A 55,913-nucleotide genomic window follows, 5' to 3' on the forward strand; every position below is an offset into this window, starting at 1 on the left:
CCGGTAAATCGCGATGAAGCAGCCCAGTTCACGCCCTCGCCGCCCATCTGGATCAGCGAGGAGGTCTCGCGGTCCATCCAGCTCGCCATGAAGTGACAGCCGATGCCGGCGAGCGCCTTCGATCCTTCCGGCACTTTGGTCGAGGTGTTGTGCGGACATCCCGAGCAGAAATAGGGCGTGCGCGTCGCGCCGCTGACATTGATCGTTCGCGCGGCTTCCGGCATCAAGGCGGCCGCGCGCGCGGCGAGATTGAGACCCGGAAACATCGGATCGAGCCGGCGCGCGAGCACGTTCGCGAGCGCGCGAGGCGACAATTCGCCGATCCAGGAGATCAGCCGTACGCCGGTTTCGTCGTGCTTGCCGACCATGCGCTCGGGCTTGCTGCCGGGATAGTCGTAAAAATACTCCTTGAACTGGCTCTCGATGATGCCGCGCTTCTCCTCGACCACCAGGATCTCGCGCTTGCCTCTCACGAACTCCATCGCGTCGTGCAGCGCCAGCGGCCAGACCATGCCGACCTTGTAGACGTCGATGCCGATGCGGCGACAGGCCGCTTCATCGAGGCCCATCAGCCGCAGCGCTTCCATCAGGTCGAGATGCGCCTTGCCGGTGGTGACGATGCCGTAGGTGGCGCTGGGGATATCGTAGATGTGCCGGTCGATCGGGTTGGCCTTGGCAAAGGCGTAGACCGCGTGCTTCTTCGCTTCCAGCCGTTCCTCGATCTGCGGGCCCGGCAAATCGGGCCAGCGATAGTGCAGGCCGCCCGGCGGCGGCGTGAAGTCTGGCGTGCGGAAGAGGCGCGGCGGGCGGAGCGCGACGGAGGCGCCCGATTCCACGATCTCGGAGATCGCCTTGAAGCCGACCCACATGCCGGAGAAGCGGCTCAGCGCGTAGCCATATTCGCCGAACGCCAGATATTCGCCGACGTCCGAGGGGTGCAACGTCGGCATGAACCAGCTCATGAAGGCGACGTCGGACTGGTGCGGCATCGAGGAGGAGACGCAGCCATGGTCGTCGCCGGCGACCACCAGCACGCCGCCATGCGGCGAGGAGCCATAAGCGTTGCCGTGCTTGAGCGCATCGCCGGACCGATCGACGCCCGGGCCCTTGCCGTACCAGAGCCCGAACACGCCATCGACCTCGCGGTCGCCTTGCGTCTCGACCTGTTGCGATCCCAGCACCGCGGTAGCCGCGAGGTCCTCGTTCACGGCGGGGAGGAATTCGATGCGGTCCCGCTTGAGCCGCTGCTGGATGCGCCAGAGCTCGAGATCGATGCCACCGAGCGGCGAGCCGCGATAGCCGGAGATGAAGCCGGCGGTGTTGAGCCCGGCCGCACGGTCTCGTCGCGCCTGGTCGAGCGCGATGCGGACGATGGCCTGCGTGCCCGTGAGGAAGACGCGGCCCTCCTCGCGTTCATAGCGATCGGAGAGCTCGTACGTGTCGAGTGACGGAGTGGCGTCCATGGCGGACCTCGCGCGGCATCCTGCCCAGTGATGGAAGGCTATGCCCGGGCCGCTGGTAGGTCTTACCTATTTATCCCTTCTGCTATGGAAATTCGGTACAATTTTGCATGCAGGCGTCCAATCTGGTAGATCTGCTCGAACTGGAGCCTCCCATGATCGAAGAGCAGGACACCCGCATTCTCGCCCATCTCCAGCGAGATGGCCGCGCCACCAATCAGCAACTCGCCGACGGGGTCGGCATGTCCACCTCGGCCTGCTGGCGGCGGGTGCGGGCGCTGGAGGAGAGCGGCGTCATCCAGGGCTATGCGGCGCTGGTCGCGCGCGAACGGGCAGGCTTTGCGATGTCCGCCATCCTCCACGTCTCGCTGGAGCGGCACGATGCAAAGTTCGTCGATGAATTCGTGGCGAGGGTCACCAAGCGCCGCGAGGTGCTGGAGTGTTTTGCGACCACCGGGGACGCCGATTATCATTTGCGCGTCGTCGTGCAGGACATGGCGGCCTACAACCGCTTCCTCGACGAGTTCATGTTCCGCATTCCCGGCATCCGCTACGTCCGCAGCAACGTGGTGCTGAAGGAGATCAAGACCAGCGTGGCGCTGCCGTTTTGAAGGAGGTGCTACGGCACAGCGATATCAACCTCCCGTAAACCAACACAGGCTGCAAAGTGGTAACTGAACATGCCATTCGTAGGCGGTTCGGCGTCGCGGCGGTATTCCGGTCAGTTTTGTCGCGCTCGTTCGCAGCTCGTTCACTTTGATCGACGGTTTGCGCCGCGCAATAACGACCACTTAGGCGATCGCCGCGCATAAAGGTCCCGGGAAAAATAGGCAGAAATGCCTGGGAGCTGAGATCGTGCCGACGACACTCGCGCGCACCTTTGCGGCGTTGAGCGCCATCAATGAAGCGATCCTGTACGCGAGATCGCCGGAGGAGCTGTACCAGAAGGTCTGCGACGCCGGGTTTTCGAGCGGGGATTTTCTGGCCGTTGCCGTTTTCCTGGTCGAGCTGGACGGCCGAAGGCTGCGCTACGCGGCCGGTTGTGGCGATGACGTTGCGCGGCTCCGCTCGATCGTGATCACGACGGAAGCCGGGACGCCTGAAGGATCCGGCGTCGGCGGCGAGGCGTTTCGCGATCAGAAGCTGTGCGTCAGCAACGACTATCTGAACGATCCGCGCTCGCTGGCGTGGCGCGAAGGCGCCGCCAAGGCGCATATCGGTGCGGCCGCGGCGCTGCCGCTGCTCTGCAATGGCAAGAGCGTCGGCGTATTGTATGTGACGCGGGGCGAGGCCAACTCGCTGAACGAGCAGATGGTGTCACTGTTCGAGCGCATGTCGGCGAACATTTCCTACGCGCTGGACAATTTCGCCCGTGAGACCGCGCGGCAGACCAGCGAGCGGGCGACGCGGCGGCTCAACCGCATGTTCGGCGCCATCAGCGCCACCAACGAAGCCATCCTGCGCGCCAAGACCGAGCGGGAGCTATACCAGCTCGTGTGCGACGCTTCGGTCCACAGCGGCAAGTCGCTGGCGACCATCGTGCTGCTTCGCGAGCCGGACTCGCACTGGATGAAGCCTGTCGCCGCCACCGGGCAGAACCTCGATCTCGTCACCCAGGCACGTTATTCGGTCGATCCGGACAATCCTTACGGCAAGGGTATCTCGGGCGAGGTGTTCCGGACGCAGAAAGCCATTGTCGAGGACGATCTCGCCAGCCGCACCAGGGGCACGCCGTGGGAGCAGGCCAACGTCAACACCGGCGTCGCCGCCTGCGTGGTCGCGCCGTTGATCAGGCACGGCGAGAGCGTCGGCGTGCTGCTGTTCTTCATCAGCCGGTCCTGGGCCAAAGACGAGGAGATCGTCGCGCTGCTGCTGCGCATGGCCGAGAACGTCTCCTTCGCGATCGAGAATTTCGGCCGCGAGGCCGAGAAAGCCCGGATCTCCGCCGAAGAAGAGTGCCTGGCGCGCATGTATGCAGCGCTCAGCGCCACCAACGAGGCGATCCTGCGGGCACGGTCGCGGGCTGAGCTGTTCGACCTCGTCTGCGAGGCGACCGCAACGGGAGCAAAGTTCACCTCAGCCACCGTCGCGCTGGTCGACGATCGGACCGGGCTGCTGCGCGTCGTCGCCTGCTACGGCCCGAATGCGGATCAGGTTCGCAACTTCACGTTCTCCACCTCCGACCAGGTGCCCGAAGGGCGCGGCTTGACCGGCACCGCGTTTCGCACGCGCCAGCCCGCCGTCAGCAACGACGTGCTCGCCGACGACCGCATTGCGCCCTGGCAGGCCAGCGCCCGCCGCACCGGCATCGCATCCTCCGCGGCCTTGCCGCTGTTCAACGGCGACCGGGTCGAGGGCGTCTTTCTGTTCAACTCCCCGGAGCGCGGCACCTTCACGCCGGAGCTCGTCGAGCTGCTGCGCAAGCTTCAGTCCAACGTCGCCTTCGCGCTCGAAAGCTTCGACCGTGCCGATGAGAAGGCGCGGGCGGACAAGCAGCGCAATCGTCTGAGCGGAATGTTCGAGGCGCTGAGCGCAACCAACGAAGCCATCATGCGCGCCAAGACGCGCGAGGAGTTGTTCGACGCGGCCTGCCAGGCGGCCGTGCTCGGCGACGTGTTCGCCTCGGCGACGATCGGCATCATCGACGAAGCACGCGAACTCGTCCGCGTCGTTGCCGTCAAGGGACGCTTGCAGGAGCGCATGAGCGGGCGTACCTGCATCATTTCCGCCGACCATCCCGAGGGCCAGGGCATCATCGGCACCTCGCTGCGGACGTGCCGGCCCAGTGTGATGAACGATTATCTGAACGAGCCGCGCTCCGCATATTGGCGCGCGCAGGCCATCGAGGATGGAACGCGGGCTGCGGCGAGCTTCCCGCTTCTGAGAGCGGGACGGGAACCGGTCGGCATTCTGCTCTTCCTCGCACCGGAAGAGAATACGTTCACGCCCGATCTGGTCGAGCTGCTCGGGCGGCTCGCGGAGAACGTCTCCTTCGCACTCGACAATTTCGAGCGCGCCGAGGAGAAGGCCCGCACCGAAGCGCAGAAGGAGCGCCTGACGCGCATGTTCGCGGCGCTGAGCGCGACCAACGAGGCGATCATGCGCGCGAAGTCGCGGGCCGAGCTGTTCGACCTCGTCTGCCTTGCGGCGTCGAACGGCGCCAAGTTCACTTCGACCACGATTGCCCTGGCCAGACCCGGCACGGACCAGCTCGAGATCGTCGCCGCCGCAGGTCCCTCCGCCGGCACCACGCGCAATGTCCGTCTTTCCGTCGATCCCGAACGGCCGGAAGGGCGCGGCATGAGCGGCACGGCGTTCCGCACGCGCCAGCCCTGCATCAGCAACGATTATCTCAACGACGACCGCGTCCGTGTCTTCCACCCCATCGTGCGCGCGGACGGCGCGCGGTCGGGCGCCGCGTTTCCGCTCATCGTGCACGACCAGGCGGTCGGCGTCATGATCTACATGTCGACCGAACCGGCGACCTTCACGCCCGAATTCGTCGAGCTGTTGCAGCGCCTCGCCGACAACGTCTCCTTCGCGATGGAGAACTTCGATCGCGCCGATGAGAAGAACAAGGCCGACGAGCGCATCGAATACCTCGCCTCGCACGACAGCCTGACCGATCTGCCGAACCGCGAGACCTTCAACGCCCTGCTGCGCGAGGCGATCGATGCGGCGCAACGCCACGATCACCGCTTTGCGGTGCTGTTCATCGACCTCGACCGCTTCAAGGTCATCAACGATTCGCTGGGTCACGAGGCGGGCGACCTGCTCCTGCTCGAGGTGGCGAACCGTCTGCGCGGCGCCCTGCGGGCGAGCGACGTGGTCGCGCGGCTCGGCGGCGACGAGTTCGTGGTGATCCTCGACCAGTGCGGCGAGATCGAGGACGTCCAGCGCATCGCCACCGGGCTGCTCGCCGCGCTCGCCGAGCCCATGCAGCTGGCCGGCCACGAGTGCCATTCCACCGCCTCGATCGGCATCGCGATGTATCCGGCCAACGGCTCCGACGCGCAGACGCTGACCAAGAACGCCGACATGGCGATGTATCTCGCCAAGGAGGACGGCAAGAACGGCTATCGCTTCTTCTCCAACGAGGTGAAGACGCAGTCGATCGAGCGGCTGTCGCTGGAGAGCGCGCTGCGCCGCGCGCTGGAGCGCGAGCAGTTCTCGCTCAACTACCAGCCCAAGGTGGACATGGCGACGGGTCAGATCACGGGCGTCGAGGCGCTGCTGCGCTGGACGCATCCCGATCTCGGCAACGTCTCGCCCGCACAGTTCATTCCGCTTGCTGAGGAAACCGGGCTGATCGTGCCAATCGGCCGCTGGGTGCTGAAAGAGGCCTGCGCGCAGGCCATGGCCTGGCAGCGCCGCGGCCTGCTGCCGCTGTCGATGGCGGTCAACCTGTCGCCGCGGCAGTTTGCCGACGAGCATCTGTTGCAGGACGTCGACGAGGCGCTGGCGGCCTCCGGCATGTCGCCGGTGCTGCTCCAGCTCGAGGTCACCGAGAGCATGATGATGCGCAATGTCGGCCGCGCGCTCAAGGTGCTCGACTCCATCCAGAGCCGCGGCATCCGTCTCGCCATCGACGATTTCGGCACCGGCTATTCGTCGATGTCGCTGATGAAGCACTTCCCGATCGACACGATCAAGATCGACCGCTCCTTCGTGCGCGACCTGCCGCAGGATTCGGAGGATCAGGCCATCGCGCAGGCGATCATCAGCATGGGCAAGGCCCTCGGCATGACCGTCGTCGCCGAAGGCGTCGAGAACGCCGAGCAGGAGGCCTTCCTGCGCGCCCATGGCTGCGACGAGATGCAGGGCTTCCTGATCTCCAAGCCGCTGCCGGGGCGGCAGATGGGCGAGCTGCTGCGGCCCATGGCGCTGCCCGTCGCGCCGCCGCTCCAGCCGGAAGTGGCCGACGAAGACGCAGGCTCAGGGCTGAAACGCGCTGTCGTCTGACGGCTGCGGGTGCAGCTCGCGCACCTCGTGCTCTTCCCCCTCGGACTTGCTCGGAAAGTCCTGGGGACCGGTCAGTGACGTCTGCTCGGTGAACAGCGCGAGAATGGCGCGCGCGCCCTCGTCGAAGCTCGTCCCTTCGCTCACGTTCAACGCGCAGCAGCTTGTTGCGCTCATCGGCTCCTGGTCGTCGACCACGGCCATCGCGGGCCCCCACCACCAGGCGGGCGCGGGCGAACGCTCGTTCTCCGGCACCACATGCCAGCGGACGAACTCCTCCATCACGCGCTCGAATTCCAGGCGGGCAGCCTGATGCATGTGGTCGATGCTCCCGGAATCGCGTCCGACGACGGGTCGACACGCTGACTAGATCGTCACGTCGCTCGGAAAAATCGGCTCGTGCAAGCGAACCGAACCATGAAAGGCCGACATGGCCGTCGGCAATGCGGATCGCGCGGCTGTCGGCAATGTGCCGACGCAGCCGCGACAAGTCGTTCTAGCCGCTGCAGGGCACGGCAAGCAAGCGATCGGAGCCGCGATTGCCTAACGCGGCCTGAACGGATGCGCCTTCTGATGCCAGGCCCAGGCCGTGCGGACGATCGTCGGTAGGTCGGAGTGACGCGGAACGAAGTTCAGCACCTTTCTTGCAGCAGAGGGATCGGCGACCAGAAAGGTGGGATCGCCGGCGCGGCGCGGCTTGATCGTGTGCGGCACCTCGCGCCCGGTCTCCTGCCTGATGGCGTCGAGGATCTCGCGCACGGAAAAGCCGGAGCCGGTGCCGAGATTGAAGCTGCCGCCGGCATGGCCTTGCTCCAGAAGCCTCAAGGCCGCCACATGCGCCGCCGCAAGGTCCGTGACGTGGATGTAGTCGCGGATCGCGGTGCCGTCGGGCGTGTCGTAATCGTCGCCGAACACCGCGAACTCGACATGGCCCTGAAGCGCCATCATCGCGCGGGGAATGAGGTGGGTTTCGTTGTCGCGCAGCTCGCCGATGCCGCCGGCCGGATCGGCGCCGCTGGCGTTGAAATAGCGCAGGCAGAACGCGCCGAAGCCATAGGCCGTGCGGTAGTCGGCAAGCATGCGCTCGATCATCAATTTCGACGCGCCGTAAGGATTGATCGGCGCGCAAGGAAAGTCTTCCGGCAGCGCCTTGGAATCGGCGTTGCCGTAGACGGCGCCGGTCGAGGAGAACACGATGCGATGACAGCCCGCGTTGCGCATCGCCTGCAGCAGCGACAGCGTGCCCTGAACGTTGTTGATGTAATATTTTTGCGGGTCGGTCATGGATTCCCCGACGAGGCTCGCCGCCGCGAAATGCATCACCGCCGCGATCTTGTGGTCGGCGAAGGCGCGCGCCAGCGCCGCGCCGTCGAGCAGATCGCCCGTCACCAGCGGGCCGGATACGAAGCTGCGATGACCTGTCGAGAGATTGTCATAAACGACGGGCTGATAGCCGGCGGCGGACAATGCACGGCAGGCATGCGAGCCAATATAGCCAGCGCCCCCGGTGACGAGGACGGTCGGTCGGTCGGTCATGTCGTATTCTGCTCTTCTCTTAACGGAGGGGCCGGTTGCGGCTGAAGAGAAGATAGAGCGCGCGGGGGTTGGTGGTCAAATAACGCCAGAGCAGACGGCGCGGCTCGAGCAAGGTGCGCCAGGCCCATTCGAGCCCGATCTTCTGCATCCATTGCGGCGCGCGGGAACGACTGCCTGACAAGAAGTTGAACAATCCGCCGGATGTCTTGATGACGCCAACATTGGTCAGATGCGGCGTGAATTCCTTCACGAATGCCTGTTCGTTGGGCACACCGAGCGCGACCCACAGATAGTCCGGTGCCAGGGCGTTGATCTCCTCGACCTTGGCACGCAGCGCCTCGCCGCGCAGATAGCCGTGGCTGTGCCCGACGATCTTGAGACGTGGATACATTTTCTGGACGTTCGCGACCGCCGCGGCGTTCTCGGCCTCGCTTGCGCCGAACATGTAGAAGGTGCGGCCGGCGGCTTCGGCCTTGCGCGCGACGACGTGGAACAGGTCCGTGGTTGCGACGCGCTCCGGCAGCGGGAACCAGGATTGCAGCTTTGAAGCGGCGACCAGCGGCTGTCCGTCGGCGTTGATCAAATCGGCGGCACGGAACAGCTGCTCGGTCTGCGGCTCGGTCGAGCAGCGCGCCAGCACCTCGCCATTGGCCGAGGTCAGGAACAGCGGACGGCCGATGCGATGGTCGGGATTCGTCGCCTCGATCATGAAATCGGCGGTCTCTTCCAGGTCGATCGCGGCCATGCGAAGTCCGCCGACGGTGATTCTGGGCACCTCGGCAGTTGCTGCCCGTCCGTCGAGGTTGACGCGGCGCTCAAGCATATTGTCTGCCTCGCTGGCGCGTTTGCATTGCAGGGGTGAGCTCGTCGAGCACGACGCCGACGAGCTTGCGCTCGGCCGGGCCGAGCGCGGCCAGGATCTCTTCCAGGCTATCGTTGACGTCGAGGCTGGTCGGCAGCACGGCCACCAGCGAGTCGATGTCCTCGAGCAGCTTGCGGCCGCCGGCCGCGAGCGGAATGGCCGGGCCGTCGAGGATCACGAGATCATAGCCTCCCGCGGAACGGGCCTGCGCAATCGCCTTGTGGATGGCATCGGCGGCCTTGCCGGCGTCGCCTTCCGCGGCCGGCAGCACCGAGATGCCGTTTACCGTCTTGATCTCGCGCGCGTCCTTGCTGCCGATCGAGAGCCAGCCGAGCCTGCTCGGCTCGCTCTTGCCGGGACGGATGACCCTGTTCGAGAGCGAGCGCGCCTGATGGTCGGCATCGATCATCAGCACGCGGGCGCCGTCGCGTGCGGCCGCCAGCGCGAAGTTCAGCGCGGCCACGCTGCGGCCGCTGGTCTTACCGGTGCCGACGAGCGCGACGACCGGCATCGCCTTGCCGCCGGCGCGCCGCGTCAACGCGGCGCGCATGTCGCGCCAGGCGTTGAGCAAGCTCGTCATGGGAAAGCCGGGGCGCAGCGTCGGCCAACCCAGCCGTGTGAGATCGACGCCGCCGCCGGTGGGAAGTATGGCGCCGAGCGTATGGATGACGTCGGCCTCCTGGAAGCGTGCGATCAGCGGCTTCTCGATCATTGGCTGCTCGACCATCGAAGGCTGCAGCGGGGGCGCGGCGAGCTCCGGCATCGACGGCGCAGCTTCAGGAGCGCGCGGGGCCTGGCGCGGCTGAGCAACCTCCGCAGCGCGCGGGAGCTCCGGTGCTCGGGACGCCTGCGGCGCCGACGAGCGCTCACGCCGGGCGGGTGTCGGCGTCGCGGGCGCGGCTGCACCGGCGAAAAGCAAATCTGCAACGACGAACCAGCTCGATGCTGCGATCGCCCCGAAGATGAAGCCGATCATGGCGAACAGGCTCATGGCCGGCGGGAACGAGCGCCGCTGCGGCACAGTCGCCTCGCCGATGACGCGGGCGGCCGAGGTGTTCAGGCTCTCCTGCTCCTCGGTCTCGCGGGAGCGCTTGAGAAAGGACTGATAGACGTCACGGCTTGCGTCGGCCTCGCGCTCGAGCTCGCGCAGGCGCACGGCGGCCTGGCTGAGCTGAACGCTCTGCCGCTTCTGCGCTTCCAGCGCGCGGTTGAGCGAGGCCTCGAAGTCGCGGGCGCGCGTCAGATCGTTCTTGGCGGACTGGGCGAAGCGGTCGATCTCCTCGTTGATGGTGCGCTTGAGGTCCTCGACCTGCTTCTCGGTCTGGCGCAGCGCCGGATGGCGCGGACCGAGCTCACCGGCCTGCTCCGCATATTTCTTCCGGGCGTCGGCATATTGCGCGCGCAAATTCGCAATGGTCGGCGATTGCAGCGCCTCCGGAATCGCGCCGGCATCGGCAGCGGTGCGGCGGCTCGCCTCGATCTGGTCGAGCCGCGCCTGCGCGTCCATCGTCGCCGCGCGGGCCGCGGAAAGCCGCTGGTTGCTGGCGGAGAGCTGCTGATCGCTGATCAGCGCATCCTGGGTGCCGACGAAATTGTTCTGGGCCTTGTAGGTCGCCAGCGCGGTCTCGGCGTTACGCAGCCGGTCGCGCAGCTCCTTCAGACGGCTGGAGAGATCGTTGGTGGCGCGCCGTGCCGCCGAAGCCTGCGACTTGCGGGATTCGGAGAGATAGGCATTGGTCAGCGTGTTGGCGAGCATCGCCGCCTTGGCGGGATCCGTCGACCAGACCTCGATGTCGACGATGAAGCTCTTCTCGGTTTTGCGGATCGCGATGTGCTTGTTCAACGCATCGAGCGCCGCGAGCTCCACTTCCCTCTTCTCCGCAACGGAGGGCGCGCGCGGTTGCAGGCCGATCAGGCCGAGCAGCGACGACATCAGGCTCCCAGCCTCGCCGCCTCCGAATTCCGGATCCTTGTCGAGGCCGGCCTGCTGGATCACCTGGAGCAGCACGCTGTTGGAGGTGATCAGGCGCGCCTGACTCTCCACCACCATGGCCATGCCGGTGACGTCCTGGGCCCGGGGCGTGAGCTCGCGGTCGACGAGCTGAAGCTCGCGCGGGTCGACATAGAGCTGAGCGGTGGCGGTGTAGCGGGGCGTCACGCTCTTGCCGATCGTGACGGCAAGCGCCGCACCGAGCAGGGCGGCCGCGGCGATCGCGACCTTCCGCCGCCAGAGCAGATTGGCGAGCTCCAGCACGTTGAAGCCGGCCTGAGGCTTCCGTTGCGCGGCCTCCGGTCTGGCTCGATCGATCGGCTGGCTATAATCAAGCATGATCCCCAGCTTTCATTCCAAGTGCCGCGGGCTGAGGGGTTACTCTTCGCTTTACGCCACGCACCCGGGATATAGGTGCCCAATCAACGCAACAGGGAAAATTAACCATACTCATTGTGGGACTATTCACCGAAATGGCAAACAAAGCGTTTAAGCGCATGCCATCCCTCGGCGCCTTCCTGTGAACCTCGCGATACCCGCTCCTTAACGGTTCGTTACCGCGCGCAGCATGGCCGCGAGCCGTCGTTCGTCCGTTGATGGGCCGCGCACGTGCCATCGCCGTCAGATCCTCCGAAGGATGACGTGATAGTCGCCGCGGCGGACGTCGGTGCCGCGCGGCAGCACGGCGTTGAGCACCGCGGCGCCGGCGTCGACCAGGGCCGCAAACAGCGGCTTGCGCCGGCGCATCTCGGGATAGCGCGGACTCTCGACCTCACGACGATAGATCATCTCAAGGCCGTTGGCGGCCGCGAATGCTTCCAGCCGCGGCAACGTCACCAAGGGATGGAAGAACGTCGGGAACGGCGGCTCGCCCGGCAGGCCGGCGTCCTTGATGCCGCGGATGTGCCGGTAGAACCAGACGTGAAACCAGTGCGGCGAATATTTGGTGACGAACCCGGAGAGCGAGCGCGGATTCGGTGCGCCGATCAGGATCATCCCGCCGCGCCTCAGCGCATCGCGGAAGTTCAAGAGCGCGGCGTCGACATGGGGCAAGTGCTCGATCACGTTGTAGCAGATCACGAGATCGAAGGTCTCGCGGGCGAAGCTGTAGGTCTGGACGTCGCCGAGGATCGCCTCGTCGGCGTAGGTGTTGTTGCGGACCTGGTCCTCGTCGATGTCGACCACGGTGACCTTGCTGCGGCTCAGCAATTCCGGTGGCAGAACGCTGCACGAGCCGCCGCCCGCCTCATAGATCGCGAGGCGGCCCTGCGGCAGCTCGCGGCACAGCACGTCGTGGACGGCGAGCAGGCTGTCGCGGGCTTCGCCCGGAACGAGATCATGGAGCGCCTCGGCATATGGTGCAGCCGCGGGGAATTGGATCGCCGTGGCTGTCGCGAAATCGATCGGGGCTGGCTTGTTCATGGATTCTGACCGCGCTTGTTCTATTCAAATTTACAGGAAAAAATGCGCCTGCCCGAAGAGCAAATCCGATGCCGCACCGTCTCACCGGTCGCAGTGCTTACGGCCCGGTTAATGCGCATGCGCATTAACTACGGTATTGTTCATGTTGGAGCGTTGTCGGCGCATGGACCGCCAATTGCAACACGACGCGCGGCGAACTTGGTGGCTATGTGCCGCGCGGCAGCCGTTCATTTTGAAACGCATCTGTCCCGCGGCGATGTGCCGTCGTGGGACGCGCGATCGAAGCAGGGATTCTTCAATACATCTCGGACATCTAGATCTCATGACATTGATCCCGACAGACCTGTCTGCGGCCCGGATCGCGGATGCCGTGCGCGATCCCAACCGGGAGATCGTGGCGAGCTCTCGCGTCATCGACCTGTCGGTCGGCATCGTCGTCTGCGTTCCATGCTTCCGTCGTCCGCAACACCTGCGCCTGACGCTGGAGTCGCTCGCGAACCAGCGCACCCCGCGTTCCTTTGCCGTCGTCATGGTCGAGAACGATGCGGTGCGGCGCGAAAGCGCGCCGGTTGCCGCGGAGTTCTTGGCCGATGGGAGGCTTCAGGGCGTCTGCCTGATCGAGAAGCGACAGGGAAATTGCCAGGCGATCAATGCTGCCTTCGAGACGGCGCAGCAGCTGTTTCCCGCCGCCACCCGTTTCCTGATGATCGACGACGACGAGATCGCATCAAGCGACTGGCTCGAACTGATGGTCCGCACCGCGGAGGCGACCGGCGCCGAAGTGGTTGGCGGGCCGGTGCTGCCGGTCTTCGACGACGACAGCAAGCCCTGGCTTTCGCGTCATCCCGCCTTCTGTCCCGCCTACGACTACAGCGGTGCGGTGCCGCTGATCTACGGCTGCGGCAATTGCCTGATCACGCGGGCCGCCTTCGAGCGGTTCGACCGTCCCGCGTTCGACCTGCGCTTCAATTTTCTTGGCGGCGGCGATTGTGATTTCTTCGTGCGGTGCCGTGACGCCGGTATGCTGTTCCACTGGACGGCGGAGGCCGTCATCACCGAGACCGTGCCGCGTAGCCGCACCAGCCTCGGCTGGATCGCAAAGCGCGGCTTGCGCATCGGCGCGATCAATTATCGTGTGCAGTACAAAGCCGCCCCGAGCGCAGCAGCGCGGGCGCGGGTGTTTGCGCAGATGCTGGGCCGCTTGCCGCTGTCGCTGCTTCGCGCCGCCGCCTTGTTGCCGTCGTCGAAAGCCGTCGTCGCGATGCATCCCGTGATGGTTGCGTTTGGCGCCGCCCTGGCGGCCCTCGGCCTCGAGCCGAAGCCTTACGAGGCCTCGAAGATCGCGTCCTGACGCGGCGAGGATTAGATACCGAAACGGGCGAGGGCGACCCGGATTGCCGAGCGTGGCAGCGATTTGAGCGACTGCCGGCCGATCATCGCGAGATAAGCGAACGCCTGGCGATACCTGCCGAAGCGGACCGCTTGCATCGCCGAGTAGGTAACGAGATGAATCTCGGCGGCAAGGCGCAGCCCGGCTGTCATGTGCTCGGGCAATCTCGCCAGGATCAATCCGTCATCGAACACCCGCGCGATGGCCGGGAAGAAGTCCTTCGGCGTCCGGATCGCGGCGTTCATGGTGTTGGTGGTGTGAAGACGATAATCGAGCAACAGCTCTGGCGCGAACGCGAACTCCCCGATCGCAGCGAGGCGGCACCAGCAATGCCAGTCCTCGCAATATTTGAGGGACGTATCGAAGCCGCCGATGGCGCGGAAAGCTTCCGCGCGTGCGAGCGCGATGCCGCCATTGACGATGAAATTGCCGGCGGCGAGCCGCGTCAGCACGTCTCCGGACGGCTTCCGGCGCCCCTTCAAGAGGCCGCGCCGGCCGATCTGGCGGCCTTCGCTGTCGATCGTGTTGTAATCGCCATAGACGAGGACGGCGCGCGGCGCGCCACGCGCAGCAGCGAGCAGCGCCGCCACCGCGCCTGGGCGCAGGCGGTCGTCGGCATCGAGGAAGAGCAACCACTCGCCGCTTGCCTGTCTTGCGCCGAGATTCCGTGCGGCCGATACGCCCGCGGAATCGTTGTGGAACAAGTGCAGCCGCGGGTCACGCATGCCGCGGACGATCGCAACGGTTTCGTCGTCCGAGCCGTCGTCCACGACGATCACCTCGGTCACCTCGCGCTGCGCCAGAGCGCTGGCAAGCGTTTCGCCGACATAGGCCGCAACGTTCTTGGCCGGAATGACGACCGATACCGGTGTGGTCGAGCCGACCTGAAGCGGCAAGCGCGCCGGCGCTGCCGCGCGGGAGGCGGCTGGCAGTTCGAGAACCTCTTCAGCGGTGATCAAGCTACGGCTCGCCTTTAATGATCCGTTAACCAGGACCCCATGTGCCGCGCTGGTAATGCTGGCGATCTGCAAGTCCGGCGTGCGCGCATGATACTCGCATTCCGCTCGAACCGTTGCCGAGAAGGGCCGTGTGCCGCCGGTTTCGTAGAATAACGTTAAGCCGCTGGCATTAAGCCTGTGGCAAATTTGGAAGAGTGCGGCGGACTGCCTCGTGCGAGAATGCGCATCGGACTGCCGCGGATGGAATCCCGTGCCCGCAAACACGTTCGAACACGCCCCCGATACGATGATCCTGAACCTCTTTTACGAGGACAAGGATGACCGCTGGTTTCCGGGCGACAGGCATCTGCGTCGCATCGCCCGCCGGTTGTTGCTCGGCGAGCCGCGCATGAGTGGCCAGCTGCGCGTGTTCCTCAATCTCTGTGCGGGGCTCGACCGGCTCGGCATCCGCTACCGCGTCAACGATTACGGTTACATCGCGGAACATCCCCACGAGCTTGCCTGTATCGTCGGGCGCACGTTCCTGCTCGACAAGTTCCTATGGAAGAACCCGATCCTGCTCGGCGCTGCCGTCCACAATCATCCGCTCGACGACCTTGATCTATTCAAGCGTCTGCCGGTGAAGAAGGTCGTGGTGCCCGGTCCCTGGTACGTCGATATGTACCGGCCATATTGGCCCGAGACCGAGGCCTGGCCTGTCGGCATCGACACGAATCTCTGGGCGCCGTCGGCTCGAGCGCAAAAGACCGTCGATGTCTTGATCTACGACAAGGTCCACTGGGACCGCGAGCGCTACGCGTCGGAGATGATTGAGCCCGTGCGCGCCCGGCTCGTTAAGGAAGGCCGCTCGTTCACGGAGCTGCGCTACGGCAGCTACAAGGAAGCCGATTTTCAGGCGGCGCTCGCGCGTTCGCGCGCGATGATCTTCCTGTGCCAAAGCGAGAGCCAGGGCATCGCCTATCAGCAGGCCTTGTCCTGCGGCGTGCCGGTGTTTGCCTGGGATCCGGGCGGGCCATGGCGCGACCCCGACTATTATCCGCATCGCGTGCAGTTCGCGCCGGTGTCGTCGGTGCCGTACTGGGACGAACGCTGCGGGGTCAAGTTCACCGACATCGCCGGCTTCGAGACGGGCTGGGACAATTTCTGGGCCGGGTGCACCGCGGGCGCGTTCGATCCGCGTGGCTACATCCTGGACAATCTCACGCTGGAGCAACGGGCGCTGCAATATTACGAGATCGCGCGGAGCATCATGCGGCAGCCCGCGATGTCGCAGACCTCCGCAAGACCCGTTGACGAAGCCTCGGAAGGGTTGAGCCGCGACCCCAAGCTTCACTGGCGTTACCGAATGTCTTGAGCCATGGACCGCAGTGCCGCCAACATGACCGACGTCGGGGCCCGATCGTTCGGCCATATCCTGCGTGATCGCCTCGCAGGGCTCGATGCCGTGCAGGTGGCGCGCTGCCTCGTCGCGGTCGGGGCGCTGCTGCTGGTGCTGGTGACACTCGATCCGTTCCCGGACCTGCGCAATCCCGACGTCACCATGATCGTCGGCGGACGAATGGCGCTGACCTATATCGCCTGGGGTCTGCTGGCTGCGGTCGCTATACTGTGTGTCGCTGCCACCGATGCGCTCGCGCTGAAGAGCCTGGTGACGCCGCTGCATCTCTGCCTGCTGGTCTGGCTTGTGATCAACATCGTGTTCTCGGAAAGCCGCGGCGTTTCGATGCAGCGATTCGTGCTCACGGTCAGCGTGACGTCGCTCGCCATCGTGTTGCCGTTGCTGCCGCCGACGCGGCGCACCTTCAACCTTTGCCTGGGCGGCGCCGCGCTCGTGCTGCTCGCTCTGTGCTATCTCGGCGTCTTCCTCGCGCCGCAATATGCGGTCCACACGGCGCTCGACGTCACCGAGCCGCAGCTTGCCGGCGACTGGCGCGGCAGCTTTGGCCACAAGAATATCGCCTCCGCCGTGATGACCATCCTGGTCTATGTCGGCATCTACCTGTCCGCCGTCGGCTCGTTCGTGATGGGGCCTGTGATCGCCGTGCTGGCCGGCACCTTCCTGATCTTCACCGGCGGCAAGACGTCCTCGGTGCTGTGCCTTGCGATCTACGTGTTCGCTTCGCTGGTCTATGTCACGCCAAGCCTGTGGCTGAAGCGGCTCATCTGCTTCGTGCCGCTGATTGCGATGAACCTGTTGACCGTCGGCAGTGTCGTCAGTCCGGTGCTGGCGGCGATGACACGGCTGCTTCCGCTCGATCCCACCTTCACCGGACGCTCCGCGATCTGGGACTTCGCGCTCGCGGCCGTCGCGGAGAAGCCGATCATCGGCCACGGCTATTCTGCGTTCTGGGACGACGTGAGTGCGCGGGCCACCGCGGAAGGAGCCGAATGGGCGACATCGGCGGCGCACAGCCACAATAGCTACCTCGATCTCGCGGTCACGATCGGTCTGCCGGGGCTGCTGCTGGTGATCCTCATCTTCGTGCTCGCCCCGCTCCGCAATTTCCAGACGGCGCAGGCTCACAGCCGCAGTGGCGCACTGGCCAAGCTGTTCCTGACCGTGTGGCTGTTCGGCCTGTACTACGGTGCCACCGAGACCTTCCTGCTCGAACGACAGAATCCGATCTGGTTCATGTTCGCGCTGGCGGCGGCCGGCCTGCACTTCCTGGCGAGGTTCCAATGCATCGAGCAGACCGAGCCCCGCGCATGACCTTCCTCAGCGTTGATCAGCCCGATGATCTTGCGTCCAGCGCGTCGGCCATCGCGGTCGATTTCCTGCGTGACTGGCGGCACGCGGCCTCGCGCCTGAGCGCCGGGCACCGCACCGCCTTCCAGCATGCTAACTGGCTCGGCGCCTGGTACGAGTCGTTTCACGACGTCGCGCCACTGATCGCCGTGATCTCCGATGCTGCCACCGGCAAGGACATCGCAGTCGTGCCGATGATCAGCCATGTCAGGCGCGGCATCCGCATCGTCGAGTTCGCGGACCTCGGCGTCTCCGACAACAACGCACCGATCCTGGCGCTCGATGCCGCGTTGGACGCGGGAACGGCGGACGCGATCAACACAGCGCTGATCGGCGCGTTGCGCGCGCTGCCCGATCGTCTCGATCTGCTCCGCCTGAAGAAGATGCCGGCAGAGGTCGGCGGCAAGCCGAATCCGCTGGTATCGCTCGGCCGGATCGGATCCTCCTCGCTCAACGGCAATCTCGTGTTGATGGGCGACGACTATGGCGGCTATCAGGCCGCGATCAAGCGCCTGCAGATGCCGCGCTGCTGGCGGGTCTTCAGCCGTCTTGCCGGTGCGCGGTTCGAGATCGCCGCCGATGTCGGGCGTGCGCACGAGCTGTTGGACGTGATGGATCTCCAGCAGCAGGCACGCATGCAAAAGCTCGGCTCGCGGTTCGTTCTCAACGACGAGACCCATGCGCGATTCTATCGCGAGGTCGTCCGCCGGGGCCTCGCGGGAGGTCATGCCATGGTCTCGGCACTGGTGTGCGAGGAAGGCATTGTCGCCACCGCGCTCGGCGTCAAGCATGGCGCGACCTATGTCCTGCTGCGCATCAGCCATGGCGGCGATCAATGGTCGAGCTGCTCGCCGGGTCTGCTCGTCACCGAGCGCACCCTGGCGGCGCTGCATGCGCAAGGCCTGCGCCGTTTCGACCTCAGCATCGGCAATCAGGACTACAAGCGGCGCCTCGGCGCCGAGAGGGTGCCGCTGACCGATGTCAGCGTCGCGCTGTCCTGGCGCGGCCGGCCCTTCGCCTGGCGCGATCACGCCGCGCAGGGCCTTCGGCGCTATCCGAAGCTCGCCTCCCTCGCGGCGAGGGCGATGCGCAAGGGAGCGCGCTGACGGGCGCCGTCTGTTTCGCCATCACCTCGGAAGGCCCGCCCGGAAAGCATCCAGCAACGCGCGTCCTTGCGGCCACTCGCCGAGCCCGCTCGCGGCATTGATGTGGCCGAGCGCGCCCGGCACGATCAGGCCGGACTGCCAGTCCTGCGCCCGCCGCCGTGTCACTTCGACGGCTCCATATGGATCATTCGTGCTCGCGATGATCAGCGCGGGAAAGCGCAACGCGCGGCCGGGGACCGGCTTGAACGCTGCGGCCTCCGCGGGAAAATGGCCGCCATCGGGATCGGGCACGGCGACCAGAAAGGCGCCCGCAATCGCGGAAGGGAAGCGCGCGGCCCAGTGCGCCACCAAAAGGCAGGCGAGGCTGTGTGCGACCAGGAGGGGCGGCCTGGCGCAGCGCGCGACCACGTGCTCCAGGGCTTGCTCCCAGTCGTCGAGCTCCGGCTGGTCCCAGCTCGCCGGCTGGAATCGCGTGAAGCGCGCGTCAGCGCGCTCCCATAGCGTCTGCCAGTGGGTATCTCCGGAGCCGCCGAGCCCGGGCAATGTGATGATGTCGTGCATGAACGTCCCGTGATATCTGAGGTGACCGCAGTGTGACCGATCGCGGTCCTGCATCACATGGCAAGTCATCGGCGAAATCGACCATCTGCCGATGATCTCAAGGTGGAACGGAGAATTGAGTTTGGATCGCTTCGGGAGCATCGATGCCAAGGATTTGAAGATCCTCGAGGCGCTGCAGGCCAATGCGCGCGTGCCGTTGTCCGTGCTCGGCCGTTCCGTCGGGCTGTCCCAGCCGGCCGTGTCCGAACGCGTCAAGCGGCTCGAGGAAGCCGGCATCATCGAGGGCTATGGCGCCCGCATCAACCCGCGCGCTCTCGGGCTCGGCCTGATGGCGCTGGTGCGCCTGCGCACCTCGCACGAGCACATCAAGACCTGCCTCAAGCGGTTCAGCGAAATCCCTCACATCATCGAAGTCCATCGCGTCACGGGCGATGACTGTTTCGTGCTCAAGGTGCTCGTTCCGGCGCCGGAGGATCTCGAGACCATCGTGGATCGCATCGCCGGTTTTGGCGCTGTGACGACCTCGCTGGTGCTACGGAGCGAACCCGTGCGGCCGATCGGCAAGGACCTCGTCAGGAAGAAAATGGAACGGAGTTGAGGCGTGGCTACGTCACGGCGCCGTCACAAAAGGCCGCGATTGCGCAAGCCTTCCGATGATCGTCCTCGTTGTGTTATCGTCGCTTCCATTCCGCGGAGGCGACATGGAAGACCGTTCGGCAAAATATCGTGCATTCTATGCGCAGTTGATTTGCGGTGCTGCGAAGGCTGCAGACCCTCGCCTCGAAGAGGCCTTTCGGACCGTCAGGCGCGAGCCGTTCGCCGGGCCCGGGCCGTGGTCGATCTGTCTCGGCGGTCATCCCTATGTGGTCACGCCTGACGATGATCCCGCCTTCCTCTATCAGAACGCGCTGTTGGCGCTGGACCCGGCGCGCAGTCTCAATATCGGAATGCCCGGTGCGCACGCCTACTGGCTCAATGGCTGCGCCGTGAAGGAAGGCGAGACCGTGGTCCAGATCGGCGCCGGCAGCGGCTATTACACAGCGATCCTCGCCCATCTCGTAGGTCCCGGCGGCCGCGTTCAGGCCTATGAGATCGACGAGCGTCTGGCAGGGCTTGCGCGCGACAATCTGAAGGACATCGCCCATGTGGACGTGCGCGGACGCTCGGGCATCGCGGCGGATCTGCCGGCGGCCGACGTGATCTATGTCTGCGCGGGCGCGGCGCAGCCGGCGGCGGAATGGCTCGATGCGCTGCGGCCCGGCGGGCGGCTGGTGTTTCCGCTCGCGCCCGAAGGCATGTACGGCGGCATGTTGATGATCACGCGGCCGGATGACGGTGAAATCTGGCCGGCGAAATTCCTCAGTCGCGCCCAATTCATCGGCTGCGCGGGATTGCAGGATGCCGAGGCCGGCCGGCGATTGGGCGAGGCGTTCACGAAAGGTTGGGAAGGGGTGCAGTCGTTGCGGAGAGAGGGCGTCCCCGACGAGACATGCTGGTTTGCCGGCGAGGGCTGGTGGCTTTCGACGGCGCCCGCACCTCTACCGACGGAGCCGGTTCGGCCTCACGCCGACATCACGCAGATTTAATGGTGACCGTATCCCGATCCCGGATTGGGGCGGCATTCCCGGCTGAGAATGCCGCCCAGGGTCGCATCATCCATGCAGCTTTTTGGCGGTCTCCGCGATCTGGCGGCCCTGATAGCGCGCGCCGGCGAGCTCGTTGGCGCTGGGCTGGCGGCTGCCGTCGCCGCCGGTGATCGTGGTGGCGCCATAGGGCGCACCGCCCGTGACCTCGTCGAGCTTCATCTGGCCGGCAAAGCCGTAGTTCATGCCGACCACGACCATGCCGAAATGCAGCAGGTTGGTGATGATCGAGAACAGCGTGGTCTCCTGGCCGCCGTGCTGGGTCGCGGTGGCCGTGAAGGCACCGCCGACCTTGCCGTGCAGCGCGCCCTTGGCCCAGAGCCCGCCGGCCTGGTCGAGGAAGTTCGCCATCTGCGAGGCCATGCGGCCGAAGCGGGTGCCGGTGCCGACGATGATCGCGTCGTAATTGGCGAGGTCCTCGATCTTGGCGACCGGCGCGGCCTGGTCGAGCTTGTAATAGGAGGCTTTCGCGACCTCGGCCGGCACCAGCTCGGGCACGCGCTTGATGTCAACGGTCGCGCCGGCCTCGCGCGCGCCTTCGGCGACGGCATTGGCCATCGCTTCAATATGGCCATAGGCGGAATAATAGAGGACGAGAACTTTTGTCATGGTGGTCTCCGTTGGGATTGGGTGAGGTGATTGGTTGCTTGTTCGTCACGCCGCGTCGACGAGCACGAGCTCGGAATCTTCGAGCGCCGTGATCTTCAGCTTGGCCTCGTCGCGGATCGCGGCGCCGTCGCGGGCATTGACGCGGACGCCGTTGACCTCGACGGCGCCTGCCGCCGGCACCAGGTAGAGATGCCGCGACGTCTGCGGCTCATACTCCGCGCTCTCGCCCGCCTTCAGCGTGGTGGCGAGCACCCGGGCATCGGCGCGGATCGGCAGTGCGTCCGTGTCGCCCGCAAAGCCGCTCGCGATGGTGACGAGCCTGCCGGAGCGGTCTGCCTTTGGAAACGGCTTCGAGCCCCAGGTCGGCTGTCCGCCGCGCATCGCCGGCTCGATCCAGATCTGGAAGATCCGCGTCCTGGTCGGCTCGAGATTGTACTCGGAGTGGCGGATGCCGCTGCCGGCGCTCATCACCTGCACGTCGCCCGCTTCAGTGCGGCCCTGGTTGCCGAGGCTGTCCTGATGGGTGATCGCGCCTTCGCGCACATAGGTGATGATTTCCATGTTGGCGTGGGGGTGGGCGGGAAAGCCGGTGTTGGGCGCGATCTCGTCGTCATTCCACACGCGCAAGGCGCCGTGGCCCATGTTGTTCGGGTCGTAATGGCCAGCGAACGAGAAATGATGCTTGGCCTTGAGCCAGCCGTGATCGGCGCCGCCGAGCTTCGCGAAAGGTCTGAGTTCGATCATCTGTGCAATTCCTTGATGTCGGATTGACCTGTTGGATAAGCCTTCGCCTGTGGTATAGAAATAGAAACTGTCGAAACGCATTGTTTCCTTAAATGCTCCACCAGGACCGGCTGCCATGGCAAAACTTCCAGATTTCGAAGCGCTCGCGATCTTCGCCAAAGTCGTGGAGCTGCGATCATTTGCGGGGGCCGCGAGCGAGCTTGGGATGTCCAAGGCCACGGTGTCCAAGGCGGTCACGCGATTGGAGGAGCGGCTCGGCGCGCGGCTGTTCAACCGCACCTCGCGCCGGCTCGCGCTGACCGATGCCGGCCACAAGCTGGCCGAACGCGCGACGCGCCTCTTGGCCGACGGCGAGGCCGCTGAGAACGAGGCCTTGGCGCAGTCGGTGGCGCCGCGCGGCCTGGTGCGGCTCGCCGTCCCCATGACGTTCGGCATCAAGGCGGTGGCGCCGCTGCTGCCCGAGTTCTTCCAGGCCTATCCGGAAGTCTCCGTCGATCTGCATTTGAGCGATGCGACCGTCGACCTGATCGGCGAAGGTTTCGACATGGCGGTGCGGATCGCGCGGCTGCCGGACTCTTCGCTGATCGCGCGGCGGCTCTTCACCATGCCGCGGTACACGGTCGCCGCGCCGTCCTATCTCAAGAAACACGGCCGGCCGACGCACCCGATGCATCTCGCCGCGCACAAATGCTTCAGCTACGCCTATCTCTCCACGCCCAATGCCTGGCACTACACCAATTCGGCCGGCGAGCAGGCCAGCGTGCGCCCGGGCGGTCAGCTTCGCGTCAACAACGGCGAAGCCGTGATGCCGGCGTTGATCGCGGGCCTCGGCATCGCCGATCTGCCGGAATTCATCGTCGGCGAGGCGATCTCGTCGGGCGAGGTCGAAGTCATCCTGAAGGACTGGAAGCAGGCCGAAGGCGCCGTGCACCTCGTTACCCCGCCCGGCGGCCCCCGCCCCGCGCGCGTCGAAGCGCTCGCCGATTTCCTCGCAGCCAAGCTGCCGGGCACATGCAAGCGCCGGCCGCGCGGGAAAAGCAAAGCGTCGTAGGAGCGCGCGCGGCTTCAACGCTCTCAGTCATTGCGAGCGCAGCGAAGCAATCCAGCATGTCTCCTCGGAGAGATTCTGGATTGCTTCGTCGCAAGAGCTCCTCGCAATGACGAACTACGACACCTTCACGCCATGGATCGCGACGACGCGCAGGCTTGGCTTCAGCGTCCCCTCCAATTGCGCCTTCAATTCGTGAACGCGTGGGTCGCTCGACCGCGCCGCACACACACCATATTGATGGACGGATCGCGCCAGCGCGCGCCGCGCTTCCGGCGTTCCCGTCAATTCGGGCGTCGAAAGCCGCAACACGATCGCTGCGAGATTCACCAGCATCTCGTCCAGCGCAACGTCGATAGTCGCCAGATTCCGCATCATCCACTCTCCCTGGGAAGGCAACAGCGGGCCCGGACATGCGTTCCTGAAGGAGCCCGATATGGCTAACGCTTCGTAAACGTCTTGTTCTTGCCGCCTGGCGCGTTAGCCTGGCAGCGAAACAAGAAAATCAGGCGAGGGCAAATCATGGATCGACGCGGTCTCTTGCGTGCGGCTGCGGCATTGCCGCTGACGGAGTTTTTGCCCAGGCAGTTTGCCAAGTTGAAGAAACGCTAGGGCCCTCGCGTTGCGGTCATGAACTTTGTTGTCTATACCCGCGCCGCGTTCTGTTTCCTGCTTCCCGTTTCTCAACAACCCGACGACCGCTACATGATGCTTCGTCTTATTTGCCTCTTACTCTTCGCACTGTGCCTGGCCGGCCCCGCGCAGGCGCAAACCAACCAGCCGGCGACGGTTGCCAAGCCGGCAAAGAACGCGCCTCCCAAGCCGGCACCTGCTTCGCAGTCCACGCCGCAAGCTGCAGGACCGTGCGTCGGCGTGATATCGCTGCTGGGCGATCGCTTCATCGTGAAGAAGATCGGCGTGACCGTGTTCGGCAACGAGAACAAGGAGGTTCCGGTCGACGGTTTCGGGCTCGATGACCTCGTTGTCGAACGTGTGAGGGCCGCGGTCGGCTCTGGTTTTGTCGTCCGCAGGATCGCTGCCGATAGATCCGCATTCAGTTCCTACGATCCCGGGCTTGGCATGTTCGTTCGCAGCGACAAGGCCGGCGCCATCGTCCGCCAAGTTGCCGGTCAGGCCGGATGCAAACGCTATGTCGTCGTGATCAAGGGAATACGCCAGGGTGGATTCTTCGGCATCGGTGTCATGAAGGTCAGCCCGCTGTACGACATCGCCGACATCTACGCGGTCATACGGATCTACGTTCATGACGGGCAAAGCTTCGATATTCTGAAGAGCGGCGAAGGCTCGATCAGCGGAAGCAACTTTATGACTGGGCCGCCGACCCTGCGTATCGATTGGGCGCAGTGGCCAGAACCGCCGGAAGCCGCCAACAATCCAGTGATGCGCGCGTCGACGCGGCAACTGCTCGGCAACGTCCTCGACAAGAGCCTGCCCACCCTGTTGCAGTCGCAGTAGTTGGGGAGATGCGGCCAACCGGCCGCCCCCTCCAGGCCCCGCCGGGGAGGGTGCAAGCGCACGGCTATCGCAACACAATCCATTCCGGTTAGGCTGCCTCCCAATCACGAAAACAATCGGGGAGGTACCCACCAATGAACCGCCGCGAACTTCTGAAGGCCGCTGCCGTGCTGTCCCTCGCACAGGCCGCTTGCTCTCGATCAAGCTTTGCCCAAGCTCTTTACCCCTCGCGCAACATCACCATGATCGTTCCGTTCCCGGCCGGCGGACAGGCCGATCTCGCTGCGCGACCGGTCGCGACGGCGTTGGAGCGAATTCTCGGCAAGCCTGTGATCGTCGACAACCGGGCGGGAGGCGGCGGCGGATCGGTCGGCAATGCCGCGGCCGCGCGTGCCGAGCCCGACGGTTACACGCTGCTGATGACGCTGTCCTCGCTCGCGGTGCTCCCTGAGGCCGATCGGCTGTTCGACCGACCCGTCGCCTACGAGGTCTCGCAGTTCATGCCGATCGCGCGCGTGCTCGCCGATCCCACGCTGCTCGCGGTGCCGGCCTCGGCGCCCTGGAGAACCGCGCAGGATTTCGTCGAGGATGCGAAGAAGCGGCCGGGCCAGATCGCCTATGGCTCGTCCGGGCCGTACGGCACGCTGCATGTGGCCATGGAGATGTTCGCGAGCAGCGCCGGCATCAAACTGCTGCACGTGCCGTTCCGCGGTGCAGGTCCTGCGCTGACCGCGATCCTCGGCGGCACCGTGCAGGCGATCACCGCTGCACCCGGCACGCTGAAACCGCAGGTCGACGACGGCAGGCTGCGCGTGCTCGGCAATTGCGGCGCGCAGCGCATCGCAAGCTTCCCTGATGTGCCGACCTTCCAGGAGCTCGGCTACAAGGACGTCGAGTTTTACATCTGGGCCGGGCTGTTCGCGCAGAGCGCTCTTCCTGCGCCGATCGCGATTCGCCTGCGCGAGGCGATGGCACAGGTGATGACGAGTCCTGATGTGCTCAAGGCATTCGAGACCTCGGGCAGCCTCGTCGCCTATCAGGACGCGCCGGCCTTCTCTGAGTTCGTCGCGACCGACAGCAAGCGGCTGATCGCGGCGGTGAAGAAGATTGGCAAGGTGGAGTAGGGCCGCTCAGAATTCGCTGCGGACCAGGCCGCGCAGCGTGTGACGGTCGTATCCCGGCGCGAACGCGCCCTCGTACGAGGCCTTGAACGATGTCGCGGTCGTCAGGTCCCACCGGATTTCGGCGCCGGCAAGCGCCACTGTGCGCGCGCGCTCGACGCCGGTGATCGCGAACGGAATGCCGGGTGCGCCTTCCAGCGCCGCCGTCGTGGTTGCCGCGCTGCCGGTAAACTCATGACGAACGGCAATGGTCGCGCCGAACTGTGCCGCGTGGCCATTCGGCATCATCATGCGGTGACTGCCGCGCAAGCCGACCGTGCCATAGCCGAGGTCGAAGCTGCCGCTTCGCACCAGCTGATTCACCCCCGGCGCACCGGCCTCTGAGAGACTGCCCTGGCGTGTCGCGTACCAGTCAGCCTTGGCAAAGGGCTCGGCGACAAGACCCCATCCTGTCTGGAACGGCCGCGAGATGCCCAGCGAAGCGGCAAAGGTGTTTGCGCGCGAGGCGGCAGTTGCCGTCTCGCCGAGGAACGCGATCGTGCGCGAGGAGTCGAGCGCCGCAAAGGAATAGCTGATCGCCGATGCGAGATTGAAGCCGCCGGCCTCGCTGCGTGCGTAGACGCCCGCATGCCCGGCATTGGCCTCGATTCGCTCGCCGCGGCCGGCCATTCGCAGCTGGCCGGTCGATGCGCCGACCGCGAGGCCAGCCGTAAAGCCCGGCATGTGCCAGAGGTCGGCGCCGAGCGCGGCGCCGGCGATGGTTGAATTGGTTCCGAAGGCAATGTCGCTCGCGGCCACCTTGTCCCAATTGCCATAGCCGCCAAACCAGACGCTCTGCATCGGCGCCGCGCGGCGGCGGTTCAGCGCCTTGCCGATCGGGTCCCTGGGCTCCGGCGCATAGGCGGACGCGGTCATCCGAACGGTCTCGCCGCGCGATTGCGTTCCGGCATTCCACATGAAGCTCTGGAACATGTCGGCTTGATCCGCGACGAAGCGGCGTCCATCGGCGTGGATTTGACCGGCCAGGTCGTCGAGGCCGGCCTTGACGCCTGGCGTATTGAGCGCGGCGAGTGTGTTGATCGCAGTGGCCAGCGGTCCCGATGCGCCGCCGAGCTGTGCCTGGTCGAGTGCGCCGGCCACCGCGGCCTGGTTCGGCGTCAGCCCCGACAACGTTCCGAAGCCGCCGATCTGCTGCAGCAGGAAGTAGACGTTGTTGGCGTCATAGCTGAGCTGCCCTGTGACTAGCGGGCTGCCAGAGCTCGTGAGCGCGGCGAACGTGCCGCTGACGCCGCCCGCCGCCGTGAGGATGGTGTATTGCGTGTTGGCGATAAAGCCTGCGCCAAGCGGCACGATCTGCACCGTGCCGCCGTTGAGCGTGGCGGTCCCGGTCGCTGCGATCCTGTCGGACTGGCCGCCGGGGTTGATCTCGACCTGGAAGGTCGAGCCGGCATTGAAGGCGACGTTGCCGTTGACGTTGAGCGTCCCGATCGAATTGCCGGGCGCGACCATGCCGCCATTGTTGACGACGATTCCGCCGACGGTGCCGGTGCCGCCGAGATAGCCGCCATTGATCGTGACGACCGAGGGCAATGTGCCGTTCACGACCAGGCCGCCCGCGTCCACTGTCGTCGCGCCGTTGAAGGCGGTGGTGCCGGTCAGCGTCCAGACGGAGTTGCCGTTCTTCTTCAGTTGCTCGAACTCGTCATATTGCAGGCCGGGGCCGAGATTGCCGAGGTCGAACATGGCGCTGCCAATGCTGCCGAAGTTCAGCGTATCGGTACCGCTCCCGCCGCGAACATTCCCGGTGATCGTCGCGCCCGGCGCGAGGCCGAGCTGATCATCGCCGCCATTCAGCTCGATCGCTCCGCTGCCGCCGCCCGAGATGGTGCCGGCGTTGAAGATGGTGTCGCTGCCGGAAGAGCCCTGGATGGCGAGGAAGAAGCCGCCGGAGATCGTGCCGCCATTGACGAGCGAATTGCCGCCGGCGATGAATTGCACGCCGGTATGGCCGCCGCCGATCGATCCGCTGTCATAGACGAGGACGACATTGCCGCTCGACGTCCCGCTGATCCGCAGTCCCGTCGTGTTTCCTCCGGTGCCGACGGCCGTCCCGCGAATGTTGAGGAGGTTGTCGTTCGAATTGTCGATGACGATGGCTGCTTCGGCGTTGCCCGTACCCTCCGCGATCGCACCGGCGGCGACCGTCACATTGTTGTGGGTCGATCCGTTGGAGAGCAGAACCGCTCCGCTGGAGGTCGAGACTGTCGCCTGATTGTCGACGGTGACATGCGAGGCGATGGTGCCGTCGAAAACGATCGCAGGTATGCCGGCGCCGGGCAGCAGCGATGTCGTGGTGCCGTCGCCGACATTGACGGTGACGTTGGTGCCGCCGGTGGCGTTGATGTGATCGGTGTTGCCGAGGCCGGTGCAGGTCGCGACATCACTCGAATTGAGCGCGCCGATCGTGCCGGTGCCTGCCACGGTGCAGGCGGCGCGCGCCGGGCTGGACGTCAGGACCGGGAAGGCAAGCACGAGGGGCGCCAGCGCGGTGGTGACCAGTAGCTTGCGGCGAAAGATTGCGGCCGTGGCGACGTTTTGCGCACAGACCGGTCTTGCAGTCGGCATCGACATTCCCCTCATTGCAGCCCATTGCTAGCGGGAGCGCCGTCATGATTCTTGGCGTCAGGCGAAATGCCTTATGGCGAAAGGCGCAAGAGGCCGGTTTGCTTCTGCCCTGTTGCTGGGGCGCCACGGACCAAGGCGTCAGCGGGAGCTGCCATGGTTCCAGTCGCGCTTTTCACATTTTGTTGTTGGTCCAGAACAAGCTCGCGTCTCATTGATTGAAGAGAATTCGAGACACTTGGGAAGGATCTGGACATGCGAACAGAGCGGATCGCGCTAGGTGTGGCGCTTGCGGTCGGCGGCATCATGGCGCACAGCGCTGCATCCGCGCAGGAATACCGCGGCACGATGGAACAGCAGATGGCCTGCACACCTGATGTGTGGCGCCTGTGCAGCGATCAGATTCCCGACGTGAACCGCATCGTGGCCTGCTTGCAGCAGAATACGCCACAGCTCTCGAGCGGCTGCCGTGCGGTGTTCCAGTCCAGCAACCAGATGCCGCCGCAGCAACAGGTTCCGCGCGGCCGGGCCGCACCGCCACCACGCTACATTGCTCCGCCGCCTCCACAGCGGCCTTACGACGAGGACGAATAGCGCCGCTCAGGGCCTGTGCTCGCAGACGTCGACCCATTCAGCCGCGGTCAGCTCGGCCATCCGCTCCGGTGTGATGCGCACCGCGCTATGGGTCGAGCCGGCAGCCGGCACGACGACGTCGAATGCCTTCAGCGAGATGTCGCAATAGATCGGCAGCGGCGACTTCAGGCCGAAAGGGCAGACGCCGCCGACCTCGTGTCCAGTGATGTCGGCGACTTCCTCCAGACCCAGCATCTTCGGCTTGCCGCCGAACTGCGCCTTCACCTTCTTGTTGTCCATGCGCGAGGTGCCGCTCGCGACGATCAGGATCACGCGCTCGCCGATCCGCAAGCTCAGCGTCTTGGCGATCATTCCGGGCTCGACACCATAGGCTTCGGCCGCCAGCGCCACGGTCGCGGAGCTGATCGGGGATTCGATGACGGAAATGTCGGGGGCTTTCTCGGCGAAGAAGGCGCGAACGGATTCCAGGCTCATTTCGGGCAGCTCATTCCAATCTTACAGGCGGGCGACTACCCTAAGCGATTCCCGGCAGCTCGGAGAGGGCGCGGACGCGATGATCCGGCGCAAAGCCGAGCTCATCCATCTGGGTGCGGATCGCCTTGAACATGGTGAGCGGTGCCACGAGTTCGTTCTCGACGCAAGCCAGCGCCATCGCTTCGGGCGTCACCCGCTCGATCCAGGCAACCTTCAGTCCGAACGATTTTGCCCCGGCGGCGTCCCAGGGATTGGAGGAGACGAACAGAACCTCATCAGGCGCGGTGCCGAGCACCTCGCCGATCAGCTCATAGGCCTGTGGGCTCGGCTTGAAGATCTTTTTCGCGTCGACGCTGATGGTGGCATCGAGCAGGCGGTCGAGCCCGGAATTGCGTACCAGCGCATTGAGCATGTCCGGGCTGCCGTTGGAGAGGATGGCGAGCTTGCGCGGTCTCAGGGCCGCGAGCGTTTCGGCCACATCCGGATAGAGATCGAGATGCAGATATTTCTCGATGACGCGCTCGAATGCCTCGCTCTCATAGGCGAGTCCGAGCACACGCAGCGTATAGGCGAGCGAGTCGCGCGTGACCGCGTCAAAATCCTGGTAAGCTTCCATCAGCGAGCGCAGCCAGGTGTATTCAAGCTGCTTGATGCGCCAGACCTGCGTGATGATCTCGCCGTAGCCGGGAAACGCATCCTCAGTGACGTCAGCGACCGACTGGATGTCATAGAGCGTGCCATAGGCGTCGAAGACGACGGCTTTGATGGGCATCGGCTGTCCTTCCGGGGTTGTGGTCAAAAGAACTCCGATTGGGGCGTGCGTATAATTCGTCAGCTTACCAGAGCAAAGCGGACGTCTGCCACTGCAGGTGTGATCGGCAGCTTGTGACCCAAGACAGACATTGCCGGGTAGTCGCTATAATTTGAACTCTATTCTTCATGCAGACGTGCTTAGCTATTGTAGTTGCAGGGCAAATAAGGCGCTTCGTCCCATGCCGAAATGGCTTGTTGTACTTGTCGCTCTCCTCGCGGCTACGGCCTACGTCCCTCAGGTCCGCCACAGTGTGATCAACTGGCTTAAGACGCACCCTGCGCTCATTGGACCAGCTCTGACCGTCGCCGGAATACTGGCAGTCTTGTATCTGTTCATCGATCCTGCCACGGTACTGTTCTTGGCCGTTGTCGCTGTCGTCTCCGCTCTCGCTGCATTCTTTGACCCGAGAACCTATTCGAGCCGATGAGACCCTCGTATGAACGACAGCTCGCGGCCCTTGAAGCTTCGTACAGGGAGTTGCTTCTGTCGGCACTACAGGGGTGCGCTAAGGGACAGTGGGGACTCTTCGGCTCGTACGAACGAGTTGGTTTGCGCGACCCCGCACGGGAGGAGCTCCTTGAATTAGGCTCCAAAATCGAGCGCCTGCGCCACAAGTGCGGCATTGAACCCTTCCAGCTCCACGAGCGGTTCCTGCAGATGGGCTCTCGCCTTTCAAACACTCCGGGTGAGCCGAAATTGGCTCAGCGGTGGTTGGACGAACTGACGTAAGCAATCACGCGGTTATGGCCCTTACACAAATGCGCACAGTTTTCCTGCTCTGGCATAGCTATCCGCGCGAAGATGCTCTGGATGAGAATGATACCGAAGATAAACTCGTCGGGGTCTATAGCAGCGCGGCCGAAGCAGATGCAGCAAGACTGCGCAAGCTGCGCTTTGAGGGCTTTCGCGACTATCCCGATAATTTCCAAGTCAGCGAGATGGAAATCGACAAGGACGCGTGGAGCGAAGGATTCGTCTCCGTGAAAACGTAAAGCGAATATCTCATCGAGCATGGAAGAGCACTCTTTCGTCGTGCCTAAAGAGCGTGAGAGCAATCGCTCCGATACGCGCCCGTTGATTTGGTGGTTCGTCCTCGCCCTTATAGCGCTAGTTGCGTCGCAAGTTATGCGGCTGCATCAACATCAAGCGGCAAGTTGGCTTCTCTGGGACTATGTGGGTCGGATCACTGCTCTCACCATTTTGGCGGCAGTGCCTTCTGCTCGGATCGCTGCATTTCGAACAGGTGGACGTCAAATTTCACTTTTTGAGATTGTCCTTTGGATCGTCGGAATTTGCTTGCTAGATCGCTTTGTCCAGTTGCCGCAATCTTTCCTCAATGCGGCATTCCCTACAACCGTTCTCGGCGCATATCCGCACCCGACCGGATGGCTAAAAGCGTTCGATCTTTTTTTGGCTTAGCCTTGGTAGCTATCAGCGAAGAAGTCATATTTCGCCGATACATCCGGCTAGCATTCCGGCCTTATCTGGGTGACGGCATCTTTGCCGTTCTCACGACGCCAGTTTTGTTCGGCGCAATTCATTGGTGGGCCGGCCTTGGTAATGTCCTTTCTGCGGCTACTGTTGGCCTTTTCCTCATGTTAATGCTGCGGCGGTCGGGTGTGCTATGGCCGGTGGCGCTCGCGCATTACCTGCTAGATTTGATCAATTTCGCCTAACGCGCCTTGCAGGTTCGGAAGTCATACGACTGCTCCTGGCCCGAAGGGGCCGACGCGATACCTCCGTCGGATGTCGGCTGCTCGGGGTGTAACGGACCCGATATGCTCGACCTGAGTTCTTCCGGGCGTGACCCGAAGCGGACCTGATGCTTTCAGTTTCCGAGGCCACTCGAGCAGCCATATCCGAGGCAATAGTTGTAGATCAGGCGACCTTTGATCCCTAGTTCGCGCGGAGCCTCTGCAGCCGCTTCACGGCAAATTCGTCGCCTGGATTTAGTCTTAAGACGGTCTCGTAGTCGCGATACGCACGATCAAGCTCACCTGCCCGTTCATAGGCTAGCCCTCGGTACCTGAGGGCTGTAGTCGAATTGGGGTCGAGTTCGACAGCCTTATCCAAGCTTTCGATCGCGGCCTTCTCATTCTTCAATGTGATCTGAGCGACTCCGACGCCCACGCGAAGTCGATAGGTATCGCTTCGCGTGAGATGTCCGAGTGCCAACGCCTTGTCGTAATCCTCCAGCGCGGTTTGCGGTCGGCCCGAACGATTGTAGGCCTCGGCCCTTCCAAGCATGAATAGACCTGATGTCGGCTCAAGCTTTATCGCTTCGTCAAACCGTGTGATCGCTTCGTCAAATTTGCCCTGCTCCATAAGCGCCAGCCCCTGACCGTTGGGGAAAGCTCCGTTATCCGGGAACAGCCTCGCCGCAGCGGTGTAGTCGGCCAGCGCAAGCTCGAAGTGACCTCGGTGGTGATAGAAAAAGCCGCGGTCCCGATAAGCGCGCTGGTCGGTAGAGCCGACCATTCCGACGGCCGCGGTAAAATCGGCTTCGGCTTGGTCCCATCTTTTTGCCAGCTGAGCGGTTACACCCCTCATCAGCAGCAGCTCCGCCCGGTCCTTGAGACTGAATGGCTGCTCGAGCCCTTTGGAGTAGATTTGAATGGCTCGGTCAAAGTCCAGCTTGCTTACGGCAACGGCAGCAGCCGTCTGGTAAGTCTCGGCGTCAGACGCAATTGCCGCAGAACAGAAGGGCCAGAGCACGGACAGGAAAGCAATCCCGCGCAGGACCCGCCTTAGCTCTAAACCCACTTTCATTTGCTGCTCCGGGCTGAAAGACGCTCTTGCCGATGGTAACTCAATCGGCAGCAAGGCCCCATGGAGCACTGCAACGTTAACGCGGATTTCGGTTAAACAATCGTCAAGCGAGTAGAGGCTATTCGCCATTGCGAAGCTGGATAGCGTGGCCTTCGCATGTCATTTGTTGGCCCAAGTCGGACGCAAGTCGAGTTGCGGCAACGCGCTGCTATCAGGGGCGGAGCAGACTTCGGACGACGAGTAGCGCGAGCTAGCCGGTCGGCTGACGTCCTGGCCGCGTCCAGGTCGCCCGCTCTGCGAACACCCGGCTGACCTCCGCCATGTGCTCGGTGCCCCACGTGCAGAGCGGCACCAGCGCTTCGGCGAGGCTCTGGCCCAGAGGCGTGAGGCTGTAGTCCACCCGCGGCGGCACCTCCTTGTAGTCGGTCCGCTTCACGAGGCCATCGGCCTCCAGCTCCTTGAGCTGCTGGATCAGCACCTTGTCGCTGACGTCGCGTATGGCGCGCCGAAGCTCGCCGTAACGGGTCGGTCCGTCCTGGGCGACAAAGTACAGGATCAGCGGCTTCCACTTGCCCGAGACGACCCGCAAGGTCGCATCCAAGCCGCAGGTGAAGCCGGGCAGGTTCGGCGTGCAACGTTGGACGTCTGCTTGGGCTTGCGCCGGCGGGGAGATGAGGTCTGTACGATCTGACGACATTTTTTGGGTACTTACCAAAAGGTGCATACTTGTGGTCAGGTAGGTAGGCCGCCAGCTCAGTGCAACCTCAATGAAGGAGCACATCATGAGCAGACTACAAGGCAAGACGGCGGTGGTGACGGGCGGTGGAACGGGCATCGGGCTCGGAGCCGCGAAACGGTTCGTCGATGAGGGCGCATTCGTCTACATCTTCGGGCGACGGCAGGAGCCACTCGACGCCGCGCTCGCGCAGCTGGGGTCCTCGGCGCGCGCAGTCAGGGGATCGGTCACCGACTTGTCCGACCTCGACCGACTGTATGCGACGGTGAAGGCCGAACGCGGCAATGTCGACGTCCTGTTCGCCAATGCCGGGACCGGCGCGTTTGCGCCGCTCGGCCAGATCACCCCCGAGCACTACGATCAGATCTTCGATGTCAATGTGAGGGGGCTGGTGTTCACCGTGCAGAAAGCCCTGCCGTTGATGCGGAGGGGATCGTCGATCATCCTGACCGGCTCGAGCACGGGCGTGATGGGGACGCCGCAGTTCAGCATCTACAGCGCGACCAAGGCCGCAATCCGCAATCTGGCGCGCAGCTGGGCGCTGGACCTGCGCGGCACGGGCATCCGCGTCAACGTGCTGTCGCCGGGGCCGACCAAGACGGAGCTGGCGCTGGAGGTCGTGGGCGAGGAAGCCTTCGATGCACTCGGCAGCGCCACGCCCATCGGGCGCGTCGGCGACCCCAGCGAGACCGGCGCGGTGGCCGCATTCCTGGCGTCCTCGGACAGCAGCTACATGACCGGCGGCGAGGTCTTTGTCGATGGAGGCTTGGCTCAAGTCTGAAGCCTTCGTCTGAGTGCGAGGGCTTTGGTCAATGGGATCGAAGCCCTCATGCGCTGCGATGAGGATACGATTAGAGCGAAATGGCTTTAGGTTGAATTGATCGGTGGGGCTCGTTCACCTCTCCCGCTTGCGGAGAGGCATAGGCGGCCTCTGGCCGCCGTTCTCTAAGACGCCGATGCTTCGCATCGGCTATGGCGCCGGGTGAGGGCTTTGTCCTCTTGGGGATTGTCCCATTGCGGAAGCACCCTCTCCCGACTCGCTCCCGCAAGCCTGCGGGAGAGAGGGCACCTCTGTTGTTGCAGCGATAAAGCACTCGGCGAGCCATACGTGATGCCGCTGTCCGATCAGATGCGTCATGAGAAAGCTCCCCGCATCATCTTCGGTGGCGCCCACGCAGAGCCCGCCGTTGCATCATACTATTGCGTGGTCCCATCCGCCGTAATGGGCGGCGCTACGGGTGCCGCGTGGCAGGCTCAGCCCGATGAGGAGGACACCGGTTGCAACGTTGGCTATCGTCGCCGTTGTCGTGGCGCCGTCGAGGACAAAGGGGGAGATTGCCACCCATGCTCCGAGCGCGACGTTGGCGAACCGCGCGGCACGCGCCACCTCCGCCATCGCCGTAACGGCGACGAGGATGACAAGGCAGCCGGTGATATGGTCGCTGAAGTAGAGGATCGGGCTCGTGCCGAAGGCAAGCGGCGTGATCATCAGCAGCATTCCAAGGAAAGAGCTCGCGACCAGCGTCCAGGGAAAATTGACGCCGCCGGTGACTATGTCGCGCAGCACCGCCGATAACGGGCGGTCGAGATCGGGCGTCGGCGCCTGCTTCTCGGAGAGCGCCGGGCCACCGCGCCAGAAAGTGCGCCAGAACGGCTGGCCCGCCTGCTTCGCGCCCCAAAGATACTGACAGCTCGCCAGTACCTCATCTATCGAATAGGGGATGAGCACTATCGTGATCGCGGCCTGGATGATGCAGAGCGTACACAGTGCACCGATCAAAGGGGGCTGGATAATGATGAAGCTGACGCTCACGAGCCCGAGCGGGATAACCAGTAGGCCGAACAGAATCACCATCCATGGCATTGTGCGCCAGCGGCGACGGTCGCCGATCGCGCCTGCCAGGGCATCTAGCGCGTAGGCGAAGGCGCCAAACCCGGCATCGGCGACCGGAAAGCCCTTCGAGACCCAGGAGGTCACCACCGCCTCGCTGCCATTGGCGACCGCTGCATCACCTGGGCCGAAGAAAGGATCCCACAAGCCGTCGATATGACCGAGTTGATAGGCGGCGAGATAGCGCGAGACGAACAGGCCGACAAAGGCCAGAGCAATGATGTGGAGGCGCTGGCTGAATGTGGATGGCGAGTAGGTCCAGCCGAGGGGGCGATCATCGTCGGCGGCGAGGGCTTGGCGGCTGATGCCCGGTGTTGGAGGAACCATCACCGCGAGCGTCACGATCAGCATGCCAGCAAGCGTATCGGTGGCGTAGGCTCCAGCGCTCGTGGTCCAGAACACGAGAGGTGCGAACATGACCCATATGCCGACGGCAGCGGTGAGCCACTGCAACCAGCGCCAGCGCCGACGCATGCCGATGAGTGCGAACGCGACGACAAGAATGCCGGACACGATCTCGCTGATGCCGAGCCTGCCGTCACGTGTCTCGGGCGAAGCGATCTCATGTCCCAGCGCCGGTGGAATTGGCGCCGCGGATGGATCGAAGAGACCAAGCGTGACAGGCGAGGCGACGAGCCACAGTCCAATCGCTGCATTGGTCAGCGGCGCCCAGAGCGTGCGCGCCCGATGCCGTTCCGTCTCGGCCTCAACCTCATCTTTCGAAGGCTCCACCGATTGCCGCAGTCTCTCCGCGGCCTGGTCGAGCTCGGGTTCGGAAGCGGCGACCGTCGCAGGATGAAGTTTGTTCGTCTCGTACCAGTCCGTCGGGTCGACCTTAAGCCGCCGGATCATTTCGGGCAGCGTGGCGGTCAGACTGTGTCGGGGTTTCCACCCCAAGAGGCTCCTCGCTCGCGAAGTATCGATCTCATAATGGTCGTCGGCATTCTCGATCATCCACGACTTGATGTCGGTATCCTGATCGAGAACCTTCTCCTGCATCCAAGTGCCGAGCTTCGTCATCTCTTTCGGGAGGGACATCGTCCGCCATCTCTCCCCATGCACAAGCTGGCCAATCCGCCTCTGCATCTCGTCGTAACTCGGCGTTTCCTCTTCGCCAATGAGCAGTGTCGTTTCATCAGCAAGATCATTGCGTCGATCGACCACGCGTACCACGGCCTCGACGAGGTCGTTCTTGTGGAGATAGGGCTGGCCAGTGGTGATGTCGCCGGTGAAGAGATAAGCGGTCGGCAAGCGCTCGAAGATGCGGGCGATCTGCTGCGCGATGAATGCCGCACGGCAATCCTCGTCATAGACACCTGCAAGCCTCAGGATCGCGACCTTGATGTTGCCATGCTCGTTCAGGATCAGGGTCTCGGTCTTCGCCTTTGACTGCGGATAGGCCCAAGCTGGTTCGATCGGCGAATCTTCATCGATCTTTCTTCCCTTTGCTGAGCTAGGAGCATGCACGAGCAGCGTGCTCGAGAAGACGAACTGCTCCGTGTCGAATGCCTGAAGGGCCGCCAGCAGTCGGCGCGTTCCCTGAACGGTGACGGCATCGTATCTCGGGTTGTCCTCGCCGGTCGTGTCGTAATAGGCGGCAAGGTGAATGACCGAGGCGATCCGACGGCCTGTTCGCGCACGAACCTGGTCCAGCGCCTTCGCCACGATTGCATCCGAGGTGAGGTCGATCTCAATTGTCTCGATGCCGGACAACGGCTTCTTAGGGCGGCTGACATCGAGGCCGATGACCTGGTAACGATCCATCAAGCCGCGCGCGATCGCCTGGCCGAGAAAGCCGCTGCTGCCGGTGATCAGGACGGTGGGGCGAGACATGGCATTCGCTGCTCAACGTGTCTTAGCGAACGACCCGGGTACCCGAAAGTTTCCCTCCAACCTGCTTTTGCGTCCTGGATCGCCGGAGTATCACGCGCCCCATCCACCTACTTCGACGCCGCTGGTGAGCAGCCCAAGCTTGAATCGGGTGGAATCACACAACGTCGTGAGGTCGATGTGGACCGCGGCCCGGCCGCCAGCCTGAAAGAACTGTGGGTACGATGTCGGTCGCTCTGACGTACCCAGAGGATCCGGAGCAGGCGGCGCGCGTCGTGTTCGAGGTACTCTACGCGCCGTCCGAATCCGGACCAGAGATGGAAGGGATACGCTAGGCTACGCCAGCCGAGATGTACCCCGTGGCCAAACCTAGTTGCATGCCGGTTTCATGGAAGCGGATCGTCTAGATCCCCAGCAGCTTGCGCGCGTTCGCCTTCAACACCTTCGGCCGGATTTCGTCGCGGATCTCGATCTTGGCGAAATCGGACAGCCAGCGGTCCGGCGTGATCACCGGCCAGTCCGAGCCGAACAGCATCTTGTCCTGGAGAATCGAGTTGATGTAGCGCACCAGGATCGGCGGGAAATACTTTGGCGACCAGCCCGACAGGTCGATGTAGACGTTCGGCTTGTGGGTCGCGACCGAGAGCGCCTCTTCCTGCCAGGGGAAGGATGGGTGGGCGAGAATGATCTTGAGGTCGGGGAAATCGGCCGCGACATCGTCCATGTACATCGGGTTGGAATATTTCAGCCGCATGCCCATGCCGCCGGGCATGCCGGAGCCGACGCCGGTCTGGCCGGTGTGGAACAGCGCGATCGCGCCGCCATTGTTGATCTCTTCGTAGAGCGGATAGGCCATGCGGTCGTTGGCGTAGAAGCCTTGCATGGTCGGATGGAATTTGAAGCCGCGTACGCCGTATTCCTCGATCAGCTTGCGCGCCTCGCGGGCCCCGAGCTTGCCCTTGTGCGGGTCGATCGAGACGAAGGGGATGAGCACGTCGAGATGCTCGGAGGCGATCTCCAGCATCTCCTCGTTCTTGTAGCGGCGGAAGCCGGTCTCGCGCTCGGCATCAACAGGGAAGATCACCGCGGCGATGTTCTTGGAGCGGTAATAGGCCGCGGTCTCCGGCACGGTCGGCGGATGCTTGTGCGGCGACTTGAAATACTCCGCCATCTGCGCCTGGAAATCGTCGTAGCCGTCGTCGGGATGGGTGCCGCAGGGCTCCTCGGCATGGGTGTGGATGTCGATGGCGACGACTTTGTCGATATCAGGCAGCTTCAGCTTCGGCATGGGTGTCCTCCCGACGGGTTGCCGAATTGATTATAGGATATAACGAATTTGGCAAGGCGCTGGTGGCGGCGAAAGCGCAGGTAGCGACAGTCTTTGCCGGGCCTGACCTCCAATGGGCCGGATCGGGCCGATCCGGCCGCTTCTACTGTGCATGGGGTTGTTTTCGCGATTTTGCTCGTTGGGAGCCTGGCAGTTAACATTGACATGACCTCCCGCCATGCCTTAAGAACCGCTCCGTCCCGGGCGGTCGGTCCGCCAGCGGGAAAAATCTCATTTTGCCACATTCGCGCGTGCCGAAACGGTAGTGCCGAACACGGCCTTTCGAACGTTCAGGATTCTGCCATGAAGGTCCGTAACTCGCTGAAATCGCTGCGCGGTCGCCATCGCGCCAACCGCCTGGTCCGCCGCAAGGGCCGGGTCTATGTGATCAACAAGGTGCAGCGCCGCTTCAAGGCGCGCCAAGGCTGATCTGAGCGGCTGATCACGCCCCGCCGGGCGCGGCCCGCAAGACCACGGTCTCACACGAGTTTGACGCCGCCTTTGCTTTGCAAGGGCGGCTTTGCGCGTTTAGACTTCCACCATGGCAGTGAGATTCCGTTTCGCGCGCACCCTGTGTCTGGCCCTCGTGCTGGGAACCGCCGGCCTTGCGCCGGCGGCCCTGGCCCAGCAGGTCGAGCCGCCCGGCAAGCAGAAGAAACTGCCCGAGGCGCCGTCGAAGCTGCCGAAGGTCGACCGCAGCAAGAATCTCGATTTCCTGTTCGGCGCGCTGAAGGCGGCGCCCGACGAGGCCAGCGCCAAGCATGTCGAGGCGCGGATCTGGGCGATCTGGCTGCAGACCCCGAGCGACACCGCCGCGCTCCTGATGTCGCGCGCCAAGACCGCCGTCGATGCGAAGAAGATCGACGTCGCCATCAAGCTCCTGGATTCGATCATCAAGCTCAGGCCCGATTACATCGAAGCCTGGAACCGGCGTGCGACGCTCTATTACATGCAGAACGATTATGGCCGCTCGCTCGCGGACATTCAGCAAGTGCTGATCCGGGAGCCCCGCCATTTCGGCGCGCTCGCCGGCCTCGGCATGATCATGCAGGAGGTCGGGGACGAGAGGCGCGCGCTCGAGGCCTACCGCAAGGCGCTCGCCGTCAATCCGCACCTGGAAAAGATCCCCGACCAGGTCAAGGCGCTGACCGAGAAGGTCGAAGGCCGCGACATCTAGCTATAACTCGATCATTTCTTGAGCGATCGCGGCCGCCGCGGATTAACCACGATCCGAGCCGGGACGTTGCAAGGACTATTGCGAGGCCTGTTGCAGGCCTACCTGCATGGCAGGAGCGAAAGCCATGAAGCATTTGATGGTCGCAGCGACGTTGCTGCTCGCGTCGGGGACGGTGAGCTTCGCCGACGGACTGTTCTGGGTGGTCGGCAACCGTGCCACCGGCAAATGCGCCATCGTGACCAGCAATCCAGTCATCATTGGCGACATCTGGTTCGGCGACGGTCCCTACAAGTCCAGGGCCGATGCCAAGCTTGCGCGCTCGACGATTCGCGTCTGTCCCCCGGTCACGCCCGAGGAAGAAAAGCAGGAGGAGGGGGCGAACTAGGCTGCGCTTAATGCAGCACGCTGCTGCCGCGCTCGACCAGGCCGCGGTCGGCGGCTGCGGCGTAGGCCTTTGCCAGCTCGGTCTCGAGATGCTCGTTGATCAGGAGCAGCGCCCGCACCGCACCGCGCAGGTCGCCGTTGCAGCTCGCGACGATTTCGTCGATTGCAGTATCGTTCGATCTGAAGCTCATCGAAATTCTCCGGTTCAAACCAGGACAATCCTGCCGGTCTTTCCCGCATCCCCCTGATGTTGCGGGGAGGATCGGCGCCCACCCGCGCCTAGATGGCGGAACCGACCATGGCGATTATATGGAAGCTGCGATGACGCCCGCATGAAGCTGGTCCGAAGCTTGCGTGCGGCTTTGAACAGCCCTGATTTCATTGAGTTTTCTCGATCGGCAATTATGCACATATCCACAGCCCCTGCATTTTCAGTGGAAGCGCGCACCGCCGGCGGCGAAACTGCCGGCCGAGCAGACCCGTAACTGCCCCGTGCCCAGGATCACCCGGATTCTCTCCATGATCGTGATGTCAGTCGTGACGGCGCTGGTCCTGCTGGCGCTGCTCACGCAGGCCGGAATCGTCGCCGTGCAGCGGGCCTTTCCGCCGCAGGGGCGCATGGTCGAGGTCGAGGGCGCCGCGCTTCACGTCGTCGAGATCGGCCCGCGCGAGGCCGCCCCGCCGATCGTGATGCTGCACGGCGCGAGCTCCAACCTCGAAGCGATGCGGCGGCCGCTCGGCGATCTCCTCGCCCGGGATCATCGCGTGATTCTGATCGACCGCCCCGGCCATGGCTGGAGCACGCGCGCAAGCCGGCAGGATTCGACGCCGCAGATTCAGGCGCGCATGATCGACGAGGCGCTCGGCAAGCTCGGGATCGATCGCGCGGTCTTCGTGGTGCATTCCTGGAGCGGCGCCCTCGGCGCGCGGATCGCGCTCGATCACCCGCGCCGCGTGGCAGGTCTCGTGATGCTCGCGCCCGTCACGCATCCCTGGCGCGGCGGTGTCGGGCGCTACAACGAGATCATCGCAACGCCCGTGATCGGCCCGCTGCTCGCCTACACCATCACGCTGCCGCTCGGCTATTTCATCACCGAAGCCGGGGCCCGCAACGTGTTCCTGCCGCAGACCATGCCGGATGGTTTCGTGCAGGACTCCGCGACGCCGCTCTTGCTGCGCCCGCGCGAGTTCATCGCCAATGCTTATGATCTGGTGACGCTGAAGGAGTCGGTCGCCGCGCAAGTCGCGAGCTATGGCGCGATCACGGCGCCTGTTACGATCATCGCCGGCGAGCCCGACAAGACGGTGAGAACCAATATCCACGCGCGTCCGTTCGCCGCGGCTGTGTCGAATGCAAAGCTGATCGTGCTGCCCGATCTCGGCCACATGGTGCAGAACGCGGTGCCGGATCTCGTGAAGGCGGAGATCGAGACGATGATCGGAAACATCGCCCCGGCGCAGGCGGTCGCCGACTAAAGCGTTTTTCGAGCAAAGTGGAAACCGGTTCGCGCGAGGAAACGCGTCAGAACAAGAAAGCCAGAGCTTCGATTCTGGTCCGATCAGAACCGAAGCTCTAGCGTCCGCCTCGTGCGCGCTTACTGCTTGATCTTCCCGTCCTTGTCGTATTGGGCAAGGAAGGCCCAGAGATTGTTGATCTCGGTCTCGTTCTTGATGCCGGCGAACGCCATCTTGGTGCCGGGGATCTTGGCCTTAGGATCCTTGATGTATTCCTTGAACGTGGCCTCGTCCCAGGTGATGCCGGAATTCTTGTTGGCGTCCGTGTAGCTATAGCCCTCAACCGCGCCCGACTTGCGGCCGTTGAGGCCGTTGAGCTCCGGGCCAACCTTGTTCTTAGCGCCTTCGCCGATCGCGTGGCAGGCCAGGCACTTGTTGAACGATGTCTTGCCGGCCGCGACATCCTGCGCCATCGCGGCGGGTGCGGTGGCAATGACGGTGAGGATTGTCACCGCGCCGAAAGTCAGTTTTGTCATAAGTGTGCTCTTCGTCTCTTCCCGGGTCAGATGGAGGGTCGTGGTTTTGGCAGGTCCGGTGCAAGTGGACAAGCCGCGAAACTCTGACAGGTTTCCTGCTAGCAGACTTGCCCCAGAGAGAACTTGCGCTGCAACAAAGCAATGCGACCTTCGGAGGACCTACCCAAAGTCCGCAAGACATGATTGATTTGCCAGATAATTCCATCCGTCGGACGAAGGCTTCTTAAAATGGCCATCATGATGCCCGCAAGCGACCAGGCCGTGCTGGCGCGTCGCAGCGAAATCGTCGCCGCCTTGCGCGCAATCGTGCCGGGCGAGGGCGTGATCGACAGCCTCGCCGAGATGCGGGCCTATGAATCCGACGGGCTGACCGCCTATCGGCAGCCGCCGATGGTCGTGGTGCTGCCCGATACGACCGAGCAGGTCTCGCTCGTCCTGAAATATTGTGCCGCGCAAGGCATCAAGGTGGTTCCGCGCGGCTCCGGCACCTCGCTGTCCGGTGGCGCGCTGCCCCTCGAGGACGGCGTGCTGCTCGGCCTCGGCAAGTTCAAGCGCATCCGCGAGATCGATTTCGACAACCGCGTCGTCGTCACCGAGCCCGGCGTCACCAACCTCGCAATCAGCCAGGCGGTCGCCCATGCCGGCTTCTATTACGCGCCCGATCCGTCCTCGCAGATCGCCTGCTCGATCGGCGGCAACGTGGCGGAAAATTCCGGCGGCGTGCACTGCTTGAAATACGGCATGACCACCAACAACGTGCTCGGCTGCGAGATCGTGCTGATGAGCGGCGAGATCCTGCGCATCGGCGGCAAGGGCTGCGAGAATCCCGGCTATGACCTGATGGGCGTCATCACCGGTTCGGAAGGCCTGCTCGGCGTCATCACGGAGATCACGGTGCGCATCCTGCAGAAGCCGGAAACGGCGCGCGCGCTGATGGTCGGCTTTGCGCAAGTCGAGGCGGCCGGCGAATGCGTGGCCCGCATCATCGGCGCCGGCATCATCCCCGGCGGCATGGAGATGATGGACAAGCCCGCGATCCACGCCGCGGAGGCCTTCGTCCATGCCGGCTACCCGCTCGATGTCGAAGCGCTGCTCATCATCGAGCTCGACGGGCCCAAGATCGAGGTCGACGAGCTGATCACGCGCGTCGAGGCCATTGCGAACGCCTGCGGCTCGACCACCTGCCAGATCTCGACTTCGGAGGCCGAGCGCAACCTGTTCTGGGCCGGCCGCAAGGCCGCGTTCCCCGCCGTGGGCCGCATCTCACCCGATTATCTCTGCATGGACGGCACCATCCCGCGCGGCGCGCTGCCGAAGGCGCTGGCGCGCATCCGCGAGCTCTCGGAAAAGTACCAGCTCGGCTGCGCCAACGTGTTCCACGCCGGCGACGGCAATCTGCATCCCCTGATCCTCTACGATGCCAACAAGCCCGGCGAGATCGAGCGCGCCGAAGCCTTCGGCGCCGATATCCTGCGCGCCTGCGTCGAGTTCGGCGGCGTGCTCACCGGCGAGCACGGCGTCGGCATCGAGAAGCGCGACCTCATGCCCGACATGTTCAGCGAGATCGACCTCAACCAGCAGCAGCGCCTGAAATGCGCCTTCGACGCGCAGGGCCTGCTCAATCCCGGAAAAGTATTTCCGACCCTGCACCGCTGCGCCGAGCTCGGCCGCATGCACGTCCACGCGGGCAAGCTGGCGTTCCCGGATTTGCCGCGGTTCTAGGCTCCACCGTGACGGGTGCAACCTCTCCCAGCATGACGGATTTGATGCTCGGGACGACAGCGGCGTGTTGGTCGCCTACTGCGCCAGCGCCAGGATGCCGCCGGCAAATGCGTGCCACGCCGCCGTTTCGCTGACCGGCCAGTTGAGCACCTTCACCGCCAGAAGCGCGAGCGTGCCCGTGATGTATACCGGATGCACGCGGCCCTCGGCGCGCCAGTCGCGCACCATGGCGACGACAAGCAGAATGGAGGCGACCACAGCAGGCGCGATCGTCACGGGCACCGGCGGCGGGCCGGGCGGTCCTGATGGTGCGAGGAAGGTCAGGAACCAGCGCGCGATCGCGGCGTCGAGGATCGAGACCGCCGCGAGCAGCATCAGGCGCTTGTGAACCTCGAGCCTGCGCGCGTTCATGATGGCGAGCGCGAACACCACGGCAAAGAATGCGATGCCGCTCAGCGGCACGATCGAGAAGGCGATGCCTGCATCGGCCTGTCCGAGCGCCGCGGCGTTCTTCATCGAGGTCACGGACGCGAAGAAGCCAGAAATGACCATCGCGGTCGCAAGCGAGACGCCGACGATGCCGAACGAGCGGTGATTGACCACGCGGCCGGAGGCCGCGAGCCAGGTCTGGAGCACGAAATAAAGCGACCAGGTGAAGAACAAGAGTCCGTGAAAATGGATCACCGGGCTTGCGGACAATGTCCGGTGAGCGAGCGGCACCCAATAGGTCGGTGCGAAGCCGAGAAAGGCAGTGGCGGCGCAGGCGAGCGCCATGTGGAGATAAAAATATCGTGCAGGCGACGCATCACGCGCGCGTACACGACGGTCGTCAATCAGGGTCGTCATCAGGGGTGAGTCTGGAGAGGCGGGGTTTGGTTCAAGCTGCGGGATGCTGTGTGTGACTCGGCGCACATTGCAGAGCGCCCAAACTCTTGTCGGGACGACAGCGGAGAGACATCATCCGCCCGCGCTCAATTCTGCGCGATCGAGCTCCTCCTCGAGCCGATGAAACGCATCGTCGCCGATCACCTCGGTGGCGCGCAGGTCGAAGATCGCCTTGCGCGCGGCCTCGATAGCGCGGCGGCGCAGGGGATCGGCGGGCAGTTCGCCGTTGCTGATGCCGCCGTTGGGATCGGTCTCGGCCTGCATCAGGATGGCGCGATATTCGAGCCGCAGGATTTCCGCCTCCTCCGACGGATCGCTCTCGATCGCATCGAGCGCGGCGCGATAGGCCACGGCGCGGCCGCGGGCGACCTCGATGCCGACGGGATCGTCGTCCTTGAGGTTGAAAGCGAGGATCAGCGGCCGCAGCGTCAGGCCCTGGATCACCAGCGATCCCAGCACCACCGCAAACGCGATGAAGACGATGAAGTCACGATAGGGAAAGTTTTCCGGCAGGGCAAAGGCGGTGGCGAGCGTGACGAGGCCGCGCATGCCGCACCAGGAGATGATGAGCCCGCCCTTGGGCGAGGCCACCTGCTGCGGATCCTTGGGATGATAGAGCCCCTGCGCGATCAGCACCCGCAGGCTCGTGCGATAGAACGTCACCCAGAACAGGCGTACCAGGATCACCGTAAGCAGGATCCAGGCGGCGGCCACGCAATATTCCCAGCGCACGTCCGCATCCAGCCGCGTCCAGATCGGCCGCATCTGCATGCCGATCAGCATGAAGGCGAGCACGTTGAGCACGAACACGGTCGTCTCCCACACCGCATAGGACGGCACCCGCAGCCGCGCCGGGATGCGCGCCGGTGCGGTGCGTGCGACCGTGATGGCGTAGACCACGATGGTGAGGATGCCGGAGAGACCGAGATGCTCGGCGGCGATCCAGACCATGAAGGTGGTGGCGAACTGCACGATGATGGCGCTCGGCGCCTCCGTCACCCGCTCCATGAACAGCGGAATGATGCGGCCTGCGGCCAGACCCGCGATGACGCTGCCGACCAGCGCCAGCGCCATGGTCGGGGCGACCTGGCTCCAGGTCAGATGCTCGGTGGCGACCGCGCCGACGGCGATGCGATAGATCAGCAGCGCGCTGGCATCGTTGAGCAGGCTTTCGCCCTCCAGCACCTTGACCATGCGGTGGGGCAGCTTGACCTGGCTCAGGATCGCAACCGCAGCGGCCGCATCCGGCGGCGCCACGATGGCGCCGAGCGCGACCGCGGCGGCCCAGGGCATGTCGGGCATCAGCCGGTGCGCGACATAGGCCACGGCGGCCGTGGTGAGGCCGACCGCGGCCACCACCAGGGTCGAGACCGGAACCCAGTTCTTGCGAAGGTCGCGCAGCGACGTGTCGAAGGCGGCATCGAGCAGGACCGGCGCGACAAAAAGGGCAAGGGCGAGGTCCGGCTCCAGCGTCCAGGACGGGCTCGACGGCACGAAGGCGATCAGCGCGCCGCCGATGGCGAGAAAGGTCGGGTAGGGCACCTTGATCCGCCGCGCCAGCGCCGATAAGCCAACCGCGCCGAGCAGCAACACAATGATCCATTCGAATGTCGACACGATGATCCCCGAAGCCGATTTCAGCGGCGCCACAAGCTAGCACCAATCCGGCCGTATGATGGATAGTGCGGCTTCAAGGCAAGAGCTTAACATCGACGACAAGGCTTCGACTGCAACGCATGCGTTTTCTCATTCAGCTGATCGGCGCCGGACTGCTCTATGCGCTCTCGTTCGCCCCGGCCGATGCCGCGACCGGCGGCGAGCCGGTGGCTGTGACGCAGGTCGATGTCGCGCCCTGCCTCGCCGCGGCCGCAGCCGATGACATGGACAAGGCCGCCACTGCCTGCGCCGAAGTGATCGACAACGAGAAGACGACGAAGGCCGATCTGATCAAGGCTCTGATCGCGCGCGGTGCGCTCTATGCGCGGCACAATCAGGTGGACCATGCCATCGCCGACGACAGCCGTGCTCTTCTGCTCGATCCCGGCCTTGCCGACGTCTTCAATGCGCGCGGCGAACTCTGGCTGAAGAAGGGTGACAAGCCGAAGGCGGTGCAGGATTTCGGCGCAGCGCTCAGGATCGATCCGAACCACGAGAAGGCCAAAGCCAATCACAAGGCGATGGCGCGCGAGATCGAGCGGATCGGCGCGCAGATGGCGGTCGCCGGCAAGCCCAGCTTCAATTGCGGGCGAGCGCGTCGGGCGGTGGAACGGGCGATCTGCGGCAATCGCGAGCTCGCCGATCTCGATCGCGAGGTCTTTGCCTCCAATGCCCGTGTGATCCGGGAGGCGCGCAATGCGGCCGAGGCCAAAGCGCTCCAGCGCGAGCAGGACGAGTTCATCGCGCGCCGCAATGCCGATTTCGGCCGGCCGGGATACGACCTGAAGAAGGCGATGCAGGAGCGCTTGCAGCGGCTGAACGGTGTGGATGGATATTGAGATTTTCGCCTCTCCCCGCAAGCGGCAGGGCAATCGCATTTGAATATTGCAGGGGTCGTCATGCCCGGGCTTGTCCCGGGCATCCACGTTCTTTGTGCCGTGTGAAAAGGCGTGGATGGCCGGGACGAGCCCGGCCATGACGCTGTGGAGACAGCCGGTGCCCATAGCCACATCTCATATGCGATAGTCCCAGCCCCAAGCGCGGCGAGGGGGAGTCGGCAGCGCTCCGTCCCTCCCAGGCCCGGTTTGAACCCATCACTTGCCAGCTGCGACAACGGTGAGAACCCGACGTCACGGAGCCCTATGCCATGTGCGGCACTCACGCCTCCGCGCAAGCGCTTTCGCCTGCCAAAATCTCGCTTCGCGCCCTCTTTCTCGGCGCGGCCATGAGTTTCGTTCTCGCGGCTCCCGCCGCGGCGAGCACCGAGTGCGTGCTGGGAAGCAAGGCCGCCCCGGCCGAGTTGATCTCCGCGTGCAGCGCCATCATCGACCAGGCCGCCAATTCCGCCGCCGAACGCAGCGCGGCCCTCGTCGTCCGCGCCGAAGCCAATGCGCAGACCCTTGGAGGCCAGTCACAGGCGCTGCGGGATCTCGACCGCGCCATCGCGCTCGACGGCAAGAACGCGAAGGCTTGGCGCGTGCGAGGCGATCTCCTGCGCGAGGCCGGCGGCGATCTCAATCGCGCCGCGGCGGATCTGACCAAGGCGATCGAGCTCGACCCGCAGGATGCCGAAGCTTACGAGCTGCGCGGCGTCGTCTACACCAATCAGCGCCGCCTCGACCGCGCACTCGCCGATTACCACCAGGCGATCAAGCTGAAGCCGGACGATGCGCAAGCCTGGTCCGACCGTGGTGTGGCCTATTATCTCGGCGGCGACAACGAGAAGGCGATCAGAAATTTCGACGAGGCGCTGCGGCTCGATCCCGACCGCGCGCGCACCTACACCAACCGCGGCGCGGCCTACAAGAAGCTCGGCCAGCTCGAAAAGGCGGTCGCCGACGACGGCGAGGCGATCAGGCTCGACCCGAAGGTGCCGGAATATTACGACAACCGCGGCCTGACCTATGCTGCGATGGGCGAGTACGACAAGGCGATTGCCGATTACGACCAGGCGATCCGGCGGGAACAGCGCGCCAACTTCCTGACCAACCGCGGCGACTCCTACCAGTTCAAAGGCGAGCTCGGGGCGGCGCTGAGCGACTACGAGGCTGCGCTGAAGCTCGATCCGAATTTCGCCAAGACCTACAACAACCGCGCGGTGCTCTACAAGAAGATGGGCGAGCGCAAGAAGGCGCTTGCCGATTATGAGACGGCGCTGAAGCTGGATCCCGGCAACGAGAATGCAGCGAACGGCCGCCGCAGCATGATTGCCGAGATCGCCAGGTTCGGCGCGGCGTCGCCGGGCCCAATGCATGCGCGCTCGGCCGACGATAGCGGTCCGTCCTTCAAGTGCGCCACCGCCAAGCGTGAGGTCGAGAAAGTGATCTGCGCCGATCCGCAGCTCGGCGTGCTCGACCGTCAGATCGCCGAGACCTATGAACGCGTGCTGAGGGCTTCCAAAGGACGTTCCGCTAGCGACCTGCGCAAGACCCAGCGCGAGTTCCTCACGACGCGCAATGCGAGCTTCCGCCGCCCCGGATACGATCTGAAGAGGATCATGCAGGACCGCTTGCAGCGGCTGAACGCGATGGAGAGCTGAGAGGCTCTTCTTCGCCTCTCCCCGCCTGCGGGGAGAGGCCGGAATTTGCGTCAGCAAATTCCGGGTGAGGGGACTCTCTGCGAGTCCAATTTGCACGATGATTGCGGATGCAGCCCCTCACCCCAACCCTCTCCCCGTAAGAACGGGGAGAGGGAGCGCACCGCCCGTGCCGCAGCCGCGCGCCTCCGCCAAAAAACCTATCCTTTTCAGCTTGAACCGCGGCCCGTTCCCGGGAAAATGGCTCCAAACAAGGCCGGCAATTGATCCTGGTCATGGCGGGGCGCCTGTCCTGCCACGAGGTTCAAGCCAGGTGAATCAAGGGAACGGGAGCGCGGGAATGAATATCCAGGGCAAAAGCAGCTATCATGAAGTCCATGCGCGCTCGCTGGCCGATCCCGAGGGCTTCTGGGCCGAGGCGGCGAAGGAGATCGACTGGATCGAGCCTGCGACCAAGGTCTTCGATCCCTCGCAAGGAACCTACGGCCGCTGGTTCGCCGGCGGCGTCGTCAACACCTGCTACAACGCCCTCGACCGCCACGTCGAACGGGGGCGCGCCGACCAGGTCGCGCTGATCCATGATTCGCCGCTGACGGGCTCGGTCACCAAGTTCACCTATGCCGAACTGCTGAACGAGGTCCAGGCGCTCGCCGCAATCATGCAGGATTTCGGTGTCGCCAAAGGCGATCGTGTCATCCTCTATATGCCGATGGTGCCGGAGGCGGTGGTCGCGATGCTCGCCTGCGCGCGGCTCGGTGCGGTGCACTCGGTGGTGTTCGGCGGCTTTGCCGCGAAGGAGCTTGCCACCCGCATCGACGATGCGCAGCCCAAGCTGATCCTGTCCGCCAGCTGCGGCATCGAGCCCGGCCGCATCGTGCAGTACAAGCCGCTGCTCGACGAGGCGATCAAGCTTGCCAGCAGCAAGCCGAAGGCCTGCATCGTGCTGCAGCGTCCGCAGCTCACCTGCGAGATGACGCCGAGCCGCGATTACGACTGGGCCAGCCTGCGCCGCAAGGCGCTGAACGACGGCAAGCGCGCGGCTTGCGTGCCTGTCGCCGCGACAGACCCGCTCTACATCCTCTATACCTCGGGCACAACAGGCGTGCCGAAGGGCGTCGTGCGCGACAATGGCGGGCATCTCGTCGCGGTGAAATGGTCGATGTTCAACCTCTATGGCGTCAAGCCGGGCGAGGTCTGGTGGTGCGGCTCCGACATCGGCTGGGTGGTCGGCCACAGCTACATCGTTTACGGCCCGCTGCTGCATGGCGCGACCACGATCATGTACGAGGGCAAGCCGGTCGGCACGCCCGACGCCGGCGCGTTCTGGCGCGTGATCTCCGAGCACAAGGCGGTGGCCTTTTTCACCGCGCCGACGGCCTTCCGCGCCATCCGCAAGGAAGACCCGGAAGGGAAATTCATCCGGCAGTACGACCTCTCGAAATTCCGTACCCTGTTCCTCGCCGGCGAGCGCGCCGATCCGCCGACCGTGGAATGGGCGGAGCAGCAGCTGAAGGTACCGGTGATCGACCATTGGTGGCAGACCGAGACCGGCTGGTGCATCGCCGGCAATCCGGTCGGCCTCGGCATGCTGCCGGTGAAGCACGGCTCGCCGACGGTGCCGATGCCAGGCTATCAGGTCGATGTCGTCGACGAAGCGGCAAAGCCGGTCGGCCCCAACACCATGGGCTCGATCGTCATCAGGCTGCCGATGCCGCCGGGCTGCCTGCCGACGCTGTGGAATCAGGACGCGCGCTTCAAGGAGGCTTACCTGAGCGAATTCCCCGGCTATTACAAAACCTCCGACGCCGGCTACAAGGACGAGGACGGCTATATCTTCGTGATGGGCCGCACCGACGACATCATCAACGTCGCCGGGCATCGCCTCTCCACCGGCGGCATGGAGGAGATCCTGGCCTCGCATCCCGATGTCGCCGAATGCGCCGTGCTCGGCGTCAAGGACGCGATCAAGGGCGAGGTGCCCTGCGGCTTCCTGGTGCTGAAAGCGGGCGTGAAGCGCCCGCCGGCCGAGATCGAGAAGGAGATCGTCGCGCTGGTGCGCGACAAGCTCGGCCCGGTCGCCGCGTTCAAGCTCGCCATCACCGTCGGCCGCCTGCCCAAGACGCGCTCCGGAAAGATCCTGCGCGGCACCATCAAGAAGATCGCCGACGGAGAATCCTGGACCATGCCGGCGACGATCGAGGATCCCAAGGCACTCGAGGAGATCGGCGAGGCGCTGAAGGGACGGATGTGAGGCGAAGCGTCATCCCGGGGCGGGAAGGGCGTTGCTCACCGCTCTCCACTGTCATCGCCCGCCTTCGCGGGGAACGACAGCGAGCGTGGAACGGCGTCCAGGGACTTACAATCTCCGCATTCCGCGCTAAACAGGGCCGGCCGATAGGGAACCTCGTATGCCACTTGCCGCCGCGCCACGCCTGCTGACCGCCTTAGCTCTCGCCGTCGCTCTCTCCGCCTGCTCGGCACGCTACCAGAATCCGGTGGCGGCGAGCGGCGATGATGACGACGCCGTCTGCCAGAGCCGCGGCTATGCGCAGGGCTCGCCGGATTACGTGGCTTGCCGCAAGGACCGCGACGTCCAGCGCAACGCGGCCACCGCGCGCGCCGACCGCCGCCAGCGCGATCTCGGCGAGTACATGCTGAACAACCCCGTGCGCCCGTGATGTGAGCTGCGGCACTATGCTGCCGCGCCACCCGCTTTGCATTCGCGGTTTCCGTGACACATCTGCAACGCCGGGGCCAAATAGCGTCGCGATAGTCCTGGTTTGATCGGCATCAAATCCTTCACCATTCTCTTTCTGCTCTGACGCTGATGTCGCGCAACGACGCGTCGACATGGTTGAAGGGGATTGAAAATGGATGGAACGATAAGAAACTTGGCGCGGGTCGCGACGCTCGGCGCGATGCTCGTGGGCACTTTTGCATCAGTGCAGGCGGCAGATCTGCCGGTCTACAAGAAGGCGCCGGTGCCGGTGGAGGCGTTCAATCCGTGGATGATCCGCCTGCGGGTGCTCGGCGTATTGCCGGATGCGGGCGGGAGCACCGTCAATGTCGCGGGCGTGCCTTCGCTGTCGTCGCCGAATTCAGGCCTGTCGATCAGCGACCAGGTCGTCCCCGAGCTCGACATCAGCTATTTCTTCACCAAGAACATCGCTGCCGAATTGATCCTGGGCGTGACCAGGCATTCGATCAGCGGCACCGGCTCGCTCGCGAATCTGCCGATCGGCAAGACCACGCTGCTGCCGCCGACGCTGACGCTGCAATATCACTTCGACCAGTTCGGCGCGTTCAAGCCGTATGTCGGCGCGGGCGTGAACTACACCGTGTTCTTCAACAATTCCGCGGCCAATGCGCCTTCCGCGATCGCCGGTCCGCCCGCGATCGTCGCCACCACCACCAACCTGCACGTCAGCAACACCTGGGGCGGCGCCGTCCAGTTCGGCTTCGACTACATGATCGACCGGCACTGGGGTCTCAACGTCGACGTCAAGAAGCTCTGGCTGCGCCCGAACTACAGCGCCATCGTCTCCGGCCTGCCGGTCACCGGCACCGCGCATATCGATCCGTGGCTGGTCGGCGCGGGTGTGACCTACAAGTTCTGACCTGAAGCCCAGCTCGGGCGTACAAACAAAACGCGGCAGGTTTTCCTGCCGCGTTCGCGTTGATGGTGGATGAACGGGAGGAATTACTCCTCCTCGTCCTCGTGCTTCTTGCCGCCGAGCGTCTTCAGCTTGGCAAACACGGCGTCGACGTTGAGGTCGTCGCTGGACTTCTCCGCGGGCTCGTACTCGTCCTTGCGGGTGGTCTCGGAGGCCGGCAGCAGGGTGGCGCCGCCATAGGCTGCGTCGATCGGCTTCTCCTTCGCCGCGCGCTGCACCTCGAAATCGAGCTCGATCTGCGAGCACAGGCCGAGCGTGACCGGGTCGATCGGGGTCAGCGCCGAGGTGTTCCAGTGGGTACGGTCGCGCACGCTCGCGATCGTGCTCTTGGTGGTGCCGACCAGGCGCATGATCTGGGCGTCCTTGAGCTCCGCATGGTTGCGCAGCAGCCAGAGGATGGCGCTCGGGCGCTCATGGCGGCGCGAGACCGGGGTATAACGCGGGCCCTTGCGCTTGGGCTGGGGCGGCAGCACCACCTTGCTCTCCTGGAGGCGGAGCCGGTAGTCCGGGTTCTTCTCGCCCTTCTCGATTTCCTCGCGGGTCAGCTGGCCATTGGAGAGGGGATCCATGCCCTTGATGCCCTGGGCGGCGTCGCCGTCGGCGATGGCACGCACCTCGAGGGGATGCATCTTGGTGAAATCGGCGACCTGGTCGAAGGTCAGCGCGGTGTTGTCGAGCAGCCAAACGGCGGTCGCCTTGGGCATCAGAGGTGCGTTGCTCATGGCAAATCTCCTTTGTGCTTCGCCCACCCCTCTGGAGGCGAAACCGGTGGTCATCAGCGATGACAGGGAATTCGCGCTATATAAGCCCGGAGGGGGTAGCCATGCAATGGTTCTGCTATAGATAGTGCCTTGACACCGCCCGAAAGGGGGCCCAATTCCCTTTGAACCGCTGTAAGGTTCAAGCCGACAGTTTTAAGCCAAATTCCCATCCATCGACCGCCCCGGCAGAACGCGATCGGGTGATTCGGTCCCGAGATCGCTCAATGTCAGCCAAACCAGACCTCAAGATCGTGCTTTGTTCTCCCCGCGGCTTCTGTGCCGGGGTGGTCCGGGCGATCGACACCGTGGAACGGGCGCTCGATAAGTACGGCGCCCCCGTCTATGTTCGCCACGAGATTGTGCACAACAAGTACGTCGTCGATGGGTTGAAGAAGAAGGGCGCCATCTTCGTCGAGGAGCTCGCCGAAATCCCCGAGAATACCACCGCCCCGGTGGTGTTCTCGGCCCATGGCGTACCGAAATCGGTTCCGGCCGACGCCCAGTCCCGCAACCTGTTCTCGCTGGATGCGACTTGCCCGCTGGTGACCAAGGTGCATCGCGAGGCCGCGATCCATTTCAAGCGCGGCCGCGAGATCTTCCTGATCGGCCATTCCCACCATCCCGAGGTAGTCGGCACGCTCGGCCAGCTGCCGCCCGGCGCAGTGACCCTGATCGAGACCGCCGAGGATGCCAAGACCATCACGCCGAAGGACCCCGACAACCTCGCCTTCGTGACGCAGACCACACTGTCGATCGACGACACCGCGGAGATCGTCGCGCTGCTCAAGGAACGCTTCCCCAACATCAACGGGCCGCACAAGGAAGACATCTGCTACGCCACCACCAACCGCCAGCTCGCGGTGAAGAAGGTGGCGCCGGTGGTGGACGCGCTCATCGTGGTCGGTGCTCCCAACTCGTCGAACTCGCAGCGCCTGCGCGAGGTTGCCGAGCGCGAGGGCTGCAAGATCGCGGTGCTGGCGCAGCGCGCCGCGGACCTCGACTGGACCAGGTTCGGCAACATCAAGAGCCTTGGCATCACCGCTGGCGCGTCCGCGCCTGAGGTGATCGTCGAGGAGATCATGGACGCCTTCGCCGAGCGCTACACGCTGCACGTGGAGACGGTCTCGGCCGCGGAAGAGAACGAGTTCTTCCCGTTGCCGCGTCAGGTGCGCCCCGAAGCTGCCGCCGAGTAGACCTTGATGGCGGTCTACACCGACGTCGCCGCCGACGAGCTTGCGGATTTCCTGAAGCAATACGATCTCGGCGAATTGCTCTCCTACAAGGGCATCGCCGAGGGCGTCGAAAATTCCAACTTCCTGCTGCACACAAGCAAAGGCTCGTTCATCCTCACGCTGTACGAAAAGCGCGTGGCAAGGAACGATCTGCCGTTCTTTCTCGCGCTGATGACGCATCTGGCCGAGCACGGCGTCAATTGTCCGCTGCCTGTGAAGGCAAGAGACGGCGAGGCGCTGCGCGAGCTGGCAGGCCGGCCCGCAGCGATCATCACCTTCCTCGAAGGCGTCTGGCCGCGCAAGCCGAACGCGACCCATTGCGCCGGGGTCGGCGAGGGGCTGGCGAAGATGCATCTGGCAGGCGCGAATTTTGCGATCAAGCGCACCAATGCGCTCTCGGTTTCCGGCTGGCGGCCGCTGTTCGACGCAGCTTCAAGCCGCGCCGACGAGGTGCAGCCCGGTCTGCGCGATTTTCTTGCCGCCGAACTTGATTATCTCTCGAGCGGCGTCTGGCCGAGCAACCTGCCCGAAGGCGTGATCCACGCCGACCTTTTCAACGACAACGTCTTTTTCCTCGGCGACAAGCTCTCGGGGATCATCGACTTCACCTTCGCCTGCAACGACATGCTGGCCTATGACGTCGCGATCTGCCTCAACGCCTGGTGCTTCGAGCCGGATCATTCCTTCAACGTCACCAAGGCGCGTGCCTTCCTCAACGCCTATGGCCGGGTGCGCAAGCTGAGCGAAGCCGAAGAGGCCGCGCTGCCGCTGCTGGCGCGGGGCGCGGCGATCCGCTTCCTGCTGACGCGGCTGGTCGACTGGCTCAACGTGCCCGCAGGCGCGCTGGTCAAGCCGAAGGATCCGCTCGAATATGTCCGCAAGCTGCGCTTCCATCAGAGCGTGACGAGCGTGCGCGATTATGGGCTGATGCCGTCGGGGCTGGTGGCGTGAGCGAGCTACCCAATGTCACGATCTATACCGACGGCGCCTGCTCGGGAAATCCCGGGCCGGGCGGCTGGGGCGCGATCCTGAAGTTCGGCGACAAGGAAAAGGAGCTGAACGGCGGCCAGCCGCACACCACCAACAACAAGATGGAATTGATGGCGGCGATTTCGGCGCTCGAAGCGCTGAAGCGGCCGTGCACGGTCGACCTCTACACCGACAGCCAGTATGTCCGGCAGGGCATCACCGGCTGGATCTTCGGCT

The 55,913-nt window shown here is 64.4% G+C and carries 52 protein-coding genes (2 of these 52 cut by a window edge); 29 read left to right on the forward strand and 23 right to left on the reverse strand.

Annotation, left to right across the window (positions count from 1 at the left end):
• Nucleotides 1–1,463: the 5' end (the start) of an indolepyruvate ferredoxin oxidoreductase family protein gene (locus I6F12_RS14115; protein WP_225156658.1), read on the reverse strand. It extends 1,987 nt beyond the left edge of the window; 1,463 of the gene's 3,450 nt are visible here — the first part of the coding sequence; the start codon lies at nucleotides 1,461–1,463; its stop codon lies beyond the left edge, outside the window.
• Between the two features lie 152 nt (nucleotides 1,464–1,615).
• On the opposite strand from I6F12_RS14115, the gene I6F12_RS14120 reads away from it, so the two are divergent.
• Nucleotides 1,616–2,071 carry an Lrp/AsnC family transcriptional regulator gene (locus I6F12_RS14120; protein ID WP_036021113.1) on the forward strand — a complete coding sequence of 152 codons (456 nt, stop codon included), beginning with the start codon at nucleotides 1,616–1,618 and terminating at the stop codon, nucleotides 2,069–2,071.
• A gap of 244 nt (nucleotides 2,072–2,315) precedes the next feature.
• The gene (locus tag I6F12_RS14125) at nucleotides 2,316–6,422 is read left to right on the forward strand and encodes a GAF domain-containing protein (protein WP_225156659.1); all 4,107 of its coding nucleotides are present in this window, start codon (nucleotides 2,316–2,318) and stop codon (nucleotides 6,420–6,422) included.
• On the opposite strand, the gene I6F12_RS14130 is transcribed toward I6F12_RS14125, so the two are convergent.
• From I6F12_RS14130 to I6F12_RS14150, 5 genes are all read right to left on the reverse strand, one after another.
• The gene (locus I6F12_RS14130; protein ID WP_225156660.1) at nucleotides 6,396–6,737 is read right to left on the reverse strand and encodes a hypothetical protein; all 342 of its coding nucleotides are present in this window, start codon (nucleotides 6,735–6,737) and stop codon (nucleotides 6,396–6,398) included. The two genes, I6F12_RS14125 and I6F12_RS14130, sit on opposite strands and share 27 nt — an antisense overlap.
• Before the next feature lie 225 nt (nucleotides 6,738–6,962).
• The gene (gene galE / locus I6F12_RS14135) at nucleotides 6,963–7,955 is read right to left on the reverse strand and encodes a UDP-glucose 4-epimerase GalE (RefSeq protein WP_035997363.1); all 993 of its coding nucleotides are present in this window, start codon (nucleotides 7,953–7,955) and stop codon (nucleotides 6,963–6,965) included.
• A 19-nt stretch (nucleotides 7,956–7,974) separates the two neighbouring features.
• Nucleotides 7,975–8,778: a WecB/TagA/CpsF family glycosyltransferase gene (locus tag I6F12_RS14140; RefSeq protein WP_036021077.1), complete on the reverse strand. Its 804-nt coding sequence runs from the start codon at nucleotides 8,776–8,778 to the stop codon at nucleotides 7,975–7,977.
• Nucleotides 8,771–11,146, reverse strand: coding sequence for an exopolysaccharide transport family protein (locus I6F12_RS14145; protein ID WP_225156661.1), 2,376 nt, complete (start codon nucleotides 11,144–11,146; stop codon nucleotides 8,771–8,773). The genes I6F12_RS14140 and I6F12_RS14145 overlap by 8 nt, the downstream gene beginning before the upstream one ends.
• 282 nt (nucleotides 11,147–11,428) lie before the next feature.
• Nucleotides 11,429–12,229, reverse strand: coding sequence for a class I SAM-dependent methyltransferase (locus tag I6F12_RS14150; protein ID WP_109142329.1), 801 nt, complete (start codon nucleotides 12,227–12,229; stop codon nucleotides 11,429–11,431).
• Between the two features lie 322 nt (nucleotides 12,230–12,551).
• Here I6F12_RS14150 and I6F12_RS14155 point away from each other — a divergent pair, with 322 nt between their 5' ends.
• Nucleotides 12,552–13,580 (forward strand): glycosyltransferase, encoded by a 1,029-nt coding sequence (locus I6F12_RS14155; RefSeq protein WP_035997377.1) that lies wholly within the window; start codon nucleotides 12,552–12,554, stop codon nucleotides 13,578–13,580.
• 11 nt (nucleotides 13,581–13,591) lie between these two features.
• Here the strand turns inward: I6F12_RS14155 and I6F12_RS14160 are convergent, their stop codons facing one another.
• Complete coding sequence (locus tag I6F12_RS14160) at nucleotides 13,592–14,578, reverse strand: glycosyltransferase (RefSeq protein ID WP_035997380.1); 987 nt, start codon at nucleotides 14,576–14,578, stop codon at nucleotides 13,592–13,594.
• Between the two features lie 250 nt (nucleotides 14,579–14,828).
• On the opposite strand from I6F12_RS14160, the gene I6F12_RS14165 reads away from it, so the two are divergent.
• The 3 genes from I6F12_RS14165 to I6F12_RS14175 are packed head-to-tail and all read left to right on the forward strand — an operon-like array spanning nucleotide 14,829 to nucleotide 18,430.
• Entirely contained in the window at nucleotides 14,829–15,932 is a 1,104-nt protein-coding gene (locus I6F12_RS14165; protein ID WP_225139389.1) for a glycosyltransferase family 1 protein, read from the forward strand.
• 3 nt (nucleotides 15,933–15,935) lie between these two features.
• Nucleotides 15,936–17,288, forward strand: a complete 1,353-nt coding sequence (locus tag I6F12_RS14170; protein ID WP_225156662.1) for an O-antigen ligase — start codon at nucleotides 15,936–15,938, stop codon at nucleotides 17,286–17,288.
• Nucleotides 17,285–18,430, forward strand: a complete 1,146-nt coding sequence (locus tag I6F12_RS14175) for a GNAT family N-acetyltransferase (protein WP_225156663.1) — start codon at nucleotides 17,285–17,287, stop codon at nucleotides 18,428–18,430. The genes I6F12_RS14170 and I6F12_RS14175 overlap by 4 nt, the downstream gene beginning before the upstream one ends.
• Before the next feature lie 21 nt (nucleotides 18,431–18,451).
• Here I6F12_RS14175 and I6F12_RS14180 read toward each other — a convergent pair whose 3' ends face one another.
• Nucleotides 18,452–18,991, reverse strand: a complete 540-nt coding sequence (locus I6F12_RS14180; protein ID WP_225156664.1) for an alpha/beta hydrolase — start codon at nucleotides 18,989–18,991, stop codon at nucleotides 18,452–18,454.
• Nucleotides 18,992–19,112: 121 nt separating this feature from the next.
• Here I6F12_RS14180 and I6F12_RS14185 point away from each other — a divergent pair, with 121 nt between their 5' ends.
• Nucleotides 19,113–19,589, forward strand: coding sequence for an Lrp/AsnC family transcriptional regulator (locus tag I6F12_RS14185; protein WP_225156665.1), 477 nt, complete (start codon nucleotides 19,113–19,115; stop codon nucleotides 19,587–19,589).
• Between the two features lie 103 nt (nucleotides 19,590–19,692).
• Complete coding sequence (locus I6F12_RS14190) at nucleotides 19,693–20,577, forward strand: class I SAM-dependent methyltransferase (protein WP_225156666.1); 885 nt, start codon at nucleotides 19,693–19,695, stop codon at nucleotides 20,575–20,577.
• 66 nt (nucleotides 20,578–20,643) lie between these two features.
• On the opposite strand, the gene wrbA is transcribed toward I6F12_RS14190, so the two are convergent.
• Both wrbA and I6F12_RS14200 read right to left on the reverse strand, forming a co-directional pair.
• Nucleotides 20,644–21,243, reverse strand: a complete 600-nt coding sequence (gene wrbA / locus I6F12_RS14195) for an NAD(P)H:quinone oxidoreductase (protein WP_057028278.1) — start codon at nucleotides 21,241–21,243, stop codon at nucleotides 20,644–20,646.
• 45 nt (nucleotides 21,244–21,288) lie between these two features.
• Nucleotides 21,289–21,987, reverse strand: coding sequence for a pirin family protein (locus I6F12_RS14200; RefSeq protein WP_225156667.1), 699 nt, complete (start codon nucleotides 21,985–21,987; stop codon nucleotides 21,289–21,291).
• Nucleotides 21,988–22,102: 115 nt separating this feature from the next.
• Here I6F12_RS14200 and I6F12_RS14205 point away from each other — a divergent pair, with 115 nt between their 5' ends.
• Nucleotides 22,103–23,038, forward strand: a complete 936-nt coding sequence (locus I6F12_RS14205) for a LysR family transcriptional regulator (RefSeq protein WP_225146299.1) — start codon at nucleotides 22,103–22,105, stop codon at nucleotides 23,036–23,038.
• A 114-nt stretch (nucleotides 23,039–23,152) separates the two neighbouring features.
• Here I6F12_RS14205 and I6F12_RS14210 read toward each other — a convergent pair whose 3' ends face one another.
• Entirely contained in the window at nucleotides 23,153–23,410 is a 258-nt protein-coding gene (locus I6F12_RS14210) for a hypothetical protein (protein ID WP_036021169.1), read from the reverse strand.
• Nucleotides 23,411–23,665: 255 nt separating this feature from the next.
• Between I6F12_RS14210 and I6F12_RS14215 the strand changes: the two genes are divergently transcribed.
• Entirely contained in the window at nucleotides 23,666–24,511 is an 846-nt protein-coding gene (locus I6F12_RS14215; protein ID WP_225156668.1) for a hypothetical protein, read from the forward strand.
• A 134-nt stretch (nucleotides 24,512–24,645) separates the two neighbouring features.
• Complete coding sequence (locus I6F12_RS14220) at nucleotides 24,646–25,635, forward strand: tripartite tricarboxylate transporter substrate binding protein (protein ID WP_225156669.1); 990 nt, start codon at nucleotides 24,646–24,648, stop codon at nucleotides 25,633–25,635.
• Between the two features lie 6 nt (nucleotides 25,636–25,641).
• On the opposite strand, the gene I6F12_RS14225 is transcribed toward I6F12_RS14220, so the two are convergent.
• Complete coding sequence (locus I6F12_RS14225) at nucleotides 25,642–28,257, reverse strand: autotransporter outer membrane beta-barrel domain-containing protein (protein WP_225156670.1); 2,616 nt, start codon at nucleotides 28,255–28,257, stop codon at nucleotides 25,642–25,644.
• Between the two features lie 252 nt (nucleotides 28,258–28,509).
• Here I6F12_RS14225 and I6F12_RS14230 point away from each other — a divergent pair, with 252 nt between their 5' ends.
• Nucleotides 28,510–28,848: a hypothetical protein gene (locus I6F12_RS14230; protein ID WP_035997417.1), complete on the forward strand. Its 339-nt coding sequence runs from the start codon at nucleotides 28,510–28,512 to the stop codon at nucleotides 28,846–28,848.
• Between the two features lie 6 nt (nucleotides 28,849–28,854).
• On the opposite strand, the gene I6F12_RS14235 is transcribed toward I6F12_RS14230, so the two are convergent.
• Both I6F12_RS14235 and I6F12_RS14240 read right to left on the reverse strand, forming a co-directional pair.
• Entirely contained in the window at nucleotides 28,855–29,322 is a 468-nt protein-coding gene (locus I6F12_RS14235; RefSeq protein WP_036036398.1) for a YbaK/EbsC family protein, read from the reverse strand.
• Between the two features lie 40 nt (nucleotides 29,323–29,362).
• Nucleotides 29,363–30,094 (reverse strand): haloacid dehalogenase type II, encoded by a 732-nt coding sequence (locus I6F12_RS14240; protein WP_225156671.1) that lies wholly within the window; start codon nucleotides 30,092–30,094, stop codon nucleotides 29,363–29,365.
• A gap of 800 nt (nucleotides 30,095–30,894) precedes the next feature.
• On the opposite strand from I6F12_RS14240, the gene I6F12_RS14245 reads away from it, so the two are divergent.
• The 3 genes from I6F12_RS14245 to I6F12_RS14255 are packed head-to-tail and all read left to right on the forward strand — an operon-like array spanning nucleotide 30,895 to nucleotide 31,812.
• Entirely contained in the window at nucleotides 30,895–31,128 is a 234-nt protein-coding gene (locus I6F12_RS14245; RefSeq protein WP_035997430.1) for a hypothetical protein, read from the forward strand.
• A gap of 19 nt (nucleotides 31,129–31,147) precedes the next feature.
• Nucleotides 31,148–31,555 carry a hypothetical protein gene (locus I6F12_RS14250; RefSeq protein ID WP_225156849.1) on the forward strand — a complete coding sequence of 136 codons (408 nt, stop codon included), beginning with the start codon at nucleotides 31,148–31,150 and terminating at the stop codon, nucleotides 31,553–31,555.
• Nucleotides 31,522–31,812 carry a CPBP family intramembrane glutamic endopeptidase gene (locus I6F12_RS14255; RefSeq protein WP_225156672.1) on the forward strand — a complete coding sequence of 97 codons (291 nt, stop codon included), beginning with the start codon at nucleotides 31,522–31,524 and terminating at the stop codon, nucleotides 31,810–31,812. The genes I6F12_RS14250 and I6F12_RS14255 overlap by 34 nt, the downstream gene beginning before the upstream one ends.
• Before the next feature lie 220 nt (nucleotides 31,813–32,032).
• Here the strand turns inward: I6F12_RS14255 and I6F12_RS14260 are convergent, their stop codons facing one another.
• Together I6F12_RS14260 and I6F12_RS14265 are read right to left on the reverse strand one after the other, a co-directional pair.
• Nucleotides 32,033–32,905, reverse strand: a complete 873-nt coding sequence (locus I6F12_RS14260) for a tetratricopeptide repeat protein (RefSeq protein ID WP_225156673.1) — start codon at nucleotides 32,903–32,905, stop codon at nucleotides 32,033–32,035.
• Between the two features lie 250 nt (nucleotides 32,906–33,155).
• Nucleotides 33,156–33,527, reverse strand: a complete 372-nt coding sequence (locus I6F12_RS14265; protein ID WP_036021178.1) for a helix-turn-helix domain-containing protein — start codon at nucleotides 33,525–33,527, stop codon at nucleotides 33,156–33,158.
• Between the two features lie 160 nt (nucleotides 33,528–33,687).
• On the opposite strand from I6F12_RS14265, the gene I6F12_RS14270 reads away from it, so the two are divergent.
• Nucleotides 33,688–34,422: an SDR family oxidoreductase gene (locus I6F12_RS14270; RefSeq protein WP_225111585.1), complete on the forward strand. Its 735-nt coding sequence runs from the start codon at nucleotides 33,688–33,690 to the stop codon at nucleotides 34,420–34,422.
• Between the two features lie 411 nt (nucleotides 34,423–34,833).
• Here I6F12_RS14270 and I6F12_RS14275 read toward each other — a convergent pair whose 3' ends face one another.
• Together I6F12_RS14275 and I6F12_RS14280 are read right to left on the reverse strand one after the other, a co-directional pair.
• A complete protein-coding gene (locus I6F12_RS14275) occupies nucleotides 34,834–37,365 on the reverse strand; it encodes an NAD-dependent epimerase/dehydratase family protein (protein WP_225111586.1) in 2,532 nt (843 codons plus the stop codon).
• A gap of 400 nt (nucleotides 37,366–37,765) precedes the next feature.
• Nucleotides 37,766–38,650 (reverse strand): amidohydrolase family protein, encoded by an 885-nt coding sequence (locus tag I6F12_RS14280; RefSeq protein ID WP_036021159.1) that lies wholly within the window; start codon nucleotides 38,648–38,650, stop codon nucleotides 37,766–37,768.
• A gap of 342 nt (nucleotides 38,651–38,992) precedes the next feature.
• Between I6F12_RS14280 and ykgO the strand changes: the two genes are divergently transcribed.
• From ykgO to I6F12_RS14295, 3 genes are all read left to right on the forward strand, one after another.
• Nucleotides 38,993–39,118 carry a type B 50S ribosomal protein L36 gene (gene ykgO / locus I6F12_RS14285; protein ID WP_006611362.1) on the forward strand — a complete coding sequence of 42 codons (126 nt, stop codon included), beginning with the start codon at nucleotides 38,993–38,995 and terminating at the stop codon, nucleotides 39,116–39,118.
• A 112-nt stretch (nucleotides 39,119–39,230) separates the two neighbouring features.
• On the forward strand, nucleotides 39,231–39,866 hold the full coding sequence (locus tag I6F12_RS14290; RefSeq protein ID WP_057028269.1) for a tetratricopeptide repeat protein: 636 nt from the start codon (nucleotides 39,231–39,233) through the stop codon (nucleotides 39,864–39,866).
• Nucleotides 39,867–39,990: 124 nt separating this feature from the next.
• Nucleotides 39,991–40,251, forward strand: a complete 261-nt coding sequence (locus tag I6F12_RS14295; protein ID WP_035997474.1) for a hypothetical protein — start codon at nucleotides 39,991–39,993, stop codon at nucleotides 40,249–40,251.
• Nucleotides 40,252–40,258: 7 nt separating this feature from the next.
• Here I6F12_RS14295 and I6F12_RS14300 read toward each other — a convergent pair whose 3' ends face one another.
• Nucleotides 40,259–40,441: a hypothetical protein gene (locus I6F12_RS14300; protein WP_028180446.1), complete on the reverse strand. Its 183-nt coding sequence runs from the start codon at nucleotides 40,439–40,441 to the stop codon at nucleotides 40,259–40,261.
• Nucleotides 40,442–40,769: 328 nt separating this feature from the next.
• Here I6F12_RS14300 and I6F12_RS14305 point away from each other — a divergent pair, with 328 nt between their 5' ends.
• Entirely contained in the window at nucleotides 40,770–41,726 is a 957-nt protein-coding gene (locus tag I6F12_RS14305) for an alpha/beta hydrolase (RefSeq protein WP_225156674.1), read from the forward strand.
• Between the two features lie 119 nt (nucleotides 41,727–41,845).
• Here I6F12_RS14305 and cycA read toward each other — a convergent pair whose 3' ends face one another.
• Nucleotides 41,846–42,241, reverse strand: a complete 396-nt coding sequence (gene cycA / locus I6F12_RS14310) for a cytochrome c-550 CycA (RefSeq protein WP_035997470.1) — start codon at nucleotides 42,239–42,241, stop codon at nucleotides 41,846–41,848.
• 228 nt (nucleotides 42,242–42,469) lie between these two features.
• Here cycA and I6F12_RS14315 point away from each other — a divergent pair, with 228 nt between their 5' ends.
• A complete protein-coding gene (locus I6F12_RS14315; protein WP_074447681.1) occupies nucleotides 42,470–43,963 on the forward strand; it encodes an FAD-linked oxidase C-terminal domain-containing protein in 1,494 nt (497 codons plus the stop codon).
• A gap of 75 nt (nucleotides 43,964–44,038) precedes the next feature.
• Here the strand turns inward: I6F12_RS14315 and I6F12_RS14320 are convergent, their stop codons facing one another.
• A complete protein-coding gene (locus I6F12_RS14320; RefSeq protein ID WP_225135423.1) occupies nucleotides 44,039–44,809 on the reverse strand; it encodes a hypothetical protein in 771 nt (256 codons plus the stop codon).
• A gap of 111 nt (nucleotides 44,810–44,920) precedes the next feature.
• Entirely contained in the window at nucleotides 44,921–46,498 is a 1,578-nt protein-coding gene (locus tag I6F12_RS14325) for a sodium:proton antiporter (protein ID WP_085968676.1), read from the reverse strand.
• An 86-nt stretch (nucleotides 46,499–46,584) separates the two neighbouring features.
• Here I6F12_RS14325 and I6F12_RS14330 point away from each other — a divergent pair, with 86 nt between their 5' ends.
• The 5 genes from I6F12_RS14330 (at nucleotide 46,585) to I6F12_RS14350 (ending at nucleotide 52,657) form a co-directional block, all read left to right on the forward strand.
• Entirely contained in the window at nucleotides 46,585–47,343 is a 759-nt protein-coding gene (locus tag I6F12_RS14330) for a tetratricopeptide repeat protein (RefSeq protein ID WP_225156675.1), read from the forward strand.
• A gap of 308 nt (nucleotides 47,344–47,651) precedes the next feature.
• Nucleotides 47,652–49,043, forward strand: a complete 1,392-nt coding sequence (locus I6F12_RS14335) for a tetratricopeptide repeat protein (RefSeq protein ID WP_225156676.1) — start codon at nucleotides 47,652–47,654, stop codon at nucleotides 49,041–49,043.
• A gap of 337 nt (nucleotides 49,044–49,380) precedes the next feature.
• Entirely contained in the window at nucleotides 49,381–51,291 is a 1,911-nt protein-coding gene (locus tag I6F12_RS14340) for a propionyl-CoA synthetase (protein WP_225156677.1), read from the forward strand.
• 157 nt (nucleotides 51,292–51,448) lie between these two features.
• A complete protein-coding gene (locus tag I6F12_RS14345; RefSeq protein WP_057028262.1) occupies nucleotides 51,449–51,718 on the forward strand; it encodes a hypothetical protein in 270 nt (89 codons plus the stop codon).
• A 192-nt stretch (nucleotides 51,719–51,910) separates the two neighbouring features.
• Nucleotides 51,911–52,657: an OmpW family outer membrane protein gene (locus I6F12_RS14350; RefSeq protein ID WP_225111593.1), complete on the forward strand. Its 747-nt coding sequence runs from the start codon at nucleotides 51,911–51,913 to the stop codon at nucleotides 52,655–52,657.
• Between the two features lie 83 nt (nucleotides 52,658–52,740).
• On the opposite strand, the gene I6F12_RS14355 is transcribed toward I6F12_RS14350, so the two are convergent.
• Nucleotides 52,741–53,436: a cell cycle transcriptional regulator TrcR gene (locus I6F12_RS14355; RefSeq protein WP_035997500.1), complete on the reverse strand. Its 696-nt coding sequence runs from the start codon at nucleotides 53,434–53,436 to the stop codon at nucleotides 52,741–52,743.
• A 263-nt stretch (nucleotides 53,437–53,699) separates the two neighbouring features.
• Between I6F12_RS14355 and ispH the strand changes: the two genes are divergently transcribed.
• The 3 genes in view from ispH to rnhA are tightly spaced (at most 6 nt apart) and all read left to right on the forward strand, a layout consistent with a single transcriptional unit that may run on beyond the window.
• Nucleotides 53,700–54,668, forward strand: coding sequence for a 4-hydroxy-3-methylbut-2-enyl diphosphate reductase (gene ispH, locus I6F12_RS14360; protein WP_225156678.1), 969 nt, complete (start codon nucleotides 53,700–53,702; stop codon nucleotides 54,666–54,668).
• A gap of 6 nt (nucleotides 54,669–54,674) precedes the next feature.
• Complete coding sequence (locus tag I6F12_RS14365) at nucleotides 54,675–55,658, forward strand: homoserine kinase (protein WP_035997505.1); 984 nt, start codon at nucleotides 54,675–54,677, stop codon at nucleotides 55,656–55,658.
• Nucleotides 55,655–55,913 carry the 5' portion of a ribonuclease HI gene (rnhA, locus tag I6F12_RS14370; protein WP_225156679.1) on the forward strand. 206 nt of this gene lie beyond the right edge of the window, so 259 of the gene's 465 nt are visible here — the first part of the coding sequence; it begins with the start codon at nucleotides 55,655–55,657; the stop codon falls past the right edge of the window. Before I6F12_RS14365 ends, rnhA begins: the two co-directional genes overlap by 4 nt.

The sequence above is a fragment of the Bradyrhizobium sp. IC4059 genome (assembly GCF_020193615.1).
GTDB classification, from domain to species: Bacteria; Pseudomonadota; Alphaproteobacteria; order Rhizobiales; family Xanthobacteraceae; genus Bradyrhizobium; species Bradyrhizobium yuanmingense.

Bases quoted from the DNA above. Each gene is read 5' to 3' on its own strand.
- I6F12_RS14290 (WP_057028269.1), top strand. From the start codon at position 39,231: ATGGCAGTGAGATTCCGTTTCGCGCGCACCCTGTGTCTGGCCCTCGTG.
- I6F12_RS14140 (WP_036021077.1), bottom strand. From the start codon at position 8,778: ATGCTTGAGCGCCGCGTCAACCTCGACGGACGGGCAGCAACTGCCGAG.
- I6F12_RS14190 (WP_225156666.1), top strand. From the start codon at position 19,693: ATGGAAGACCGTTCGGCAAAATATCGTGCATTCTATGCGCAGTTGATT.
- I6F12_RS14305 (WP_225156674.1), top strand. From the start codon at position 40,770: ATGATCGTGATGTCAGTCGTGACGGCGCTGGTCCTGCTGGCGCTGCTC.
- I6F12_RS14315 (WP_074447681.1), top strand. From the start codon at position 42,470: ATGGCCATCATGATGCCCGCAAGCGACCAGGCCGTGCTGGCGCGTCGC.
- I6F12_RS14180 (WP_225156664.1), bottom strand. From the start codon at position 18,991: ATGCACGACATCATCACATTGCCCGGGCTCGGCGGCTCCGGAGATACC.
- cycA (WP_035997470.1), bottom strand. From the start codon at position 42,241: ATGACAAAACTGACTTTCGGCGCGGTGACAATCCTCACCGTCATTGCC.
- galE (WP_035997363.1), bottom strand. From the start codon at position 7,955: ATGACCGACCGACCGACCGTCCTCGTCACCGGGGGCGCTGGCTATATT.
- I6F12_RS14200 (WP_225156667.1), bottom strand. From the start codon at position 21,987: ATGATCGAACTCAGACCTTTCGCGAAGCTCGGCGGCGCCGATCACGGC.
- I6F12_RS14270 (WP_225111585.1), top strand. From the start codon at position 33,688: ATGAGCAGACTACAAGGCAAGACGGCGGTGGTGACGGGCGGTGGAACG.
- I6F12_RS14300 (WP_028180446.1), bottom strand. From the start codon at position 40,441: ATGAGCTTCAGATCGAACGATACTGCAATCGACGAAATCGTCGCGAGC.
- I6F12_RS14355 (WP_035997500.1), bottom strand. From the start codon at position 53,436: ATGAGCAACGCACCTCTGATGCCCAAGGCGACCGCCGTTTGGCTGCTC.
- I6F12_RS14320 (WP_225135423.1), bottom strand. From the start codon at position 44,809: ATGACGACCCTGATTGACGACCGTCGTGTACGCGCGCGTGATGCGTCG.
- I6F12_RS14220 (WP_225156669.1), top strand. From the start codon at position 24,646: ATGAACCGCCGCGAACTTCTGAAGGCCGCTGCCGTGCTGTCCCTCGCA.
- I6F12_RS14145 (WP_225156661.1), bottom strand. From the start codon at position 11,146: ATGCTTGATTATAGCCAGCCGATCGATCGAGCCAGACCGGAGGCCGCG.
- I6F12_RS14345 (WP_057028262.1), top strand. From the start codon at position 51,449: ATGCCACTTGCCGCCGCGCCACGCCTGCTGACCGCCTTAGCTCTCGCC.
- I6F12_RS14155 (WP_035997377.1), top strand. From the start codon at position 12,552: ATGACATTGATCCCGACAGACCTGTCTGCGGCCCGGATCGCGGATGCC.
- I6F12_RS14250 (WP_225156849.1), top strand. From the start codon at position 31,148: ATGGAAGAGCACTCTTTCGTCGTGCCTAAAGAGCGTGAGAGCAATCGC.
- I6F12_RS14175 (WP_225156663.1), top strand. From the start codon at position 17,285: ATGACCTTCCTCAGCGTTGATCAGCCCGATGATCTTGCGTCCAGCGCG.
- I6F12_RS14150 (WP_109142329.1), bottom strand. From the start codon at position 12,229: ATGAACAAGCCAGCCCCGATCGATTTCGCGACAGCCACGGCGATCCAA.
- wrbA (WP_057028278.1), bottom strand. From the start codon at position 21,243: ATGACAAAAGTTCTCGTCCTCTATTATTCCGCCTATGGCCATATTGAA.
- I6F12_RS14280 (WP_036021159.1), bottom strand. From the start codon at position 38,650: ATGCCGAAGCTGAAGCTGCCTGATATCGACAAAGTCGTCGCCATCGAC.
- I6F12_RS14120 (WP_036021113.1), top strand. From the start codon at position 1,616: ATGATCGAAGAGCAGGACACCCGCATTCTCGCCCATCTCCAGCGAGAT.
- ykgO (WP_006611362.1), top strand. From the start codon at position 38,993: ATGAAGGTCCGTAACTCGCTGAAATCGCTGCGCGGTCGCCATCGCGCC.
- I6F12_RS14235 (WP_036036398.1), bottom strand. From the start codon at position 29,322: ATGAGCCTGGAATCCGTTCGCGCCTTCTTCGCCGAGAAAGCCCCCGAC.
- I6F12_RS14210 (WP_036021169.1), bottom strand. From the start codon at position 23,410: ATGCGGAATCTGGCGACTATCGACGTTGCGCTGGACGAGATGCTGGTG.
- I6F12_RS14260 (WP_225156673.1), bottom strand. From the start codon at position 32,905: ATGAAAGTGGGTTTAGAGCTAAGGCGGGTCCTGCGCGGGATTGCTTTC.
- I6F12_RS14365 (WP_035997505.1), top strand. From the start codon at position 54,675: ATGGCGGTCTACACCGACGTCGCCGCCGACGAGCTTGCGGATTTCCTG.
- I6F12_RS14330 (WP_225156675.1), top strand. From the start codon at position 46,585: ATGCGTTTTCTCATTCAGCTGATCGGCGCCGGACTGCTCTATGCGCTC.
- I6F12_RS14275 (WP_225111586.1), bottom strand. From the start codon at position 37,365: ATGTCTCGCCCCACCGTCCTGATCACCGGCAGCAGCGGCTTTCTCGGC.
- I6F12_RS14335 (WP_225156676.1), top strand. From the start codon at position 47,652: ATGTGCGGCACTCACGCCTCCGCGCAAGCGCTTTCGCCTGCCAAAATC.
- I6F12_RS14205 (WP_225146299.1), top strand. From the start codon at position 22,103: ATGGCAAAACTTCCAGATTTCGAAGCGCTCGCGATCTTCGCCAAAGTC.
- I6F12_RS14230 (WP_035997417.1), top strand. From the start codon at position 28,510: ATGCGAACAGAGCGGATCGCGCTAGGTGTGGCGCTTGCGGTCGGCGGC.
- ispH (WP_225156678.1), top strand. From the start codon at position 53,700: ATGTCAGCCAAACCAGACCTCAAGATCGTGCTTTGTTCTCCCCGCGGC.
- I6F12_RS14225 (WP_225156670.1), bottom strand. From the start codon at position 28,257: ATGCCGACTGCAAGACCGGTCTGTGCGCAAAACGTCGCCACGGCCGCA.
- I6F12_RS14215 (WP_225156668.1), top strand. From the start codon at position 23,666: ATGAACTTTGTTGTCTATACCCGCGCCGCGTTCTGTTTCCTGCTTCCC.
- I6F12_RS14255 (WP_225156672.1), top strand. From the start codon at position 31,522: ATGGCTAAAAGCGTTCGATCTTTTTTTGGCTTAGCCTTGGTAGCTATC.
- I6F12_RS14130 (WP_225156660.1), bottom strand. From the start codon at position 6,737: ATGCATCAGGCTGCCCGCCTGGAATTCGAGCGCGTGATGGAGGAGTTC.
- I6F12_RS14240 (WP_225156671.1), bottom strand. From the start codon at position 30,094: ATGCCCATCAAAGCCGTCGTCTTCGACGCCTATGGCACGCTCTATGAC.
- I6F12_RS14245 (WP_035997430.1), top strand. From the start codon at position 30,895: ATGCGCACAGTTTTCCTGCTCTGGCATAGCTATCCGCGCGAAGATGCT.
- I6F12_RS14350 (WP_225111593.1), top strand. From the start codon at position 51,911: ATGGATGGAACGATAAGAAACTTGGCGCGGGTCGCGACGCTCGGCGCG.
- I6F12_RS14295 (WP_035997474.1), top strand. From the start codon at position 39,991: ATGAAGCATTTGATGGTCGCAGCGACGTTGCTGCTCGCGTCGGGGACG.
- I6F12_RS14340 (WP_225156677.1), top strand. From the start codon at position 49,381: ATGAATATCCAGGGCAAAAGCAGCTATCATGAAGTCCATGCGCGCTCG.
- I6F12_RS14170 (WP_225156662.1), top strand. From the start codon at position 15,936: ATGGACCGCAGTGCCGCCAACATGACCGACGTCGGGGCCCGATCGTTC.